This window comes from Microcoleus sp. K1-B1 (assembly GCF_036704705.1).
GTDB lineage: Bacteria > Cyanobacteriota > Cyanobacteriia > Cyanobacteriales > Microcoleaceae > Microcoleus.
In genome coordinates, this window is record NZ_JAUBSH010000045.1 from 1 (window position 1) to 52,511 (window position 52,511).

Here is a 52,511-nt window from a genome sequence, read left to right on the forward strand (position 1 = left end):
CATCTTTATTTGACGATTTTACTAGCTTTTTCATTTTAACTCTTTTTTGACACATTCGCAAAAGTGAGATGCACCCTGCCAAACAAACAAGGTATCTTTACAATTTATAATTTCCCTCCTCATCATAGTTATCTGGTAGTAACATCTGAGAACAGAAAATTATTCGTATGTGGTATCGTAAAGTGGGTGTAGTTGCAGAACAAGAAATAAAATTTTATTAGGCGTAAAATTCAAGAGGTAAACCTTGAAAAACATTGGATTAGTAGCGATCGGACGAAACGAAGGCCAGCGCCTTCGCCAATGCCTCGTCTCGGCCACAGACAAAGTTGCCCGCGTCGTCTATGTCGATTCCGGCTCAACAGACGGTAGCCTAGAGTTAGCCCGATCGATCGGAACCGATACAGTAGAACTAGACTTATCTATACCCTTTACCGCAGCACGCACCAGAAACGAAGGCTTTGCCCACTTGCTGGAACTAGCAGCAGCCCTTGAATTTGTCCAATTTGTGGATGGCTGCTGCCAATTGGTTGACGGCTGGCTCCAGAGAGTCGCACAATAACTCGCAGCCCAACCAGAATTAGCAGCAGTCTGCAGCCGCACAAGAAATTCCCCGCAGCCACAGCTTGCAGGATCAATTTTGATCGAGAAACACTACTCAAACTAAAACAATAATTCAATGGATACACTCAAAAAGCCAGCGCACATTGCTATTTATCTGCATTGCCTGTTCAATGGGGGTATAGAGCGGGTAATGTTGAACTTAACTCGCAATTTTGTAGCTCGCGGTGTCAAGGTAGATTTGGTAATTAACTTTCCCGGAAATCTTTTCCTGTGGGACTTTCCCCCGTCGGTTCGGATTATCAACCTTGAAGCTGAAAAGATATTAACAAGAGTTCCTAAATTAGTGCGTTACCTGCGACAGGAACAACCCACAGCTTTAATGTCAGCAAATCATTTTGCTAACGAAGTAGCACTATTGAGTAAGCATTTTTCTGGCTTACCGACACGGGTGGTGGTATCAGAACACACGCATCTTTCCCAGGAAGTGGGAAATTCCTCTCCCTTAACCTTTAAGCATTGGTCGCCTCTGACAGCGCGACTTTTATACCCCTGGGCAGACGGCATAGTAGCAGTTTCTCAAGGAGTAGCTGAAGACGTAGCGGCTATAACTGGCTTAGCTGCCGAGCGAATCCAGGTAATTAACAACCCCATAGAGACTGATGAAATCATAGAAAAAGGTAAAGAACCTCTAGACCACCCCTGGTTTAATTCCCCAGAAGTGCCTGTAATTCTGGGAGTGGGGAGATTAGAAAAACAAAAAAATTTTCCTAACTTAATTAATGCTTTTGCTAAAGTACGACAGGTGCGATCGGCTCGGCTGATGATTTTAGGCGAGGGGTCAGAGCGGGAACGACTGGAATATCTAATCCGCGAATTGGGCTTGGAAAAAGACGTGGCAATGCCCGGTTTTGTAAAAAATCCTTTTGCATACATGGCACGATCTACAGTATTTGTCTTGTCTTCATCTTGGGAAGGCCTGTCGATGGTACTGGCAGAAGTAATGACTTTGGGAACCCCAATTGTTTCTACAAATTGCCAAAGCGGCCCGTCTGAACTTTTAGACGGAGGCAAGTACGGCGAGCTAGTTCCAGAAGGCGACAGTGAAGCGCTGGCACAAGGTATTTTAAAAGTATTGTCCGGTCAAACAAAGCCTGCCGATCCAGCTTGGCTTGCCCAATTCAACCTGGAGGTTACGGCTCAAAAATATCTGGATATTCTGGGCATCACTGATTGCGAATTCCGCTCAGCAGTTCCGGTAAAATAACTACAATACTCCTAGGGGCGGGTTTCACCAAAAAATTACAATTCAGGCTAGCAATCTACATCAAACCGCCCCCAAAGAAATCGACAGAATTTGATTATGGGCAATTCCACTGGTGGCAGAGAGACAAAAATCTATGGCTGCCTCACCGATCAATGCAGTAAATTGCGAATAAATAACTTAAATTTAGCATTTGTGACCGAGCAGCACTCAGAAGTATTGGTGTTGTTTAATGCACAATAAGCTACCAGTAGTTGAACACCGAAGACAGGAACTCGTTGGGATTTATGTTATAAAGATATTGTGAAGTTAGCTTAACAGTTACTAAAATATTAAAATAACAGCTCGCGAGTCGAATTTAAGAGGTAAGAGTTGAAACAAGTTGGATTAGTGGCGATCGGACGAAATGAAGGGCAGCGCCTCCGCCAATGCCTCGTCTCGGCCACAGACAAAGTTGCCCGCGTCGTCTATGTCGATTCCGGCTCAACAGACGGTAGCCTAGATTTAGCCCGATCGATCGGAGCCGATACAGTAGAACTAGACTTATCTATACCGTTTACCGCAGCACGCGCCAGAAACGAAGGCTTTGCCCGCTTGCTGGAAATAGCGCCAGACATCGAATTTGTCCAATTTGTGGATGGTGACTGCGAAGTAGTGGATGGATGGATTGATCGAGCCTACAGCGAACTCGCAGCCAAACCAGACGTAGCAGCAGTATGCGGCCGCAGGCGCGAACGATATCCCGAAGCAAGCATCTACAACCAATTGTGCGACATTGAGTGGGATACCCCCATCGGCGAAACCAAAGCCTGCGGTGGCGACTCCATGATGCGCGCCACCGCATTTGAGCAAGTCGAAGGTTTCAATCCCGCACTAATAGCCGGCGAAGAACCCGAACTGTGCTTGCGGCTTCGCCAAAAAGGTTGGAAAATCCTCCGCTTAGACGCAGAAATGACCCTGCACGACGCGCAAATGACCAGTTTCGCTCAGTGGTGGAAGCGCGCTCAAAGAGCGGGTCACGCCTATGCCGAAGGTTCCTGGATGCACGGCAGCGAACCAGAGCGCCATTGGGTCAAAGAAACCCGCAGCACCTGGTTTTGGGGCTTAGTGTTGCCAGCCCTAGCCTTGGCCATGACATGGCCGACAAAAGGCTGGAGCTTGTTACTATTGAGTGGCTACCCCTTAGCAACCTATCGCACCTATAACTATTATATAAAGCATCGGGAGTTCACAACTAAAGACGCAGCCATCTACGCTTTGTCATGTGTATTAGCCAAATTTCCCCAGCTACAAGGTCAAATTCAGTTTCACCAGCGCCGATTGCTGGGGCAGCAGAGCAAGCTAATCGAATACAAAACCACCAACTCTATTAATTCAGCCAGCTAGAATTACAGCTAACGTCCCAGAAAGTCAACCTCTAAGTAGCAAACAAATGAGTAATAAAAAATTAAAAGTTTTACTAATTGTAGAACAATGCAATCCTGACTGGGCATCAGTACCTTTGGTGGGGTACAATTTTTTTCAAAAAATCAACAATTTAGTTGATGCAACACTCGTTACTCATATTAGAAATAAACCAGCCCTGGAAAAACATCCGGAATATAAAAAAATCATCTACCTTGAGGAAGGAAAGTTAGCCCAGCAATATTATAAAATAGTTGCAAAGCTTACCGCAACCGGGCGAATAAATTGGCCAGTTTATCATGCCTTGAATTACCCAATTTATGAGCAATTCAATCAACAAGTATATCAAAAATTCAAAGGAAAAATCCTCAACGGAGATTATGACATAGTTCATGCAATTACCCCGATGATGCCGCGCTATCCGTTTAAAGTAGTCAGTGTATGCCAGCAGACTCCTTTTATTCTAGGGCCAGTGAATGGGGGCATTCCCTTTCCCCCAGGTTTTCAAGAAACGGCAAGACAAGAATTTGCTCAATTTAACTTTTTGAGAGCAGTTGGTAGAGCATTAATTCCAGGTTATGCAGAAACTTACCAAAAAGCCGACAAAATTTTAGCGGGTTCACAATATACTTTAAATATGCTAAAAGATTTGTTTGCAATCCCTGACCAAAGAATTGATTTGTTATACGAAAATGGCCTTTCCGAGGATTTTTTAAATCAGAAAAATATTTTCAAGAAAGATGTTAGCAAGATCAATCTGCTTTTTGTGGGTCGCTTAGTTCCTTACAAAGGCGCCGATATGGTCATTGAGTCTATTGGGAAATTAGACCAGGAACTTCAAAGTAAAATCCGCTTAAGCATAGTAGGAGACGGCTCAGAAAGAAACAATTTGGAAAACAGAGTGAAGGAGCTTAAATTAGGCGAAATAGTCAGCTTTGCCGGATGGATTAATCAACAAGAAACTCTGGATTATTACAGAAAAGCAGATATTTTTTGTTTCCCTTCGATCCGAGAGTTTGGTGGCGCAGTGGTAATGGAAGCTATGGCTTGCGGGCTCCCCTGCATAGTGGCTAATAACGGCGGTATTGGTGAATACGTGAATGAAGAAACTGGTTTTAAGATAGAGCCAATTTCTAGAGATTATCTCACCCAAGAGTTGACAAGTAAAATTAAGCTGTTAGTCGAAGATGATCGGCTGCGGGAAAGTATGTCAGCTAAGGCGATCGAAAAAGCCAGAGAATTTGCGTGGGAAAACAAAGCCATAAAAATAGTAGAAATTTACGAAAAAATGCTCGGTGAGAAAAGTGTTAATGCCTCGACATAGTAGAGTGATGTTGTTATAATAAAGCGATATTTTTGAGTTAAAAATTAGAAAGTAGGTACGAAATGAAGGCAAAAATTGGATACTTTATTCCACAATTTCCAGGACAAACACACATTTTTTTCTGGCGGGAGCGCCAATTTCTTGCAGAACTGGGAATTGAAACAGATTTAGTATCCACTCAACCGCCCCCCAGAGCGATCGCTTCTCACGTATGGGCAGAAGAAGCTCAAAAAAATACTGTTTATCTATTTCCTTTTGCTGCGAAAGATTTTATTAACTCATTCCTAGAGGTTCTCAAAGCTGGTCCCGCTGCATGGTGGCAGTGCCTCGCAGTTACTGCCAAAGCGAGTGACACATCCTTATCTCAAAAGGTTCGGCTATTGGCATTGATTTTTGTTGCTGGCAAACTCGCAAGGTTAGCAAGAACAAAAGGTTGGTCGCACATCCACGTTCATTCCTGTGCCAATGCCGCCAGTATAGCGATGTTCGCCTCATTACTCTCAAAAGTATCGTATAGCCTGACGCTGCACGGCCCCCTAAGTGACTACGGCCCTAACCAAGAACAGAAATGGCACTTTTCGGCTTTTGCAATAGTCATTACTAAAAAGCTTTATGACGAAGTGAACAAATGCCTTGCGGGTCATCTTCCTCAAAAGGTTGAAATAGCTCCTATGGGGGTTGACCTCTCGCGTTTCCAGAGAAAAATACCATATTCTGTATGGAATGGAAGTGATGCTTGCCACATTTTTAGTTGCGGGCGTCTCAACAGATGTAAAGGTCATGCGGATTTGATTGCGGCGATAGATATACTCAGAAAACGAGGATTTAATGTTGAGCTGCAAATTGCTGGAGAAGACGAACAGGGTGGCAGTGGCTACCGCCTTGAGTTAGAAAAGCTGATCGAACAGCTTGGCTTGAAAAGTTGTGTTAGCCTTCTCGGTGCGGTGTCTGAAGATACCGTCAATGAGTCCCTTGAAAAAGCACAGGTATTTGTCCTTGCCAGTTGGCACGAACCTCTAGGTGTCGCCATCATGGAAGCGATGGCAATGGAGATGCCTGTAGTAGTTACAGGGTCAGGAGGAGTAAAGGAGCTTATAGATGACGGGATTGATGGGCTACTTGTAGAACCTGAAGCCCCCGATCAATTAGCAGATGCGATCGCCAATCTCTTGCAAAATCCCGAACTTGCTTTGAGCCTCAGTCAGGAATCCCGCAAAAAAATCATGGCCAAATTTAGCCACGGCCGCAGTGCAGAAACTTTAGCTCAGTGCTTGGAAAAACTTGGAATAACTAACCCGTCTTAGTTATTCCAAAGAAGAAATTTAATCTCAGAGTACATAAATGTAGTTGAGTCCGAAACAAGTTATGCGAATTTTAATTGTTGCTCAGAATGCCTCAACTAAATTCGGTGGCGAGTCATTGCTGCCGGTCAACTACTTCCGGATACTTCGATCACGCCAAATAGAGACATGGTTAGTGACGCACGCCCGCACCCAGGCAGAACTCACAGGGCTGTTTCCAGAAGACCGCGATCGGATGCACTTTGTACCCGATACTTGGCTGCACCGGCTGCTTAACAATTGCGCGCGATTTATTCCTGAAAGAGTGAATGACTTTACTTTTGGGCTGCTCTCTCACCTGTACACCCAAGTGCTACAGCGTCGCATTGTCCGGCGGCTGGTGAGCGAACACAAGATTGATATTGTACACGAACCGACACCAGTCTCGGCAACAATTCCTTCGTTGATGTTCGGATTGGGAGTGCCGGTAGTTATCGGGCCGATGAACACGTCGGTTAATTTTCCTCTGGCTTTTCGAGCGCGCCAAAATCCTACCATAGATATTTTAATCGAGATCGGTCACCAGTGCGTCGATTTTTTCAATCGTCTTTTTCCCGGTAAAATCAAAGCCGAGACGCTGTTAGTGGCAAACGAGCGCACGAAGCAGGCACTTGCATCTGGGGTGCAGGGTAAAATTATTGAACTTGTGGAAAACGGCGTGGATTTCTCGGTGTGGCGATCGGACTCTAGCTTATCAAGAGCAGCGGCCGGGCAGGTTCATTTTATATTTTTAGGCAGGCTGATCGACTGGAAAGCTGTAGATTTACTGCTGGAAGCCTTCGCGCCCGTCGTCGCTCAAACTGATGCAGTCTTGGAAATCATCGGTGATGGGCACATCCGAGGGGAACTCGAAGCTCAAACAGCTCGTTTAGGCATCGACAGCAGCGTTGTATTTAGTGGCTGGCTGTCTCAGGAGGAGTGCGCTCTCAAAATGCAACAAGCTCATGCAATGGTTTTCCCCAGTTTGCGGGAGCCTGGGGGGGCAGTGGTGATGGAGGCAATGGCAGTGGGCTTACCCGTCATAGCAACGAACTGGGGCGGCCCGGCAGATTATCTGAATTCCACTTGCGGTATTTTAGTAGAACCGACTTCTAAAGAAGGATTTGTCCAAGGACTGACAGATGCGATGCTCAAGCTCGCTCAGTCACCAGAATTAAGGCAGAGTATGGGTTGTGCGGGACGGGAACGAGTCAGGCAGCATTTTGATTGGGAACGCAAAGTCGATCGAATACTTGAAATTTATCAACAAACGATCGACGATTACCCCAAGCATTAGGTAGCCGAGCATTAAAGCATAAAGCAGCAGCTTTCAGATTGAAAGCTGCTGCTTGGGGGTGCTAAAAAAGTATGTGGCGGCCCAAAGACCCCCCTCTACATCCTAGCTAGCTAAAAACGGGTTAACCCGTTTGTTTGGTTAACCCGCGAGCTTGGAAACATGCAGTTCAATTAGTTTTGCACTACCAGCTTAACGTTGGCATTTTGCAAACCGCGCTGCTTGACTGCTGCCAAGGTCTTGTTAACTGCGTACTTCTGGTTGATGGAGTTGATTAACTCAGTTTGATTGTGCTTTTTGGCGACGCCCCAGAGGTCGGCAATCAGATCAAAAGAACCATCGCTATTGCGAGACCAACCCAGGTCATATTCGCCTTCGAGAATCGCTACGATGTCGGAGCGAACGCGCTGACCATTATAGCCACGAACATCAGCTTCTGACTTGACTGAAATGCCCAAGTCACGCAGGGAAGCTTTCAGGATTTCGGCGTCGGTGATTTTGGTACGCAGAGTGCTAAAGTGAGACATTGGATTTCCTCCTAATAAAACTGAGAGAGAAACAACAACGGTCTGGATTTAACGGTGCCGCTGGGCGGCTCTTGAATCGAACTGCTAGCTGTTGCTAGCCTTTGCTCCTGTTTGGACCAGGAGAAAGCTTTTAGAATTCCATTCGCTGGTATTCAGCGACGGAAGACGCAGCGGGCCGTGCACGCTGTCTAGCCCAATCTCGAAGGGCAGTGACCTGTTCGGTCATTGTTTTAGACAGTGGCATTGTAGATTTAATGGCCGCGATGATGTCTAGCTGCGTAAACTCTCGATCTTGAGCGAAGGCTTCGTACATTGCGGCTACTAGCGCTTGCTCAATCTCTGCACCTGAAAAGCCCTCGGAAACATTGGAAAGTTGCTCTAAATCGAAGCGAGTAATTTCCCGACGCCGCTTTGACAGGTGAATCTTAAATATATCTTGGCGTTCTTCTTTGGTAGGCAGATCAACAAAGAAGAGTTCGTCGAATCGGCCTTTCCTCAAGAATTCTCCCGGCAACCGCTCGATTCGGTTGGCTGTTGCCATTACGAAGACTGGGGAAGTCTTTTCTTGCATCCAAGTGAGGAATGAACCGAAAATCCGGCTGGAGGTTCCTCCGTCTGAGTCTGCCGAACCAGTGCCTCCTGCAAAGGCTTTGTCTAGTTCGTCGATGAAGAGGAGGGCTGGAGAGATGGATTCTGCGGTTTTGAGGGCATTGCGGAGGTTTGCTTCCGAGCGACCCACCATCGAGCCATCGTAGACTCTACCCATATCTAGCCTCAGCAGGGGCAGTCCCCAGAGGCGGGAGGTGGTCTTAGCAATCAGCGATTTTCCGCATCCCGGTACGCCAAGAATTAACATCCCTTTTGGTTGGGGCAGACCGTATTCTCTCGCCCTTTCTGTAAAGGCGTTGGAACGCTGTCTCAGCCACCGCTTCAGCTCTTCTAAACCGCCGACTGCATCCAGGGTTTCGTCTTCTTCAATGAACTCTAGAATGCCGTTGCGGCGAATTAATTGCTTTTTTTCCGAAAGAACTATGTCTACTTCTTCTTCTGTGAGGCGCCCAGTCGAAACTTGGGCTTTGCGATAAACTTTTTCAGCTTCGTCCTTGGTCAATCCCAAGGCTGCTTTTAAAAGTTTTTCTCGCGCTTCTGTGGTAATGCGTCGCGATTTCGTTTGCTCCAACTGACCAGACAAGACTTGGTTTAGTTCTTTCATGTCTGGCAACGCGAAGTCTAATACCACTACTTCCTTTTCTAGCTCGATCGGAATTTGCTGCAAAGGAGACATCAGTATAATTGTCTTTTGCGTTCCTTTGAAGTGGGCGATCGCATCGCGCAACCACCTCGTTACCGGAGGAGAATCTATAAAAGGATGCAAATCTTTGAAAATGTAGATGCTAGCGTTACTGTTGGGTTCTCGCTGCCTGATCACCCATTCAATTGCTGCCTCGGGCGAGACGGTGTTGTGTTGGGTGGTGGTGCGGGGTTGACCATACTCCACAATGCCGTGAGTTACAGTCCAGATAAATACTCGTCGCTGTGGTTTTGCTTGAGCTATTGTCGAAATTGCTTGCTCACACCGCTCTTCCTCGGATGTCACGAGGTAGATCAGAGGATATTGAGCTTGGATTAGAATACTGATCTCTTCTTGCATAGTCCTCGACCCACTAGAGACGGTGCTATCTTTGCTGAATCTCAATGCTGCCCTTCGCCATCTTACTGAAAATTGCAGTTTTAGCTTTTTGGGGAAGCAAGGCATTCTTAGCAGGGAACCAATTCTTCCTCTCCCGGTTTGGCGGTGCTGGCACTGACGCCCGACACCTGCTTTACTGGAAGATCCTGTTCAGCCAATACGCTCGGCTGACTTGTTACGGATGCCAGTTCTCCATCTCGCATTACTACTGAACCCGTGCATTCTGGACAGTTGTATACCCGATGGGTTTGTCCGTAGGAGGCTTCTACTTCGTCAACCAGTTCGGGATTTCCTAGGTAGAAGACAATTGCCCTTTCTGCAATTGATGACATCGGTTCAGTTTCGACTGCGGCTCGGATTTTGAGCTGGCGATGCAGTTCTGGTGGAAGATACAATGTAACTTTTTGCTTTTCTTGCATATGACAGTGAATTGACTTACCCGGGTATGTATATCAGATTAGCCGCTGAATTCTTTGCTGTCAAGCCTCTATGCTGCTTTAGCGTCATCTTGTAATATTTCGTTACATTTGAGGTGACTCTGGGGCAGTCAACAACGAAAAAGTTAGGGGTGTAACTGATGAGTCCGAGGTGCAGCAGCAGGTATGGGTAGCGTCAATCGATTTTAGATTTTAGATTTTAGATTTTAGAGGCGACCCCAGGGATAAATGCGGGGGCTTGAGGATTTTTGATGTTCGATTTTGGATTGATTCCACGGATAAATCACGTGGCGGGTACCACCTTTGAAATTCCTGGTCAAGGACGATCGACCAACTATAAATATGAATAATAGATATATAGGAGTGGGGCCAACAAATTCTTTGAGTCGCCATCTGGGGTAAGGTGCGCCATCAGCACCCAGCCCGCTCATGAGTGCGCCGTAAGCGCCGGGGGACTCAGTACACAACGAAGTTACTAACTTTGGGCGTTTTGATTTTGAAACCAAACTCCCCCAAGCAGTTTTTATTGCTTTAAGTTTGAAAAATCAGAACGTGAAATAGCAGTTTTCGGCTTTTTATCGGGCTCAGATTTAACACACCTTGACAGCGCTAGCGCTCAGCACTCTATGGTTAGACTTTTTGGATGACATTGTGTAAGGTGTTACGCACTTAATTTTTTTGCCCCAATGCTCGCTACAGGGACTCTAGGCTGCCAAATCTTAAATTTAGAGGGGTGTCAGCTTATCTTTAATAGGGCAGTGCTGGGTAATATATACTTGGATGCGGACCTGCTAACCTGAAATTTTTAATTTTAGATATCAAAGAACTGACTGATGGATTTAGACCAACAGATTCAAGCATTGATCGAAAAAGCTCCGCCCGACGGTTCGACGCCACAAATCTTAAAGGCGATCGCCCCGGCACTGGTGTTAATTGCCCAACAGCTACAGCACCTCGAATACTCGATCCTGCAAGCGGTAGACCAAAGTTGGGCGATCGTAGTTTTGAGCAATCTCAAGCAACCGGGACGGGAGAAGAGGGTGATTTATGCTTGGACAAGTATTAAAGATGCGTCGCAGGCTGCGGCTGCTGGGGGCGATCGCCTCAGACCGGTGCTTTTGCCTGTCACTCACATTTTATTTCAGATGATAGCTCTGGAAGGTCTTGACAGCATTGTTTTTTTTGAAAGTCCCGGAAATCAGGAAGTCGGGACGGAAATCCCTCGCGAGCAAGTACAGAGTTTAATTAACGTTTACTTGCAACAGTATCGATCGGCTCCACCGCCAGATATTGCCTAAACCACTCAATTTTCTATTAATTGGTAATAGGGCATTAGGCATTGGGAATGCCCCATTACCAATTCCCCATTACCAATAAAGTGTAACTTTTTAACCTCTAATAAAGCCTACTCAAAACGTATTCAGCCAAATCAATCAAAGCTTGACGGGACTCTGAATGGGGCAGCGCAGCTAAGTATTCGACGGCTTTCTGTGCGTGGTTTGTGGCTAGTTCTCGCGATCGCTCTATGCCTCTAGAATCTTCTACCAGTGCCAGGGCCTGCTCTATATCTCCTTCTTGGGCAAATTCGCGTTCTATGAGAACTTCCAAGTAAGGTTTTTCTTCTAAGGCAAATAGTGCGGGTGCTGTCAGATTACCGCTTCTGAGATCCGAGCCTGCAGGTTTCCCCAAAGTTTCCGTTGAAGCGGTGAAATCTAATATATCATCTACTATTTGGAATGCCAAACCAATGTTTCGCCCGTAGTTGTACAAATCGTCTGCTATTTCCGCTGAAACCTCGCTCAAACAGCCCGCTGCTTTGGAACTGTTGGCAATTAAAGACGCTGTTTTGTAATAACTTTTTTCGAGGTACGCTTCGATCGACAAGCTGGTGTCAAATCCATTTAGTCCCTGTTGAATTTCCCCCTCAGCTAAATCCATAATCACTTCTGAAAGCAGTTTTACTACTGGCAGGTTATCAAGATTTGCCAAATGCCAGGAAGATTGAGCAAACAGGAAGTCTCCCGCCAATACTGCCACTCGGTTGTTAAACCGACTGTGAACCGTAGGCACTCCCCGCCGCAGATCCGACTCGTCCACCACGTCATCGTGCACGAGACTAGCTGTGTGGATCATTTCCGTGATTTCAGCGAGGCGGCGGTGTTTTTCCGTGATTTCCCGATCGGGCATAGTCGCCTTGGCCATCAACAGAACGATTGCGGGTCTCACTCGTTTTCCCTTTGTGCCGAATAAGTATTCTGCAGCCGCGTACAAGATGGGATGACGGGCACCCACTAACTGTTTTAAGTTTTCTGTCAACAGTCGCAGGTCTTCTTCAACCGAGGAAAATAGGAGAGTGCTAGAGATCATGGATACGCCGACTCAAGCCGTAAAGTAACAAAATTTTACATATCATATCTTTATTTTAAGGTAATTCTCTGCAATAGAAAAGAAAAATCTAGGCGATCGGCAGTTATTTGTCATCTACCACCCGATGGGAGTCACCCGTCTGCCAGAGGCGAGTAGCCGGCTGCCAGAGGGGTTGCCCCTATTGTATCGAATTGTTAAGGACATTGCCAAAAAATCTCTAAATCCCAGAAACCCTGTGTTATTATGGGTATTAAGGATTTAAACAATTCTATACATTAAGTACAGCCAGACGGGCAGGTAGCTATTAGGTGCCTGTAAAAGTTTCGTAGAGCCAGCCTTGTTAGTCGATCGCAGCCAAAATTTCTGGGACAGATTTTTAGTTCCTCGCAGCTAAAAGTTTTCAGAAGTTAAGAGTAGCGCATCTTATGTGCACGGTAGCTCAAAGCAGCTAAAGTGGATGGTTTTAGGCTGTTTAAGCATCTGTAAAGCAGTAAATCATTATTGATGACCGGGAACGCCTAAATGTTCCCGCAGGCTTGATATGGAAAAACAGCCTTCAGAACCAAGGCATGGTCTTGCGTGCTGACTTAATGTAGTAGGTCTTGAACTTGTCCTGCTCCTCCTCGTCCTTGACTTTTGGTTCTAATTATGATTTATCGCGATATTCCTCTAATTATTCCCATTCTGGCCGCCGGTTATGTAATGACTATTTATGTAGTGCTGATGTTGGCCGAACGCAGCGCTAAAATCACTCGATTGGGCGAGTAGTGCACTGCTGGGCAGCCGAAGTCGGCAGCAGCGCCCTCGCTTCACTCTGGAGAATTTGGAATACTCAATAATAACCCTGCCTTGAATGCTTGCGCGCAAAGGCAGGGTTATTATTTACAATTGCGGGCACCCTGATTTTCTGGGCTGCTAGTTACTGCAACACATAGCTACAGTTATCGATGTTCAATGCCAACAGCCTCTGAGGCAGGATATTATATTTAGTAGCAGCTTGTATCGCTCACAGCAAGTTTCATCTAAGGGAAAGTCGCGCAATGTTCCGAGAAAGTTATTAAATTATTCTCAAAAATGCTGAATTTGAAGTTGTCGGTTATTGTGCCAAAACTCGCAATATTCCTATTTCTTATGGCAATAAATTACAGAAATAAAATGCGAAATTTCTGAAGCGAGCATCCTGCTTGCTCAACATAAGGAATCCATAAACTTGCACTGCAATCACATATTTCATCAAAGGGTGCTTAAAGGGTTGATTCAGGCAGATAGTCTCTGTCATTTATCACGGATTCTCAAGAATAGAATTTGCTAGAGAGAGCCACAAAAGTAATTTTTAATTTAAAAAATATTTTCGAGATAACTGTATGGTAGAAAAGTAATTGCCACTATTAATGACCCCTTAAAACTAGATTAACTTTTGATTTAAAAACTACAAAACCGAGTATAAATTGTCAGAGAATCTCAAGCTACACTGCCTCAATTGTTGTGTAATCCAGACGAACTCAAACAAGCTTCCCTAAATATGATGCACAATGGTTTACAAGCGATAGAGAATTGCGGAGTTTTAAAAGTAGAGGTCTGAGCAGAAAATCAGAGCCTACTCGTCACTGGCAACTGAATTACCCGGTAATTTTGCCACAAATATGTGATCCGTTCTTTACCACAAAACTCGCCGACGAAGGCAGCGGCGGGGGACGGGAGATTGTTAAAAAAAGTGTGGAAAAATATTCGGGTAAAATAGAAGTAACATCAGTTATCGGTCAAAGGACGTGGTGTTAATTCCGATCGCGCTCAAGGGCGATCGCACTAAAAATCATACCAATGCGCCACTAAAATGCAACTTTAGACCGATGTCAATTCTCGATTGCGGTGAGCGTACCGCGACGGTAAAATCTGAAATCTAAAATGGTATTAAGTGGCGGTTCCGCCTGCATATATCCCCCTTGATTTGCCCATGTCAACAACAGTTTCTGATACCCAAAGCTTGCTAGAACAGGCGATCGACCCCAAACCGCCGGTGCTGCCTCCAGACACACCCTTGAAAGTCGCAATTGCTGCCATGACTGAGGCGAGTGCCAGTTGTATTTTAATCGCGTTTGAGCAGCAATTGCTCGGAATTTTTACAGAACGCGATGTTGTGAAAATAACTGCTAGCGAAATACCGCTAGAAGGGGTGGCAATTTCTGAGGTAATGACTGAAAACCCGATCGCTATTTCCATCGATCAAGGGGGAAATATCTTCAAAGTATTGAGCATATTGCGATCGAAAAGAATCCGTCATTTACCCGTCCTAGATGAAGGTGGCAAGTTGCTAGGCGCTATCACCTGCGAAAGCATCCGTCAAATCCTCAAACCGGCAGACTTACTGAAAATGTGGCGTGCCGAAGAAATTATGACCAGACAAGTAATATTTACCTCAAGCAGCGCGTCAGTTTTAGAAGTCGCAAAACAGATGAGAAACCAGCGGAAAAGCTGCATAGTCATTTGCACCGACAGCGACAAAAAAAATCAGAAACCTGTGGGCATAATTACAGAACGCGACATTGTTAAATTCCAAGCTTCGGGACTAGATTTCGCACGTACTCCCGTCACCGCCGCGATGAGTTTTCCGCTGATACCGTTGCAGGTAAAAGCCACCTTGTGGCAGGCTCATCAGTTAATGCAGCAGCACGGCATCCGGCGCTTGGTGGTGGTGGACGAGGAAGGATATTTAGCCGGAATTGTGACTGAAATTAGCCTGCTGCAGGCCTTAGATCCGGTAGAAATGCACGCAAATGTCGAGCTTTTGCAGGAAACAGTCGCCGACAAAATTCAGGAGTTGAACAAAATGAACGAAGAATTGCAAAAAGAAGCGTTGCGGAGAACTGAAGTCGAGGAAAAATTGCGACTCTTAAATGATAATTTGGAAGAACAAATCAAACAGCGAACTTTAGAATTAATTAATGCCAACAGTCAGTTAAAAAAGGAAATACAAGACCGCACCACCGCTGAATCTGAAGTTCGCCGCCTCAACACCGAACTCGAACAGCGAGTTTTAGACCGCACGGTTCAACTAGCAGCCAGTAACGAAGAATTGCAGCAACAAATTAGCGGTAGAAAATTGCTCGAAGAAAAATTGCACTTTTCTGAAAGGAAAGTCCGCGCCGTTTTTGAAGCGATGACCGACATCGTTCTCGTGCTAGACAGTCAGCGGAACATAGAAGTTTTGCCAACGAATGTGGCAGCAGCTTCTGAGCCTGATTGCGATATCGTCAGCTTGACCATAGAACATTTTTTTGACGACGACAACCCGGATGATTGGTGGGTGTTAGTTCAGCAAGTGTTAGAAACACAACAAACTATCAATTTTGACTACAGCTTAACAGTTTCTGGTCGCGAAATTTGGTTTTCTGCCTGCATTTCTCTGTTCTCAAAAGATGCAGTTATTTGGGTTGCCCGCAACATCAACGCCCGCAAAATAGCCGAGTCAGCGCTGTGCCAAAAAAATGCAGAATTATCTCATACCTTAGAAGAACTGAAGCGGACTCAAAAAGAACTTATTCAATCAGAAAAAATGGCAGCCCTCGGACAGTTAATTGCCGGAGTTGCTCATGAAATCAATTCTCCTTTAGGGGCGATTCGCTCTTCTGTGCAGAACATCGCCGACTTCTGGACGGAACAGTTGCAGCAGTTGCCGATATTTTTTCAACAACTATCCCCGGAAAGGCGGCACGATTTCTTTGCTTTGCTACATAAGTCCAGCCAAGAAACAGATACATTATCTAGTAAAGAAAAACGTCAGTTAAAAAAAGTTTTGCAGGGGCAATTAGAATCAGAAAAGATTGACGCCGCCGCCAGTCTTGCCTGTACTTTATTAGATATCGGCATCGGCAATAATGTAGAACCTTTTTTACCTTTATTGAAAGACAGCCAAAGTCGAAGTATTGTACAAACCGCCTACCAATTTGCTACGGTACAAAAAAGCACTAAAAATATTGCTACTGCTACAGATAGGGCAGCCAAAATCGTTTTTGCTTTGAAAAGCTACTCTCGTTACGACCAGTCGGGTTCCAAAGTAATCGCTAATATTACCGACGGTATTGATACTGTTTTAACGCTTTACCACTACCAAATCAAACACGGTGTGGAAGTAGTCAGAAACTATGGTACTAATTTGCCCTCTGTGCTATGCTATCCTGATGAACTCAATCAAGTTTGGACAAATTTAGTTCACAATGCTTTACAAGCGATGGGCAACAAAGGCGTGTTAAAAATTGATGTCAAACACCAAGCGAACGCAATATCAGTCAGTATTACCGACAGTGGTCCCGGCATTCCTCCAGAGATTATGCCGAGAATTTTTGAGCCGTTTTTCACAACTAAACCTCCAGGGGAAGGCAGCGGTTTGGGATTAGATATAGTTCAAAAAATTCTGGAAAAACACCAAGGTGAACTGCAAGTAGAAAGCGTGCCTGGTCAAACAAAATTTACTATATCCTTGCCCGTCGAAATCCCTTAATAGGAATAAAAAAAAGAGGGAAATGCCCCAATTTTTAAAATTTAATAGAAGTAAAGTTTTATGTCTAAACCAGTAATTTTGTGCGTTGACGATGAAGTTGTGGTCTTAAATAGTTTAAAAATTCAACTTAAAAAAGAATTTGGGGATGCTTACCTCTATGAAGTAGCCGAAAATGCAGATGAAGCTCTGGAAATTATGGAGGAAATTCAAAAAGAAGATGAAAGTGATATTTTGGTCATAGTATCTGACTGGTTAATGCCAGGGATTAAAGGAGATGATTTTTTGATTAGGGTTCATCAAAAATATCCTAAAATTGTGAAAGTCCTGCTGACCGGGCAAGCCGACGAAGTAGCAATAGCACGGGTGAAAGAGCAAGCAAACTTGCACCGTTGTCTGTACAAGCCGTGGGAGCGCAAAGAATTAGTAGAAACTATAAAATCTGGTTTGACAAAAATATGAACAATAAACCTGTGATTATTTGTGTGGATGACGAACCGATAATTCTTGAAAGTTTGAAAATAGAGTTAAAAAAAACCTTGGGGGAAGAACACTTATTAGAAACCGCTGAAGGTGGCGAAGATGCTTTAGAGTTAATTGAGGAATTACTGGCGGATGGCTGCGAAATCGTAGCAGTGATTTCCGACTATCTGATGCCGAATATCAAAGGGGACGAATTGCTGAAGCAGATTCACAGAATTTCGCCAAAAACTATCAAAATCATGCTGACGGGGCAAGCAGACCTAGAAGCAGTGGCGAATACTATTAAATATGCTAAATTGTACCGATACATATCGAAACCTTGGCAGTCAGAAGATTTGAAGTTGACGGTAAAAGAAGCGATTAATAGCTATTTTAGGGAGAAGCAATTAGCGGAACAAAATGCTCAACTCCAAAAGCTAAATCAAGAATTGGAAACTTTAGTCGAGGAGCGGACTGCACAACTGCGCTTGTCTGAGGAAAAGTTTGCTAAAGCTTTTCGTTCTTCTCCCAACCCGATTACTATTACCCGACTTAATGACGGTCGTTATTTAGAAATTAATGAGGCTTTTTGCCAGACAATCGGTTATCCGGCATCAGAAATTCTCGATCGCACGGCGCTTGATTTGAATCTTTGGCAAAATATACAAGCCCGCGCTGAATTGTTTAAAATGTTAGACGAAAAAAAAATTGTTCTCAACTACGAATTTGATTTTCGCACTAAAACAGGGGGAGTCAGAACCGGGCTGCTGTCAGCAGAAATCATTGACATTCATGGCGAAACCTGCGTGATTTCTGTGATTCAAGATATTAGCGATCGCAAATTAGCCGAAGAAAAACTCCGAGCTGTAGCAGCTTCTTTAGCAGCAGCGCAAAGAATCGCCCGTGTGGGTAATTGGGAATGCGATTTATCGGCCAACACAACTACTTGGTCGGAAGAGTTATCTCGGATTTTTGGGCTCGATCCAACCCAGCCTGCGCCAACACTAACTGAGTTTTCGCAATACGTGCATCCCGACGATCGACAAAAGTGGCAAACAACGATCGACACTGCTATTGCTAGCGGGCAATCTTACAGTTTGGAATATCGAATTCTGCGACCGGAACCCCAAATTGCTGCGGATAATTCCCCGTCACAAATAAGTGAAGCCGGCTTCATCCGCTACATCGAAGCCAGAGGAGAAGTAGTTGTCAACCAACAAGGGCAAGTGACAAAACTCTTCACAACTTTGATGGACATTACCCCACGCAAGCTAGCAGAAATAGCCCTAGCAGAGAGCGAAGAAAAATACCGTCATTTAGTTGAAACTTCCCAAGATATTATCTGGTCTTGCAATGCTCAAGGGCACATTACTTTTGTGAACCAAGCAGTTAAACAAATCTACGGTTACGAGCCTGAAGAAATGCTCGGCTGTTCTTTTAGCGATTTTTTAGCTCCAGGAGAAATAGACTGGAAATGGGAACTTCAGCAGCGCTTGCTAACGGGAAAAAATGTGTTTCAGTACGAAAATATAGTATTAGGAAAAGACGGCCGAAAGATTGATGTAAATACCAAGGCGATCGCGCGCATGGACGCTGAAGGCAACATCATCGGCACAACAGGCACTGCTAGCGATATTACCGAACGCAAACAAGCTGAAATAGTCCTGCAAAAAGCCAAAGAAGAAGCCGACAGAGCGAACAGGGCAAAAAGCGAATTTCTCTCGAATATGAGCCACGAATTGCGAACTCCCCTCAACGCAATTCTCGGTTTCAGTCAACTGCTAGCCCGCGACCCAGACCTCAATGCCGACCAACAGCAATACTTAGGAATTATTACCCAGAGCGGGGAACATTTGCTTGTTCTGATTAACAATATTCTGCAAATGTCAAAAATTGAAGTCGGGCTGGTGACACTTAATAACAGTACGTTTGACTTGCATAAAATGCTAAAAAATACTGAAAATATGCTGAAGCTGCAAGCCGATAAAAAAGGGTTGCAGTTAATTTTTGATTGCCCACCAGACCTACCTCAATACATAGAAACTGACGAAAGCAAGTTGCGACAAGTATTGATCAATGTCGTCGGAAATGCTATTAAATTTACTGCGGAAGGGGGTGTTAATTTGAGACTCAAACATGAGTTGCTAAAAATTCAAAATTTTCCAGAAATTTCGCCAAGTGAGAATTGTTCTTTGCTATTTGAAGTGGAAGACACTGGTTCAGGAATTTCTGCGGAAGAAATGGACAATTTGTTTAAACCTTTCGCGCAAACAGAAAGCGGTAAAAAAGCTCAAGAAGGAACCGGTTTGGGCTTGCCAATCAGCCAGCAGTTCGTTAAGTTAATGGGAGGGAAGATGACGGTAACAAGCACCCTCGGTCGCGGCAGCATTTTTAGATTTGATGTTAAAGTTTCGCTCCCTAATGCAGTGGAAATTCAGGTGGCTCAAACAGCTCGCCGAGTGGTGGGTCTGGAACCCGGACAGCCAGAATACCGGATTTTAGCTGTTGACGATCGCCTGGAAAGCCGCTTGCTGTTGGTCAGAATGCTGACATCCCTTGGGTTTGCGGTGCAGGAAGCTGAAAATGGCGTTCAAGCTGTGGAAATGTGGTCGAGTTGGGAACCTCATTTGATTTGGATGGATATGCGGATGCCGGTGATGGATGGTTACGAAGCTACTAAACAGATTAAAGCGCATTTGAAAGGTCAAGCAACTGTGATCATTGCTCTGACTGCAAGTGCTTTTGATGAGGAGCGATCGCTAATTTTGTCTGCTGGTTGCGATGATTTTGTAGCGAAGCCTTTTCGGGAGCAAGTGATTCTGGAAAAGATGGCTAAGTATCTGGGAGTCCGCTATGTTTATGATCGAGAAGCTTCGCTAAGTTCTGATGCTGCGGTGTCCGCCGAGGTTTCCACGGCAACTGAAACGGCTGATTTGGCTTTTACGCTGAATACTTCATTTTTGGAAGCTATGCCTACTGAATGGGTTGATGAATTGTATTCTGCGGCGGATGCGGTTGATAACGAGGAGATTTTTCGGCTGTTGTTGTCGATTCCTCCTATTAATGCTAGTTTCCGCAGCGCGATCGCCGATTTGGCGAATAACTTCCGGTGCGATCGGATTCTCGATTTGATTGACGAGTTTAGAAATTGTTGAAGGATGAAAAAAGAAGAGATAATAGGGGCAGGTTCAGGATTATTGATGATGTAGGTCGATCGCCTATTTGTAAACTCGCCTGGGGGCGACAGACTAATTTACTTGTAGCCAAGCTTCACACCCTGCTAATCATCAGTCATTCCCTATTGTTTAATCTCAAATCTTAACTAGGATAAGTTCTGTAAATATAAAAGGAGTTGATTGAGGAGGGAGTGCTATAATGAGTATTTAACCAGTTTTCATAATTTCAACAATTCTTAAATTAACAAAAAATAGCGATCGATGACCAACAATCAAATAGAAGAAAATAAAGGCAACATATTAATTGTTGACGATACTCCAGAAAATTTGCAAGTTTTATCAGCAACGCTGTCCGATCGGGGCTACAAAGTCCGCGGCGTAATTAACGGCAAAATGGCAATCAGGGCCGCGCGCTCTGGTTGTCCCGATTTGATTTTGCTCGACATCAAAATGCCGGAAATGGACGGCTACGAAGTCTGCACACAGCTCAAGGAAGATCCGAAGACATCCGAAATTCCCGTTATTTTTATCAGCGCTTTAGATGAAGTATTGGACAAACTAACCGCTTTTCAAGTGGGAGGGGTAGATTATGTCACAAAACCGTTTCATGTAGCAGAAGTTTTAGCGCGAATCGAACACCAACTGACTATCCAGAGACTGAAAAAACAATTGCTAGATCGCAATAAAGAACTGCAAGAAGAAATAATAGAACGGAAAAAAGCCGAAGAAGCAGCGGCCGCTGCCTCCCTAGCAAAAAGTCAATTTGTTGCCAACATGAGCCACGAATTGCGGACTCCCCTGAACGCCATCCTTGGTTTTACCCAAGTCATGAGTCGCGACTCTTTGCTCAGCCACGAAAATCTCGAAAATCTCCGAATTATTAACCGCAGCGGTCAACATTTGCTGGAACTAATTAACGATGTTTTAGACTTGTCGAAAATAGAAGCAGGGATAATTGGCTTAGATCAACGCAGCTTTGACCTCTATCAACTCCTCGACACTCTCGAAGAAATGTTTCAAATCAAAGCTGAAACAAAAAAAATGCAACTGAGATTTTCCGTCCAGGCAAATGTTCCCCAATATATAAAAACTGACGAAAAAAAGCTGCGCGTTTGCTTAATTAACCTGCTGGCAAATGCCATGAAATTTACTCACGACGGGGGCCGTATTTGGCTGCGGGTGAGCGTGGAAAGCAACCAGCCACAGCCGCCAGAATCAGAAATTCATCCTAACTATACCTCAGTCGAGCCATTATTAATTTTGTTTGAAGTTGAAGATACGGGAGTTGGCATAGCAGCAGCAGAAATTGATACTTTATTTGATGCTTTCGTGCAAACACAAGCGGGGAGAAAAGCGGCTGATGGTACGGGATTGGGTTTAACAATTACTAAAAAATACGTGCAGATAATGGGTGGGGATATTTGGGTAAAAAGTGTTTTAGGTGAGGGAAGCAGTTTTAAATTTAATATCCGAGTATTTGCCGCTATTTCGTCTGAAATAACAATGGCGACATTGCAGCGGGTGATCGGACTAGAAGCAGATCAACCGGTTTATCGGATTTTAGCAGTTGACGACAATCAAGAAAATCGGCTGCTGCTGGTTAAAATGTTGCAACCAATTGGTTTTGAAGTCCGAGAAGCGGAAAATGGCTACCAAGCGGTTGAACTTTGGGAAAGTTGGCAGCCTCATTTAATTTGGCTGGATACGCGAATGCCAGTAATGGACGGTTTTGAAGCTGTCCGACAAATTAGAGCGAAAGAGAAACAAACTCAGTGGCAAACTGTAATTATTGCTCTGACTGCTAGCACTTTTGAGGAAAAAAAAGGCGAAATTATCGCCGCAGGTTGCGACGATTTTGTGCGGAAACCTTTTCAAGAACAAATCCTTTTTGATAAGATGGCTTGCTACTTGGGAGTGCGCTATCTTTATCAAGAGTTGCCCCGGCTCCCAGGCGGGGCTTTACGGCGTTATTGTGTGAACGAAAAACCCGATTCATTTTTCGGAGGGCTGCTGGCTCAAATGCCTCAAAGCTGGGTGAAGGAACTCCATGACGCAGCTAATGATGTTAATGAAGAGCTGGCGATTCAACTTGTCGATCGCATCTGGGAAAGTCATCCAACTTTAGCTGAGGCTTTAAAAGATTTGCTTGCCGATTATCGACTCGACAAGATAATGGATTTAACTCAATCGAGTTTAAAATAAATGGATAATAGCGAAATTAAAGTATTGGTGGTTGATGACCAACCAAGCAATCTGCGGTTCTTATCCAAACTGCTAACATCCCAGGGGTATCAAGTTTACCGAGCTATTTCCGGTCAACTGGCGTTGAATGTTGCGATCGCCCATTGCCCGGATTTAATTTTGCTCGACATTAGAATGCCGGAAATGAACGGTTATGAAGTTTGTCGGAGACTGAAAGCGACACCGGAAACCGAACAAATCCCGGTGATATTTTTAAGTGTATTAGATGAAATGAACGATAAATTACAAGCTTTTCGAGTAGGAGGCGCCGACTATATTACTAAACCATTTCAAGTAGAAGAAGTTTTAGCGCGCATCGATAAGCAAGTCCGCTTGCAAAAACTGCAACAGCAATTAAAAGAACAAAATTATCAACTGCAACAGTCACAGTCGCTGCTTGCTAGCATATTAAATAGTTCCTTAGACTGTGTGGTTGCTTATTCTGCGATCCGCAACAATGAGGGAAATATTGTAGATTTCCAGTGGCTCTTGATCAACCCGGCTGCTGAAAAATTTTATGGTGTGCTATTACATGAGATTGTTGGCAAGAATTTGTTAGCCAAAGTTTCCCAGGTTAGCAATAAAAGGTTATTTGATTTGTATGTTTCTGTAGTAGAAACAGGAGAAACTGTAGACCAGGAATTTTATTATGAACAGGAGGGAGATACAATTGTTTGGCTGCACATTGTGGCGGTCAAATTAAACGATGGTCTGGCAGTAACATTTCGTAATATTACCGAGCGCAAACGAGCAGAAATTGCCCTACGAGACAGCGAAGAACGCTTCCGCGCGATATTCGAGCAAGCTGCGGTCGGCATAGCTAAAACCGCGCTTTGTGGTAAATTTATGGGGGTCAATCCCGGCTTTTGTCAAATTGTCCGCTATGCACAATCTGAATTGTTACAGCAAAATTGGGAGGCAATTACTCACCCAGATGATAGAGAAGCGGACAGAGAATACCTGCGCTCGCTGTTATCTGGGAAGATTCAAACTTTTTCTGTGGAAAAGCGTTTGCTATGCAAAGATGAGGCAGTGCGCTGGGCAAATGTTACTGTTTCGGCAATGCGCGATGTCAAGGGGACGCTACAGTATTTGATTTGTGCGATCGAGGATATTTCCGAACGCAAGCTGGTACAAGAATTGCTGCAAGAGAGTTTAGACACTCAAACCCGCTACGCTCAAGAATTAACTCGTTCTAATGCCGAACTAGAACAGTTTGCTTACGTGGCTTCTCACGATTTGCAAGCGCCTTTGAGCACGATTGTCGGCTACGCTCAACTATTAGAAAAACGCTTTCCCAACCAACTTGATGCCCAAGGAAATAAATTTATCCGCAATATTGTTAATTCTTGTGAGCGGATGCAGGCGCTGATTGATGACTTGCTGGAGTATTCGCGGGTAGGTCGAAGTCAGAAACCTTTTGAGATGATAGATTGCAATCGGGTTTTTGAGGATGCTTGTGCTAATTTGCATTTGGCCATCCGCGAGAATCAAGCTTCAGTTACTAGGGGGAATTTGCCAAGGGTAAAAGGTGACTGTTTTCAACTGCTGCAACTGTTTCAAAATTTAATTGGTAACGCTATTAAGTACCGCAGCAGTGCGGCGCCCGTGGTGCAGGTGGACGCTTCGCGTCAGGGGGATAGCTGGGTGTTTTCAGTGCAGGATAATGGTATTGGGATTGCCTCACAGTACCATCCGCGAATTTTTCAGATTTTTCAGCGCTTGCACACCCAAAAACAGTATTCGGGAACTGGTATCGGTTTAGCGATTTGTCAAAGAATTGTCGATCGGCATGGTGGCAGCCTGTGGGTAGAATCAGAACCCAATCGAGGCTCGACTTTTTATTTTTCTATTCCTATACCAAAGTGAAGTCAGCAGTTCGCCTCAAGCAGTCAATCTATTTTAGATTTTAGATTTTAGATTTTAGATTTTAGATTTTAGATTTTAGATTTGAAGAAAGCGACCTCACTGATAAATCCGGGGGCTTGTGATGAGGATTCGGAACTTTTTTCTCGATCCACGGATGAATCCGGGGGCTTGTCACCCAATTACTTGATTGTCACCCGTCCTTTACTTAAGCTTTAAATATCTTTATCTTTTCTTTACAAAAAGGCTTATAAAGTGTAGCATATTCACTGATGACATCGAGCTAAAAATCTATCAATATAAATCTATTAGCTCTATTCTTATACAACTTATAAATCAGCGGTGCGCGCAAGACTTGTTAATTTTTTTCAACTGTATCCAGAGCATCTTGCTTTGGGATGCAATAGTTTCCCTAGTAGTTCGCAGAGAAGGATTTGTGATGTGTTTGCAGTTTGCAGGTTCTCGGACAGACTGCCAAGTGAAACAAGCATGATTCGCAAACCTTTGCAAATGGAGAAAAACGGTAAATTACGGCAACACAATTTCAGTGTTCTCAGCCATATTTACCGAATGATGGCAAGAGATACTTTGCAGGTACTCAGACACGGCTCAAAGTCCCGCAACCTCACAAAAGACTTTGGTAGTGAGGCAAAGCCGTGAATTATCAAAAGAAAAAATTTACTCTTTTAATAGCAAACGATGACGAGGACACGCGCTTTTTGGTTAAGGAAGCACTGAAAGAAGTTCGATTAGCAATTACGAGCGAATTTGTGGAAAATGGAGAACAAGTGCTAGACTACTTGTACCGTCGCGGTCAATATCTTGGTAGCAGCAATTGGCATCAGCCCGACTTGATACTTTTGGATCTGAATATGCCGAGGCTGGACGGACGAGAAACACTAACTTCGATCAGAGCTGACCCCCATTTGCAACAAATTCCAGTTGTAATGCTCACAACTTCCCACCGCAGAGGAGATATCTTGCTTTGCTACCGCTTGGGAGCCAATTCTTTCATATCCAAACCAGTCACTTTTGAAGGCTTGCTTGAAGTAATGAAGACTTTATGTGAGTATTGGTTTGAAATCGTTTCACTCCCGCCGGATATGTAAGCATTAAGGGGGCGCTAAATGCCTAGTTTGAGTGTATAGTGAATTTGATAAGCAGAAATATTTGCCGATCGCAAGTATCGCTCTCAAAAGAAAAAAGTTGCCTTCGACCCGCTCCGAACGCTATAGTTGTGTTAACACGTCACCAATGTCTGAAAATTTTGTTGGTTGAGGATGACCTCGGAGCTCCGACAATGATCGAAGACCTTCTAGGGTCATTCAGCGAGTCTCTATTTCTCCTCCAAACTGTTACGTCTCTGGAGAGAGGAGTCGGGTGTCTGGAAGTAGAAAAGTTTGACGCCGTACTATTAGATTTGTCAGTGTCAGACAGCTTGAGGGGAAGCGAGGCGATCGCAGTTTTGAAAGGGCGATGGCCCACATTGCCAATTGTGGTGCTGACAGATATCAACGATGAAAATATTGCCCGGTTGGTATTGCGCTGGGGCGCTCAAGATTGTTTGGTAAAGGGAAGATTTCACCGAACTCTGCTGGTGCGGGCAATCCATTACGCGATCGAACGCCAGCAAATCGAAGAACAATTGCGGCAGCAGGCTCTGCGACAGCGGCTGTTGGGCAAAATGATCGAACATATTCGATCGTCAATAGATCCGGCAAGCATTCTCCAAAGTACCGTTGCAGAAGTGCGCCAATTTCTCCAAACAGACCGCGTTTTAATTTATCGCTGTCAGGATTGGGTGTCTCAATTGGACGGGGAAGAGCAAAAAGGTGCGATCGTCGCCGGTGACGGTTTGCCAGAAGGTTATATTGAAAACCAAAATATTAATGCTGCTTTGGCGGTGTCATGCTTTGTTTTAGTCGAATCCCAGTCGGTACAAGCAATAGCAGATGTCAACACTGCCCCCTTGGCTGGCAGTTGCAAAGAATTGTTGACAGATTGTGAAATTGCAGCAGTTATCAGCGTACCAATTTGGCAATCAGGCGATTGGGAAACGGCAAAAGAAACACAAGAAGCCACTGTTTGGGAAGTGGAGAACAATCAAGATGCAGCGGAAAATTATATCTGGCACCACGCGAGTGGCAAACCGCAGGCGCACAGTAAAAATTTGTCGGATTCGATCGCAGAAAATGGCAATAGTTTGTGGGGAATGCTGACAGCATACAATTGCAGCGGTGTCCGGGAATGGCAGCAGTGGGAAATAGATTTTTTACAGCACTTGGCAAATCAAGTGGCGATCGCGATCGAACAATCTCAACTTTACCGCAAGCTAGCAATAGCCAATCAAAAATTGCAGCAACTGGCAACTACTGACGGACTGACTGGCATTGCCAATCGTCGCCAGTTCGATCGCGTTTTGAGCTTAGAGTGGCGCAGATTGGCAAGAGAGAAACTTTCGCTGTCTTTAATTATGTTGGACATCGACTTTTTTAAACTTTACAACGAGTTTTATGGGCACCTGGGCGGGGACGATTGTTTGCGCCAAGTTGCCGGGGCGATTGCCAGCGCCACCAACCGGGCTGGGGATTTGACTGCCCGCTACGGTGGCGAAGAATTTGCCCTAGTTCTGCCCAACACTAGCGCCGAAGGGGCAAACGCTGTCGCCCAGAAAATTTGCGACGGCATCGCCAGCTTGAAACTGCCCCACGCGCGATCGTCGATCGGCCCCTACGTTACTCTCAGTTGCGGCATTGCGACAGCGATTCCTTCTGCCCAGGAATCTCCCCATGCCCTAATTCGCAGCGCTGACAGCGCCCTTTTTCAAGCCAAAACCGAAGGCAAAAATCGCATTTGTCACGCCAGCAGTAATTCGGAATCTTCCCCAATTTTTATGTAAAAGTTGAAGGTAATATCATTTCCGGTTACACCGGAATGATGTTGACTGTTGACTGTTGACTGTTCACTGTCAACAGTCAACAGTGAACTCGAATTTACTATTCCGATGCTAACGGATTTGATATAATTGGTAATTTGTAATATCGTGTTTGATTTTTAACTCACGCCTCACAACTCATAACTTATATTGTTGACCTTTGCATCAGAATAATAATTTTTTGATATCATGTCCGATCGATTGACCATAATATCCCGGCCGGGCGGGTTTTTGAGATTGTTAATTATTGGCAGATATTGGCAGGTTTACCCGCCCCTACGTGATTTCTGGTAATCTACCGGACATGATATTACTTGTTTAGGAACAGGCTTTTCGGCCTGTTCCTAAACAAGTAAATTTAGTCTTTGTGGAACAGGCCGAAAAGCCTGTTCTTGAGAATGGTGCAAGATGTGAAATATTACCCATTTCCCCTTCCCAATTTCTAATTACCAATTGCTAATTTATTGCCCCAAATTTGAATTGCTACCAGTTAAATTCGGCCGCACTGGAATTTCAATCAAAAACTCCGCTCCCTCACCCGGTGTCGAAATACAGCTCAATCTGCCGCCGTGGCGATCGACGATAATTGAGTGAGAAATCGACAATCCCAAACCCGTACCCTTGCCCACAGGTTTAGTAGTGAAAAACGGGTCAAACAGCCTCGATCGCACTGACTCCGGTATCCCCCGCCCGTTATCCGCAATAGATATCGCTACGAAGTCGGCAGCCGCCTGATAACTGCGAATAGCGATCGTGCTGGGATGTCGATCGCACTCCTCGATCGAACGCAGCTTGTCCCGTTCTTCCAAAGCATCGATCGCATTAATTAAAATATTCATAAATACCTGATTCAACTCGCCAGGAAAACATTCAATTTGTGGCAATAGTTGGTAATCTTTAACTATCTTAATTTCTCCATGACTGCTGTGAGATTTTAACCGATTTTGCAAAATCATCAAAGTGCTATCAATTCCCTCGTGAATGTTAACCGACTTCCCAGCGGACTCGTCCAATCGGGAAAAATTACGCAACGATTTCACAATCTCGACAATTCGCTCGGTTCCTACTTGCATCGAATTAAACAATTTCGGGAAATCCTCAGCAATATAATCCAAGTCTATTTCATCAATTTTCTCCAAGACTTTGGCTGGAGGATTAGGAAAGTAATGCTGGTAAAGTTTAATCAATTCCAGCAAATCTAAAGTGTAATTGCGAGCCGGATTGATATTTCCGTGAATAAAGCTAACAGGGTTATTAATTTCGTGAGCAACACCAGCAACTAACTGACCCAAGCTCACCATTTTTTCATTTTGAACGAGCTGAGCTTGAGTCGTTTGCAGTTTGTTAATAGCGGTTTCTAACTCTAGCGCTTTTGAACGTTCTCGCGCTTCCGATTCCTGCAAAGCTGACTCGGCTTGTTTGCGATCGGCAATTTCACTTTGTGCTTGCTCAAACAGCATTGATTGCTGGATCGCGATCGCTAACTGCACGCTAATTTGTTTGAGACACTCGACCTCAATTTCCAGCCAGTGGCGGGGGCCCGCGCACTCGTGGGCAATCAATAAGCCCCACAACTTCTCACCTTGCAAAACTGGCACTACCAAATTAGCTCGCACCTGAAATTGACTTAATAAATTAATGTAGCACTCGGAAAGATCAGCTTGGTAAATATCATCCACAGCTACAGTACGACCGTGTTCATAAGCAGAAGCATAGCGGTCTTCAAAGCAGGAATCGTCAATAGTTATCCCCTGAATAGCCTGCCAATTTTTGCCCACTGACTCGACATTTACAAAACCGCTCCAATCGGGATTAAACTGATAAATTACTGTCCGATCTGTTTGTAAAAATTGCCGTACTTCAGCAACAGTTTTTGTCAAAATTTCTTCTAAATTGAGAGAAGAGCGAATGCGTTCCAGCATTCCTACCACCAGGCGTTCTCGCTTTAATTGCTGGCGCAAGATAGCCTCGGCAAGTTTGCGAGTGCTAATATCTTCAATCACACCAATTACATAGCTAGGTTGCCCAAACCCATCCCGCACTAAAGATACAGTCATATTAGTCCAAACAAATGAACTGTCTTTGCGAATAAAGCGTTTTTCAAGGGAATAATTAAAAATTTCGCCAGCTAACAGTCTGTCGCGCGACTCGACATCGGCTGCTACATCATCGGGGTGAGAAATATCCCCAACATTTCGTGATTTCAGCTCCAATTCCGAGTAGCCGACAATATTGCAAAACCCTTGATTGGCATTCAAAAATTGACCGTCTGGCCACACTTTAACAATGCCAATTGCCGCTTGTTCAAATACAGCGCGAAATCGCTGTTCGCTTTCTTGTAAAGCAATTTCTGCTTTTTTGCGATGGCTAATGTCCATTGCCGTGCCAAACAGCCGCACCACCTGACCCAACTCATTTTTAACAGATTGTCCTTTAGCGTTAACGTGCCTGATTTCTCCTGATGGAAAATAGATGCGGTGGTCGATATCGTAAGCTGTCCCTTCAGTCACTGCGTTTTGCACAACTTGTGAAAACCTTTCTTTGTCATCGGGATGAATTTGCTCTAAAAGTTCTTCCATTGTCGGTGGCCGATTCACTTCTCGGCCGTAAACTCGAAACAGTTCTTCCGACCAAGTAATAACTCCTGCCTCCCTATCGAATTCCCAATTGCCGATGCGGGCTATTTTTTGCGCTGCTTGCAACTGTTCGGCAAGTTGTTGCAAAGATGCGATTAACTGAGTTTTTTCGGCTTCTGCTGCAACGCGGGCACTAATATCTTTGTGAGTGCCTGTTATCCGCAACGGCGCACCCCATTCGTCGTACTCGACTACCTTGCCCATCGCCAGAATCCACTGCCAATTGCCCGCTTTGTTGAGCATCCGAAATTCAAATTCATAGATATCAGTCTCACCTTCCACATAGGCATTTAAACATTCCATTACCTTCACTCGGTCTTCGGGATGCACCAAACTTTCCCAACCTTTGAGGTTATTTTCAATTTCGGTTTCTGCATAGCCTAGCATTGATTTCCAATAAAAGTCGAAATAAGTTTCGCCAGTAGCTATATTCCAATCCCACAGCCCCAAAGAGCTGCCTGAAACCGCCAACTGCAATCGCTCTTGACTGAGTTTTAATGCCGATTCGGTGCGTTTTATTTCTGTGAGGTCGGCAATGATGGCTATCATTCCTATCGGTTGACTAGCGCTATCTTTAATGCAGTTTGCTCGCAAAAAAGTTTCTATAATATGGCCATTTTTACTCTTTATTTCAATTTCACTTTCCCAGGAAAAACCTTTCCGCAGTACCCTAAATAACTTTCTCAAGTCTTGAGATTTGGGGTACATTACTGCTGGGCCGCCGGCATTATTTAGTTCCTCAACTGTATAGCCGTAGCGCTGAATAAATGCTTGATTGTGATAAACGGAATAACCATCCAAATCTGCGATCGCGATCGCATCACTAGCGCTGTCTACAGCTTGAGTTACCAGGCACAGAGTCAGTTCGGCTTGTTTGCGATCGGTAATGTCAAAAATCGCTCTGTCGAGCCACAAAACTAGCCCTTCTAGATTGTAAGTTGGCCTACCTCTTTCCGACATCCACCGCACCGCCCCATCATCGCGAACAATCCGGTATTCTAGATTGTACGGCTGTTTCGACTCTACTGCTGCGCTGATTTGTCGATCGACCATTTCCTTGTCTGCCTCGTGAACAATGGTCGCAAAACTCAAGCCGTTATTGCGAATAAAATCCCCAGCAGGATACCCACTAATTACCTCAATTTCATCGCTAATAAATACCATCGTCCACTTAGCATCGTACAAGCTGCGGCAGATAGCGCCTGGGATATTCTCAACGAGCGATCGAAATCTGGCTTCGCTCTCCCGCAAAGCTGCTTCGGCCTGTTTTAAATCAGTAATATCCAGCACCATGCCTTCCCAAACTATATCCCCCTCCTGCCCTATTTCAGTCGGACAATCAACTCGTTCCGGTCTCGAAACCCCTTGCATCCACTTAACTTTTCCCGACGGTACAATCGCGCGCCATTCCTGCTGCCAGGGCTGCATATTGGCGGCAGAAACAGCAATAGATTCTTCAAATTTTTGACGGTCGTCGGGATGAATAAAATTAAAAAGTAGTTGAGGATTTTGCTGAATATTTTCTGGTTCCAATTCAAATAAATAGTTGCTGCCAGAAGAAATATAAGGAAAACTTTTTTTGCCGTCGGTTGAGAGACGAAATTGATAAATTATTCCCGGTAAATTGGCAGCAAGTTGCCGAAGTCTAGCTTCGCTTTCTTGCTGCGCTAATTGTTTGCGCCTATCCTCAGTGATATCTCGAATTATCCCCACGAGAATTTTACTGCCGTCGGTATTTTCAAAGACAGTTTTTTTAGTAGACAGAATGTGCTTTGTACCGTTGGCGTCCGTAAATATTTCCTCACTCTCGTTTTCTTTCCCCGTCCTAAAAACTTGTTGGTCAGTATGCCAAAAAATCTCAGCTTCTTGTTTTGGGAAAAAGTCATAATCCGATTTGCCCAGCAGTTCCTCGCGCTGCTTTCCGATCAGCTTGCAAAAAGCATCATTTAACAGTATCCAGCGGTGCTGTTCATCCTTGACAAAAAGTGGGTCTGCAACTGCATCGATTGTATAATTCAAAAACTTTTTACTAGCTTCGAGTTCGGAAAGTGCTAAAATTTTATCTGTAATATCATTGATAGTTCCTGTCGTCCCCTGCGCCTCGCCGTTCCCGCCCAAAATAAAAAATTCTTGCACTTCTACCCACCGAATTTCGCCCTTTTTGGTAATATATCGACTTTGGTAACAACAGGATGCTTGTTGATTTGGTCTTTGACCTCTAAACGAATTTAAATATTGGTATTGATCCTCAGAATGAATGTAACTCAAACAGGAAGTTCCTAAGCTTTCATCAACTGTAAATCCGGTAATTTCCGTCCAAGCCGGATTGAGAAAAGTCCAATTGCCAGCAGTATTTGTTTCAAAAACGACTTCTTTGATATTGCCAACAACCTGCTGGTATTTTTCTTGACTTTTTTGCCATTCTGCTTGCCGTTTCTGGCGGGCGATCGCGCACCTAAGCGTCCGTACCAGCAGCCGACTGTCTACCTGTCTTTTCACCAGGTAATCTTGGGCCCCGGCGGCAATTAACTCCACAGCCAGTTCTTCGTCATCTGCCGCTGTCAGAATGACGATCGGAGTATTGATACCGCAATCTTGAAGTCGGAAAAAAGTATTAAATTTTGGGCTGTCAGGAAGTGAAAGATCTAATAAAATTACATCAAAAATTTGGTCGCTTAAAATTTCTATCGCTTGCCGGAGGCGGACTACATTGGTGACATCAATTGATTGTCTTAGTTGGGGTTCAGACAGCAGTTCTTGAATGAATTCTGCATCTTCTGCACAATCTTCTACTAAAAGAATTTTTAAACCAGGCGTTAAAGTTGACTCAAAAACAGATGTCATACCATTTTAGATTTTAGATTTTAGATTTTAGATTTTAGATTTTAGATTTGGAATGACTGATGACTGATGACTATCGCGGTTTGGCTGTTGCGTAAACTAGCATTTTTTTTACGGGTATCCTTTTGCTATTTTTTAGGAATAAAAAAAATCAGCAGCGGATGCAGCTACCTAGCTGATGATTGGGGAACTTGAACCGCACGCTTGAGAGTGCGCTGTGTGCTTGCAGACCGCGCAGATTTATTTGTAGAATTGAGTTGTTCGCTGCAAGTTTTCCGCCTGGCCCTAAACCTAGTGGCCCAAAATTATCATAGTCTTACCAATATTGCAACTCAACTCTATTTTAATTTACAACCTTTGGCAGGGGAATAGCAAGAGGCAAGTCAAAAGAGCGCGCAGTAATCAGGATTGGCATTGCTGATAGCCTTTGAAACTTTAGATTTTAAATAGCCGTTTAAAGCTTGCCTAAAGTTAAATTATTTGTTTTTGAAATAGTATTACTACTAACCTACGAGAATTACCGTTGATTTACAAAATACGCTCTGAGATTGTGTCCGGTTAATTGTCCGCAACTAGCGCTTGTTTGTATTTAGCAATGCAAGTCTTCTCTTGATCGAGTAACTAAAACTTGCATTCCTTGCTACATTTTTAATTACAAACTTAATTATGGTTGTCTAACCCGACATAATTTAACTCTGTTGAGTGGCTCAATTTTTCTGCGGTTTGGGCAGCACAACTGTAAACACGCTGCCTTGACCGACATTACTGCTAATAGCAATCTCACCGTTAAAAGGTTTTAAAAGTTCAATACAAGTATAAAGTCCTAGGCCAGTTCCTGTCGGTTCACCTTCGGTTTTTTCCTCGCCTTTAGGTGGCTTGGATGTGTAAAAAGGGTCAAAAAGTTTGGGCAAATCTTCAGATGATATGCCGCATCCTGTATCTGCAATATCCATGTATATGTTCGAGTCGTCTTGCCGAGTCACGATAGTTATTTCTCTGCTTTTCTTTTCCCACATAGCATCCATTGCATTATTGATTAAATTATAAAATACTTGAGAAAGATAGGAATAAATTAAGGGAATGCTGTCAATTTCTTCGTCATAAAAGTATTTTTTTCTAATTTTATTTTTAAAATACAGGTTGCCTTCCAATAGCTGAATTTCTCGCTGCACTAAATCGTTGATATTCACCGGGTGCAAATCTTGCTTTTGCTCGTTTCGGCTTTTCATCATCAGAGTATCCATGATCTGATTGATTTTTGTGACAGCTTGAAAAATATACTTAGTATAGTTAAACAGAGAGTCTTCTTGAATTTGTGTGGCTTTTGTTTCAATCAAATCGACGCTAGTCTGGATCACTTGCAGCGGACTTTTGAGATTGTGAACCATGCCCTGAGTCAAACGTCCGATGATGGCTGTTTTTTCCTGGTTGATTAATTGCTTGGTTTTTTGTTCAACAAGTCTTTCCAGGTTTTGGTTGAGGTGGGCAAGTTCGAGGTTTTTTTCTTCGAGTTTTTTTTGTAAGCTGCGGATTGTTAAGTGGGTTTGAATCCGGCTCAAAACTTCTTCGTGCTGGAAAGGCTTAGTGATGTAGTCAACTGCTCCTGTCTGAAAGCCTTTTACTTTATCAGGCGTATCGGAAAGGGCGCTCATGAATATGATGGGAATATCTTGCGTTGACGAGTCTGCTTTCAAACGTCGGCAAGTTTCAAAACCGTCAATTCCTGGCATCATGATATCCAAAAGAATCAAGTCTGGATGGATGTAGTCAATTTGCTCGATCGCACTTTCGCCGTCTAGAGCGACTAATACTTTAAACCCGTAATTCCTTAACAACTCGAAAAGTACGTCAAGATTTGTTTGGTTGTCATCGACAATTAGTATGATGCTTCTTTCGGAATTCTTATCGTTCATATTCAAGGGAAACATTCAAATTTTTGATTTTTGAGTTGTGGGTTGTGACGTTAAATCGGATTCAATGAATTTTCTGCGGCTCTAGAAACCCCGTTGCTTCCTAGATGCTTCTATTTGCAATAACCCTTTGAGGAGCCGGCGGCGAGTCCGGGCCGCCCAAGCACATTAAGTTGTCGCTTCGCGGGAGGCCAGAACACCTAATTGAGAATGGTACTCTGGGCGCGAGATTTAACTGATTTTGAGTTGTCTGTTAGCTACCGTCAATTTTATGACAAATGTTGCTTCAAAAAATCTCGAATTTGCTTGAGCTGAAATCCTTTTGCAAGTTGGCGCAGGTGATGAACGAAAGGCACTAATGTCGGGTCAGAATGTTCGAGTTTAGCAGTTTCTTCCAGAATAGCTTCAATATCGCCCATTGCAGCCAATCTTAACAACGCCAAGACTGACTCTGAGGCAGGAGACACCATCGTTGAGTCAGCAGCAGCAATCTCAGAAGATGCTTTTGCAGTTTGATCTGTCCGCTTTTTGGTTTGCGATCTTTCTTCGTAAACCCATTCTAGTCTCAAATGCAGGCGCAATAATTCTAAAAGCTCATTAGTTTGAATCGGCTTGGTGAGAAAATTATCGCAACCTGCAAGTATGCTCTCTTGCTTGGTAGTCTCGTAAACGTTAGCGGACAAAGCAAGGATAACCGTATCTTTTAATTCCGGCAACTGTCGCAGCCGCCTGGTAGCTTCCCAACCGTTCATTACGGGCATCAGCAAATCCATTAAAATTATATCCGGTAGAAATTCCTGTGCTTTGTGCAAGCAGTCTTCGCCGTCTGTAGCTTCTGAAATTTCAAAGCCTAAATGAAAAAGTAGCCTGTGCAACATGGCGCGATTTACTTCGTGATCGTCCACGATTAGCACTTTCCGCTGGGTGCCGATAAAACCTACAAGCCGCCTTTTTTCTTGCCGGGAGGGGAGTTCCGAACACGGGGCGACTGCTGGCAAGTCTAGATCCAACCAAAATATGCTGCCTTTGCCGGAGGTACTTTGGACGCGAATTTGGCTGCCCATCATTTTGACTAATTTTTGGCTGATGGAAAGTCCCAGTCCCGTACCTTCGACGAAATTGTTATGATCGCCCACTTGATGAAAAGGCAAAAATATTTCTTCTAATTTATTCTGAGAAATGCCAATGCCGGTATCTTCGATTTGAAAGCGAATTTTAGGGGTAGGGGCAGGGCCAGTATGGTCTGTTGTCACCGAGCGCGCTTCTGTTGTTCCAAGCGGCGGGTTAGACATTTGCTGCGCGTCTAAATTCGCGGTCAAATTGATTGTTTTAGTGGCAATTTCCGCTGTCAAACTAGAATTTTCACAGTTGATTTGAGGATAATTATCGGGGAAATCTTCTGCATAACCGACTTTGAATGTAACGCTGCCGCTGTTCGTAAACTTAACGGCATTACTGAGCAAATTAATCAAAACTTGACGCAACCTTTTTTCGTCTGCCAAAATGCCGTCTGGCAGCGCTGAAACCTGCTCGTAATTAAAGGCAATTCCTTTTTGAGCAGAGCGCATCTGGAACAAATCAATAATACTTTTCACAAAAGTGGAAAAATGCACGTTTGTGAGCGACAGCTCCATTTTGCTAGCTTCGATTTTTGAGAGGTCTAAAACGTCATTAATCAGCATCAACAGGTGGTTGCCGCACTGGTGAATGTTGTTAAGACTTTCCTGTTGGTCGGCGGTAAAATTTTTATCGACTTTTAGCAGTTGAATGTATCCCAAAATCCCGTTCAAAGGCGTCCGCAATTCGTGGCTCATGTTGGCGAGAAAGTCGCTTTTAGCGCGGTTGGCGGATTCGGCGGCTTCTTTAGCTAATTGCAGGGCGGCTTCTGCAAGTTTGCGATCGGCAATTTCAGTTTGTGCTTGTTCAAATAGCATCGATTGCTGAATGGCGATCGCCAACTGCACCCCCAATTGTTTTAGGCACTCTCCCTCCAATTGCTGCCAGGGACGCGGGCCCGTGCAGTGGTGAGCAATTAACAGCCCCCACAAGTTTTCGCCTTGCAAAATCGGCACTACCAGATTTGCTCTCACATCGAGCCGAGTCAACAAACCCAAGTGGCAGTCGGCGAGGCCGGCATTGTGAACATCTTCTATGGCTCTAATTCTACCGTCTTGGTAAAGAGGAACGTAGGCTGCCCCGAAACAGGGGTCATAAATTTCCATTCCTACAATTGGTCGGACATTTTCGGCAACCGACTCGACAGCGATAAACCCGCTCCAATCAGGATTGAATTGGTAAATAACTGTGCGGTCTACTTGCAAAAAGTGCCGCACTTCTTCGACACTTTTGGTAAGAATTTCTTCGAGATTTAGAGAAGATCTAATGCGTTCCAGCATAGCTACTGCCAACTGTTCGCGTTTTAACTTTTGGCGCAAAATTACTTCAGATTCTTTGCGTTTTGTGATATCGGTAATTACTGCAATTAACCCGATATAATTCCCATTAACATCTTGAATACTGTCGGCTCGCACCAGAGCAGTAACTGCTTCTTCGCTCTTAGTTTGCAGTGAAACTTCGCCACACCAAGAGCGACCTTTGCGAAGGCTTTTATAGATTTGTTTGTAATTTTTATGCCGGACATAAAGCGCGGTCATGTCGCCAATATCATTGAGTTCTTCCACCGTGTAGCCGTAGCGCTGAATGAAGGCTTGATTGTGGTAAATAGACCGCCCTTTCAAGTCGGCAATCACGATCGCATCGCTGGTACTTTCGACGGCTTGAGTGACCTGCAGTAAAGCTAATTCTGCTGCTTTGCGATCGCTAATATCCGTCATCGAACCCACCATCCGCAGAGGGTTTCCGGCTTCGTCCCAGACTGCTTGAGCGCGCGCGAGCACCCACTTATAGCTACCGTCTTTGCACTGCAAGCGGTATTCGGCGGCGTAAGAGGGGGTTTGGCGATCGAGATAACCTTGGATCGCTGCTTGGACTCGTGAGCGATCGTCTGGATGGATGCGATCGATCCATGCGCTGTTGTTGCTGTCGATTTCGCCGTCTGTGTAACCGATAATTTCTTGCCAGCGGGCCGATCTAAAAGCTTCATTTGTTTGAAGATTCAGATCCCAAATTCCGTCTTGATTGCCTTTGAGAACTAACTGCCAGCGTTCTTCACTTTTACGCAATTCTTCTTCGGCTTGTTTGCGCTGAATATGATCGCCCAACTGAGTCGCTACAGCCTTGACCAACTCTACTATACGCGGTTCCATAATCGATCGGTCGCGCTTGCAGAATACTAAAACTGCCAGCACTTTTGAACTAGCGTGAATTGGCACTCCGAAACAAGCTTTCAATCCGACTAATTTCGCCATTTGCGATCGGGCAAAAAGATGATTTGTGGCTAGAGAAATATCTTCAATCCATTCTACCTTACTGGTTGACCAAATGCGTCCAGGTACTGCCACTCCGGCGGCAAATCTAATTTTTTTACTTTCGCGGCCAAACGTATCTAAATCGCGCTCGCTAGCGTACCAAGTTTTGCTGTGTTCCAAAAAAGTACCGTTAGCACTCGGTATCCAAGCTTCCGCAAAATTCCAGCCGATCGCATTGCACAGCAACCGCAAAATATCTGGGAGGGCGCTGTGAAAATCGGCAGACTGACTAATAGCTTGAGTTGCGGCCAGCAACAGCTTTATTTCATCTTCTGCTTGCTTGCTTTCTGTAATATCAGTTGCCGTGCCGAGAATTTGTTTTAACTTACCGTCTGCTGTTTTCGCAAATACAGTATCTCGGCTAACCATCCAGCGCCAAGAACCATCCTTGTGCCTAATTCTGTATTCAATTTCAAAGATATCTCCTTCGCTGCCTGTTTCGACTTGCTGTAAATAATCAGGAATTTTGATTGAATCTTGGGGGTGGATTAAAGTTGACATCATCCACGGCCCCATTGCCTGAATCTCCTCTACTGTATAGCCAAGAATGTGGTAGATAGAAGCATTCGCATAGATATTTTTTTTTTCAATTAAGTCACAAACATACAAAATATTAGGACTGGCACCAGCAATTTGTTGAATGAATCGCTGGCTTTCCCGCAGTGCTGCTTCTGTTTTTTTTCTTTGGGAAATATCGCGAACAATGCAAATGATTTCCCCGTCGGGCAGCATTGTCAGCGATACATCTAGAGGAACTTTCGATCCGTCGCGGCGGCATCCTACTGCTTCTGTCATGTACCAACCTTTCTGCACTAAAGTAGGCACAACTTTTTCTTCAAACCTTTGCCGTTCTGCACCTTCGTAGAATATTTTCCAACTTTTGCCTAACACTTCTTCGAGAGAGTCGTAACCGTAGATTTTTAGTCGGGCTGCGTTACAATAAATCAACAGTCCGTCGGTATCGATTATGGCTATACCTTCGGAAGCGGCAGCCATTGCGGCTGCTTGCCGATGCAGTTTTGACTCAAAACGTTTGCGATTGGTGATGTCGCGGACGATCGCGATAATTTCTTCATCCGTGCAGAAAACAATTCTCGCTTCAAAATCGTACAGTTCATTATTAACGGGCATTTGATATTCTACAACTTGAATCTCGCCAGTGGCGATCGCTTGTTGATGGCCAGACAAGATTTTGTCAGCAAAAGCAGCCGGCAATATGTCTTGTGCTTTTTTGCCAATTAGTGCTTTTTGTGGGAGAATATTCTCGAAATCTTTTGCCGGCTTGAAGTCTACAAAAGTGCCGTCTGCCCGACAGCGAAATATCATGTCTGGTATCGCATTTAAAAGAGCGCGGTTGGTGGCTTCGCTCTTACGCAATTCAGCTTCAGCTTGCTTGCTAAATGTAACGTCGCGAGCCACTGCATAAATCAAACCTTCTTCTGCAAAAGGCGATGCTGTCCACGACAACCATTTATAAGTACCATCTTGGCAAAGATAGCGGTTTTCTAAGCTAATAACGGGGTGGCTTTTTTTAAGTTTTTCTAATTCCGCTACAGTAATTTCTAGGTCTTCTGGATGCACTAATTCTATCAAAGGTTTGGCTAAGATTTCATCACTGCTATAACCCAATACATTTGACCAAGCGGGGTTTAAGCGCTTGAAATAGCCATCAAAACCTGCAATGCAAAGTAAATCCAGCGAGAGATTAAAAAATCGATCGCGATCTTGCTGGGTTTGTTTCAATTCCGTAACATCCATCACCAAACCGTCCCAAACTATATCGCCGTTGGCTTGCTTTTCTGGCTTCGACGCGCCTTGCAGCCATTTCACTCGATCGCCCATAACTTGCCGCCATTGGTGTTGCCAAGCTTGCTGAGTCGCCGCTGAAGTTGCGATCGATCGCTGCAAGCCTGAGATGTCGTCTGGGTGAACTGTTGCAAAAGCCAAATTGGCATTTTCTTCTATTTGTTCTGGTTTTAAATTGTAGATATGCCAACTGCCAGAAGAAACGTAAGTAAAAGATGTTTTACCATCTACATAAAGCCGATATTGATAAATCATTCCCGGCACGTTGTCGGTCATGATTTGAAATCGAGCTTCGCTTTCCTGCAACGCAATTTTCTGGCGTTTGTAGTCAGTCACATCTCGCATTGTTCCGACCAACATTTTACGACCATCAGCGTTGTTAAATACTGTTTTTTTAGTAGATATAATGAGTTTTTTGCCACCGCTATCGGTAAAATTTTCTTCGGTTTCCTGAGAAAGACTTCTTTGCAATACTTGCTCGTCTTGTTGCCATAAAAAATCCGCTTGTGCTGGGGGGAAAAAATCGTATCCTGACTTGCCAATCAGTTCCGATCGCCTTTTTCCTATCAAATTGCAAAAAGCATCGTTTAAAACGATCCATTTGTGCTGCTCATCTTTAACAAAAATTGGGTCAGGAGTAGAATTAATAGTGTGATTTAAAAACTCTTCTGATGCTTTTAATTGAGCTTCGTAACGATAGCGATCGCTCACATCTAAGACTACTTTAATTAGGTGATCGATCGAGCCGTCTAGGGCGCGAATACAGCGCAGTGAAACTCTAGTATAAACTGTTTTCCCGTCTTTTCTGCGCCACCTTTGGTCTAAAACATAGCCTTCACTCTCCCCTGCCAAAATTTTATTTAACTGCTCTAAACTAGGCTGCACGTCTTCAGGAAAAACCCACCTCTCCCAATTCTCCTGCAAAAAATCTTGGCGATCGTATCCCAGCAAATCACACAAAGCATCGTTTACTTCCAACCACTCATATTTTTCTGGTGCTGAGGGGGAACTCCCAGGAGCAAGAAGCGCAATTCCGACTAGAGAATTCTCGACTACCGAGCGATATTTTTCTTCGCTTTTTCGTAAAGCTTCTTGGTTGTGCTGTCGCTCGACTGCGTAACGAAGCGATCTAATTAACACTTCGCTGTCGATTTTTCGCTTGACTAGATAATCTTGAGCTCCGGCTTGGATTGACTGCACGGCAAGCTCTTCATCGTTGCGGGCAGTCAGTACGACAATCGGAGTATTTAGGCTATATTCTTGTATTTTGACAATTGTATTTAAGTCTTGGCTGTCGGGCAGCGAAAGATCTAGTAAAATTACATCAAAATGTTCGCCGACCAAAAGTTGCTGCGCTTTGCTGAGACGGTCTGTACAACTTACTGATAGCCTTTGGGGTTCGGCTCTACTAACATTTGTTTCTAATAATAATTCTTCAATCAGCTCGGCTTCTGCTTGATTGTCTTCGACCAGAAGAACTTTAAAGCCGTTTCGCTTTGCGGGTGGACTCAAAACTGATATCATATACCTTGTTTTTTGTCAGAAGGCAGTGTAGCCAACTATTATAGCATATAAAGAATTGTATAGCCACAAATCCCGCCGTTTCCAGTTAAAAACTCTTTGGTTCAACAATTACAATGCACTTTATCTCAAATGTTGAACGGTTCTCAAGAACGAGCTTTCCGGCCCCTTTCACAAAGAGTAAATTTTCTTCGGAGGGGTTCTTCTAACCGGGAGCATCTCATATTTGTAAAAATACTTCTTCTGGCTCCTTCCTTCTTTCTCTTTCCTTCTGCCCCGCAGCCTCGGGCCTCCTGCCTCAAAACTCCAATTTCTAGCTTGGCTGCTTTCATTGAGATGCTCCCCTTCTAACCAGCCCTTAAAAGGCTTATTGAAAATGGTATAATATCTGACATCTATGCCACTGTGTTTTTCCTCTAAGTAGGCTAACGCAATCAGAGGGAAAATTTTTAAGGTTTTTAGAAGCTGGGTTTCAGGAGGAAACTAAGCTGCTTAGTATTTTTTTGGGCGATCGCCCCTGTGACACGATTTTAGATTTTAGATTTAGTCCACAGATGAATCGGGGATGTGGAACTAGAATCTCCAATTTTGGGCGACTCACGACTCTTGTCGGAAAGTAAGTATCGGTTTTTGGGCGGGTTCAGCCGATCGCGCGATCGAACCCCACCCTTTGTTGCCCTTGGATTCCGCTACAAACACAATCCGAGCGATATCCACAGACCAATGAGCGCTCAACGCCAAAAAAGCGGTGGGAACTATCTTTGCTATTCATATTTTTACCACTTCTTTTATAATACCTTACATAAACTCATTACTGCGATTTCTTTACTTTTTGCAATCAAATCAAATATCTCTACAGGCCTTGCTATTTAGCCAAAAAGTGATAATCTTGAAATAGAGGCAATCGAAAACTCGGTTGATACAGCCTAGGAAAAAACTTGAGAATTTTTGTAACAAAATTACAATTCCCAATAAACTGTATTTTATTTACTGTCCTTTGACCGAACTGAGATGAAGTTGAGAGGAAAAAAGCAATGATCGAAAATTTAGCAATTGAACAAAAACCCGGTGTAATTCCCAAAGAAAAAGCCTTAGTATTGTTGTTTGATGAAGTCGGCATCGCCGACATCCCATTAGTAGGCGGTAAAAATGCTTCTTTGGGCGAAATGATTCAACAGTTAACCGCCCAAGGAGTTAGAGTTCCCAACGGATTTGCAACTACAGCACACGCTTACCGGTACTTCATCCAGTCAGCGGGTTTAGAAGCTAAATTGCGCGAAATTTTTGCCGATTTAGACGTAGAAGATCTGCAGAACCTGCGACAAAAAGGCAAGCAAGCGCGGGCACTGATTCTTGACACACCATTTCCGCGAGAACTCCAAGCGGCGATCGCGGATGCTTACGAAAAATTGTGCGATCGCTACGGCGACAGTACAGACGTAGCAGTGCGTTCCTCAGCCACCGCCGAAGACTTACCCGACGCCAGTTTCGCGGGACAGCAAGAAACCTACCTCAACGTCCAAGCTTGCGCTGGCGTCCTCGAATGCTGTCACAAATGCTTTGCTTCCATATTCACAGATCGCGCGATTTCCTACCGCCAACAGCGGGGTTTCGACCACTTTGAAGTCGCCCTATCAGTCGGCGTCCAAAAAATGGTGCGATCGGACTTAGCATCCTCCGGCGTCATGTTCAGCATCGACACCGAAACCGGATTCAAAAACGCCGTATTAGTCACCGCCGCCTACGGATTAGGCGAAAACGTCGTCCAAGGAACCGTCAACCCCGACGAATACTTCGTCTTTAAACCAACATTAAAACAAGGTTTTCGCCCGATTTTAGACAAACGCCTCGGCAGCAAAACACTCAAAATGGTGTACGATATCGGCGGTTCTAAATACACCAAAAACGTCTCCGTCATCGCCGCCGAAAAAAACAAATTTGCCATCCAAGATGATGAAATTCTGCAACTAGCCAAATGGGCCGTAGTCATCGAAGAACACTACTCTAAAGTGCGCGGGACTTATACCCCGATGGACATTGAGTGGGCAAAAGACGGCAATACCGGCGAATTGTTTATTGTCCAAGCGCGACCCGAAACAGTACAATCTCAAAAGTCTGCTAAAGTTTTGCGAAACTACAAATTGCAAGGTAGCAGCGCAGTTTTAGCAAAAGGACGCGCCGTTGGCGAGTCAATCGGACAAGGCCAAGCCCGCGTGATTTTAGATGTTCACAAAATCGCTGAATTTCAATCAGGAGAAGTTTTAGTTACCAACAAAACAGACCCGGATTGGGAACCGATTATGAAAAAAGCAAGTGCGATCGTCACCAATTCCGGTGGCCGAACTTGTCACGCAGCCATCATCGCCAGAGAAATGGGAATTCCCGCCATTGTCGGCACCGGCGATGCCACCCAAATCTTGAAAAACCATCAAGAAATCACTGTTTCTTGTTCCGAAGGAGACGAAGGCAAAGTTTATGCCGGTTTGCTTCCTTTTGAAATTCAAGAAACTGCGATCGAGAATTTACCCCGTACCCGCACTCAAATTTTAATGAATGTCGGGAATCCAGAAGAAGCCTTTGGTTTATCAGCAATTCCTTGCGACGGCGTAGGCTTAGCGCGGTTGGAATTCATCATTGCCAATCACATTAAAGCACACCCGCTGGCACTGATTCACTTTGACGAATTGGTGGATGAATCAGTCAAGGAAGAAATTGCCGAACTGACAGCACTTTACCAACACAAACCCGATTTCTTCACCGACAAACTAGCCCACGGAATTGCCACAATTGCTGCCGCATTTTATCCAAATCCAGTTATCGTGCGGATGAGCGATTTCAAGAGCAACGAATATGCTAATCTTTTGGGCGGGCGGCAGTTTGAACCCAAGGAAGAAAACCCGATGATCGGGTGGCGCGGCGCCTCTCGTTATTACGACCCAAATTACCGCGAAGCTTACGCTTTGGAATGCAAAGCATTAAAGCGAGTTCGCGACGAAATGGGCTTGATAAATGTGATTCCGATGATTCCATTTTGCCGCACCCCGGATGAAGGGCGAAAAGTGTTGGCCGAGATGGCAAAACACGGTTTAGTCAAGGGCGAAAACGGCTTGCAAGTGTATGTGATGTGCGAATTGCCAAGCAATGTCATATTTGCTGACGAATTTGCCCAAGTTTTTGACGGATTCTCGATCGGCTCTAACGATTTAACTCAGCTAACATTAGGATTAGACCGGGATTCTGCTTTAGTCGCACACATTTTTGACGAACGGAATGAAGCTGTCAAGCGCATGGTAGCAATTGCCATTAAAGCCGCCAAGAAGTACGATCGCAAGATTGGGATTTGCGGTCAAGCGCCCAGCGATTATCCTGAGTTTGCTCGTTTCTTGGTTGAGTTGGGCATTGATTCGATTAGTTTGAATCCCGATTCAGTTTTGAAGACTTTGTTAGATGTTGCTAAGGTGGAAGGTGCGGGTTCGTTGATGGATTTAGCGGGGGATATTGCTAAGGTTTAACCGTTTTGGTTTTGGAGAGCAACCAGTTTCTCAAACAATAGCTGCCCCATGTTCTGCCTTGGTTGTTTTTGAACTCGACTTGGTTTCTCATATCTAGTCTGGCAAAATAACCGATCTCGCGTTTGTAGTGATGAATCCAAGTCCTCTAATTTTTATCAGGACTTCCATTCGTCACTACAAACCTATTTTAGTGGGGGTAATTGAGCAGACATAATATCACACCATACCTGCGTCTCTGCTTTGGTTGGGCCCTGGCGATGCGCTTTAGGAAGAAAGCGGCATCAACAACGATCGCCCTCCTCAGCAGCCAGCTAACGGTTAACACACGGGCGGCATAGTTTGAGAATTGATCGGGAACTTTTCTTATTTAAAACCGTCTTTTCGGGGAGAATTTTCTGTTGCCATAGCTTAAATTAAAACAAATATTCTCCACATAAGCTCTGAAAATGTGCTAACTGCTCTCCTAATTATTTTCATAGGTTTAGCTCCGTCGCTGCTGTCTTTGTGGGTGATGCGCTCTGCCCAGAGCCAAGCCCGCGACAGAATTGCAGCGGCCAGACTTGCGGTAGCGAATAGACCCATACGAACTCAACTACAAACTGCCGATCGCACTTACATACCAAGCTTCGGTTATGCGATCGGCGATATCACTTGCGAGTATAACGCCCGCTCTAATTACATTCGCTGCGCTGTCAATCCTTCTGGGCCCTGTCAAGATTGTCGGTACTACCAAGCCAGAACTCTTGACGTTCGGGATCAAAAGATATAGCTTATATTGGTGCTTGTATCTACGCCTATTTGCGGATGTAGTAATCAATGAGTTAATATGTACTTACGTGTAAGGATTATTGTTGAAGCTTGTTTTGGACGACCCACGCCCAAACTCAGCAATTAAAACCTAATCGAGCATTATTGCTTGGTTACAGTTGCCATAACACGCAAATTGCGATCGGTGTTTTTCTAGTTGAGGACTTACGATCAGAAACCATGTTTAGATGATAAATTTTGGTTAGGCGGCGAGAAATCTAGGCATAAACTGGGTTTATAGTCTCCTGGGCGTAACTCCTGCAGTTAAGAAAATTAGCCAACAAAAATCGTAAGTAGCTGAGGCGCAAATCTGCAAATCAGTTTCTCCAAAACATCATGAAAAATTCTGCACGAAAAATTGTCCAGAGCATTTATCTTAAACAGAAACCCGCTCGAAGACTCGCTTGTTGACAGTTTGAGAAGTTGCTTGTGGGGGGGTACTAATCTGTTTTTGCGATCGTCGCGAAACAGTCTCAAACCTAGATTGCTATCTCCAGACTCCAAGTCATGAATTTTTAAGACGCTTCGTCGATACAGGGTATGCCAATTTCAATTGAATCTCATATGTTGCACCATTTTCAAGAATAGGCTTTCTGGCCTGTTCCACAACAAGTGAATTTTATTATGGGCTGGGCAGGAGAACCCCCCATAGGAAGGTTATTGAGAATGGTAAAAGATCTCAGTTGAATGACACTTCGGGCAATGCCGGCATAATTATGTGACGGCTATCACTCCCTAATTAATGTGTGGTTGCTATTGTGAACAGGGCTTGCACACCAAAACCAAAGAAACCGATTTGTTTACCGGGAGCGAGGGCTGCAAAGAAGTCTTTTCGTCCCTCCAACCAGGTTTATACGTCTAGAAATAGTGAGTTTTATCTGCAAAGTAAAGTGCATTAGACGAGCTACAGAAAACCTCATCAAGTAAATTTTTGAGAACTCGTGTTCTTATCTACTGCGCGATGTTAGAGCTGTGTAACAGATACACTCGCTACCAGAAAAGAAAAAAGTCGAAGGCAAAATATCACCCGATAGATCAATACGGTTCAGTTAAGGGCTATGCAGTGCTTAAAACAATAAATACAGGAGGATTCATTCACTCTGACGGAAGAAGTGGCAGAGATTTAGAGATTTTAGGATGGGTTGATTGACTTTAATCATTATTGTTAAAGTTTGTAACCAAAACTGTTAATTTCAAGAATCTTTACCAATTCCTTACCGTTGCTATCTAGCCTTCAAATATGCAGGTAAGGGCAAAAAAACATTGTATCTGGTGGGGGCGGGTTTAGCTAAAAATCTATGATACAACCCAGTTATAAGCCAATACGCTTGGTTTAACACTGTTTGTTACTCAGAGATCCGCCTCGCATCTCCCTCCCAGGGCGGGAGAGAACACTCTTGTCCTGCCCTTTTTTTAGGGGCGATCGGGCTTATCTGAACCGTATTGCCCGATAGATAGATTATGGGGATTTAAACTCCAAATCCTCAGCGCTTCAGCAGGTCATATTTGCCATGCTATCAAATATTAAGATAGCACTGCTTTGTGCTGAGTTAAATTCGCTTGTTGCTCTTTCTCCAAGTCAAGCAGCAGAGCCTCTTAGTCTGCAATTCAACCTTTTCAATAGGTGATAATAATCATCTGGAAATGGGTACATCATCTACAATCCGTGAGACACTTTTACCATGCAAAGCATCTGCAACAAACCAATCTTTATCACTTCAATAATATGTGACTCCACCGCAAGGATTGCGGGCGCAAAATCTCGAACAACAGCAACTTATCATCATAAAAAACCAATAAAACCAGTAAAAATAGTAGGGGCAATCCCCCCGTGGTTGCCCCTGTCCCAGAAACTTCGTGGGGGCACGAGAATTGGGCATCCCCACAGAGAATTTTTGCGAGCAAATGTAAGGGAAAACCCCCCGTGGTTGCCCCCTCGGACTATAAAAAATGTACTGTTTCTCGATGCCAGAGTAGAAAAGTTCGACAGCTTAGCAAGAGGAGCAACAGCCGATACAGAGGTATTTGTACTGGACTCGAGGCGGGATGGAGTCGAGCAAATTACTAGAATTTTGGCTAATTGCAGCGATTTAGAAAGCCTTCAGATAGTTTCTCACGGTCGAGAAGCTCTGGTGCAGCTAGGGTCGATCGAACTCTGCAACGACAACTTACAAACCTACAGCCATTTGTTACAGCAGTGGGGAAAAGCCCTCAGCGAAACAGGAGATATCTTGTTATTCGGGTGCAGCGTCGCAGCGGGGGAAAGCGGCGAAGCCTTCGTGCGGCGGCTAAGCTTGATGGTAGGTGCAGATATTGCAGCTTCCGACAACTTGACGGGGAGTGCGACACTCGGCGGCGACTGGGAATTAAAATTTGCGATCGGCGAAATAAAGGCGAGAATCGCCATTGAAAAAGAAGTGCTCGAAGCCTACCCTTACGCCCTCGGCACATTAGTTAACGAAACTTTCAAAAACTCCACAGTTAGGGGGCCTTGGATTTACGGGGGAAACGACGGGGCACTGTTCGATCCCAGCAGCGACCTTCCAGCAGCCGAGCAACTTATCCCCGGCATTACCGGAGGCACAGTATCCGGCGTACTTCCGGCTTTGGGCGGTTCGAGTCCCGGCGATGGCGCTCTACAATTAACTCCAGCAGCAGGTGATAGGGAAGCCTTTGTCATCTACAACAACCCCATTCCTTCAACCGACGGTCTCAGAGTCCAGTTTGATTTTTATTCTTACGGTTCAAGCCAGCAATATAACGCTCAGGGCCCATTTATTAGCCCTCAGCCAGGGGACGGGCTGGGTTTCTTCTTGATTGACGGCACTGCCAGCCCAACCAGGACTGGGGGTTATGGCGGTTCTCTGGCTTACGCTCCACGAACGGGTATACCCGGTATTGAAGGAGGTTATTTAGGCATTGGGCTTGACGAGTTTGGCAATTTTTCAACATCCACAGAAGGGCGCTCTGGCCCTGAGCCACCCCCAATTCCCGGCTCCTCTATTGGTTCTTTCAGACCTGATTCAGTAACTGTTAGAGGAAATCAAGCAAACGGTTATCGGTTTTTAACAAATGCGATCGTTCCCTTCGGCATCGATAACATTCCTACGAGCATTGACTTTAGCGGCCCTGAACCGGGCAGCAGTTTTAACTTCAGCAATACGTTCACGAGCGATCGCAATTTAGCCAAAAGATCCGTTCAAATTACGCTGAATCCCTCTAACGATCCGGTGAATCCTTCTCGCCTCACCGTTGCCTTCGATGAAAATTTCGACGACATCTACGAAACTACATTGATCGACATCCCCAACTTAGCAACCGAAAACGGCCCAGTACCGCCAATTTTCAAATTTGGTTTTGGTAGTTCCACAGGAGGCGCCAACAACATTCACGAACTTCAAAACCTGGTAGTTGAAACTATCAATCCTCCCAGTATCGCCGCTGAGGTTGCCACTATCAAGACCGGCCCGCAGTTCATCCAGCCCGGAAGCAGCATTACCTACACGATTACTACTGTAAACAGGGGGCCAGCGCCTGCTACAAATGTTCTGATTCAAGACGAAATACCTTTTGAACTGCTGGGTCCGGGCGGAGCGCCACCGGATCTGATTGCCTCTAACAACGGCACTTACGTGAACCAAACCAAGGCAGTCACCTGGCCGTTAATTCCGGTTCTCAATGCGGGTGAGACTCTGACTTACACCCTGACTATTGATTTGCCGCCCGGTTTAACCAGCGGTAGCAGTTTTGCCAACGTTGCATTCAGCACTAGCTCGACTTTCGACCCCGACCTCAGCAACAACAGCGGTGTACTCGCGCCAGGGCAAATCGAGGGGCCTGGTGTAGTCTTTACCACTGTTGTTGATACAGTCGCGGATTTAGTTACTACCAAAAGTGGGCCTGTGACTACCTCCGCCGGGTCAAGCGTCGCCTACACATTGACTACGACTAACATGGGGCCCGACCCCGCTGCCAATGTGACCATCACGGACAGCATTATTCCGGGTTTAACAGGAGTCAGCGTATCGGACGGGGGGAGTTACGACCCTGTTTCGGGCATTGTCACCTTCCCAGCACTGACGGCCCTGGCAAATGCGGCTACTGCGACCCGCACCATCAGTTTCATTGCCCCAGCCACCAGTACCGCCATCAGCAACACGGCCCGGAGTAGCGCGGCGACTTTCGATCCGATCGCCACTAACAACAACGGCTCGACAACCAACAAAGACGGCACTCCCACCAACTCTACGGTGACGACAAGTATTGCGCCCAACGCGGATCTGGTCACCACGAAAACCGGATCTACGAGTGCTACGGCCGGTAGTTCGGTCAGCTATACGATCGCCACAGTCAACTTAGGCCCAAGTCCTGCTGAAGCTGTAACCATCACTGACAGCATAGTTCCGGGGTTAACCGGAGTCACGGCATCTAACGGTGGCATTTACGATCCAGTAACCGGCATTGTCACCTTCGCGCCCGTGGCAATAGCCAACGCGGAGACAGTCACCCGGACGATCGACTTCACAGTACCGCCCACCCTAACTTCCATAAGCAACACGGCCAGAAGTACCTCCATCACCCCCGACTCCACTCCGGCCAACAACAACGGTACAAACCCCAACGCCACCGTCACCACCTCGATCAATGCTGTAGCCGATGTTGTCACCCAAAAAACGGCTCCGGCCAGCATCAAGGTGGGCGACACGCTCCTTTATACAATCACTACTACCAACAACGGGCCGAGTCCCGCCACCAACGTAGTCATTACTGACAGCCTAATTCCCGGCTTAACTAATGTCAGGATGTCAGATGGCGGAACCTACAATCCTGCCACAGGGGCGATCGAGTTCCCAGCGATCGCGACTTTAGGCAGCGGCAGCAGCGTCACCCGCAGCCTGAGTTTTGTACCGCCGCCTACCCTGACGAGCATCACCAACATTGTCTTGAGTCGATCGGACACTTTTGACCCGGACTTGACGAATAACGACGGCTCGACAGTCGCATTGCCCGGTCAGGCGGGGGGGCAAGTTATTACCTTGATCGATGCTGTAGCCGATGTTGTCACCCAAAAAACGGCTCCGGCCAGCATCAAGGTGGGCGACACGCTCCTTTATACAATCACTACTACCAACAACGGGCCGAGTCCCGCCACCAACGTAGTCATTACTGACAGCCTAATTCCCGGCTTAACTAATGTCAGGATGTCAGATGGCGGAACCTACAATCCTGCCACAGGGGCGATCGAGTTCCCAGCGATCGCGACTTTAGGCAGCGGCAGCAGCGTCACCCGCAGCCTGAGTTTTGTACCGCCGCCTACCCTGACGAGCATCACCAACATTGTCTTGAGTCGATCGGACACTTTTGACCCGGACTTGACGAATAACGACGGCTCGACATTAGCATTGCCCGGTCAGGCGGGGGGGCAAGTTATTACCTCGATCGATTCTGTGGCCGACCTGGTTACGTCCAAAAGCGGTCTGACATCTGCTCCTGCTGGTAGTTCCGTGACTTATACTATAACTACCGCCAACAATGGGCCGAATGCTGCTGAAAACGTAGTGATTACAGACAGCATCATTCCCGGTTTAACGGGAGTCAGCGCATCCGATAACGGCACTTACGACCCAGTGACAGGGGTTGTCACCTTCCCAACAATTCCCCGTTTGACTAGCGGCAGCAACATCAACCGCGAGGTAACATTAGTCGTTCCAGCGACCGGCACCATTAGCAATACTTCCCAGAGTCGATCAATCACTTTTGACCCGCAACCCAGCAATAACAACGGTTCCGAGTCCAGAGCCACTGTCACCACCGCCATTTTACTCGCCCCACCCACACCCAACCAACCTCCATCAGCCTACAGCAGCAACGCTGCGCTAGCGCCCAACAGCGTGGTCCAAATTAGCGGGCTCGGAGGCAGAGACTCAGACGGCACAGTGGTTACATTCACCATCAGCACCCTGGCGCCGGCAAATCAAGGCATCCTGTTCTTGGGCGACCCCGCAACGGGGGGAGTCGCCGTCACGGCAGGTCAAACCCTGACAGCCGAGCAAATGACGCAGTTATTCTTCCAGGCGTCCGGCAATTTCACAGGGGCCAACTTCACCTACAGCGCGACAGACAACCTCGGCGCCACCAGTGCTGCAGTCGCCACTGTCTCTCTCATTCCCCTGAAGGAACCCATACCGGCGCCGATACCCGTGCCGACACCAGTGCCGACCCCCGCGCCGGAACCAACACCGGCACCAACTCCAACACCCACCCCCGCGCCGGAACCAACACCGGCACCAACTCCAACACCCACACCAGCGCCAGAACCAACACCGGCACCAACACCCACACCCGCAGCGGAACCAGCCCCAACGCCTATACCCGCGCCCACACCAACACCCACACCCGCAGCGGCACCAACACCCACACCCGCAGTGGAACCAGCCCCAACACCGACCCCCGCGCCGGAACCCACACCCACACCCGCACCAACACCCACACCCGCAGCGGAACCAGCCCCAACGCCTATACCCGCGCCGACGCCTATACCCGCGCCCGAACCGGAACCAACACCCACACCACCCACACCAACAACACCACCAACACCAACACCAACACCAACCCCAGCCCCCGAACCAACACCCGAACCAACACCCGCCCCGCAAGCAACCCCCATATTCAACCCAGTAGCCGAACCCGA

25 protein-coding genes are annotated in these 52,511 nt (G+C 45.3%); 18 read left to right on the plus strand and 7 right to left on the minus strand.

What is annotated here, in order from left to right; all coding sequences use genetic code 11:
- The first annotated feature begins 244 nt into the window (after positions 1-244).
- The 6 genes from QUA83_RS17385 (at position 245) to QUA83_RS17410 (ending at position 7,166) form a co-directional block, all read left to right on the plus strand.
- Positions 245-559, plus strand: coding sequence for a glycosyltransferase family 2 protein (locus tag QUA83_RS17385; RefSeq protein WP_333294683.1), 315 nt, complete (start codon positions 245-247; stop codon positions 557-559).
- Positions 560-676: 117 nt separating this feature from the next.
- Entirely contained in the window at positions 677-1,825 is a 1,149-nt protein-coding gene (locus QUA83_RS17390) for a glycosyltransferase (protein WP_333294684.1), read from the plus strand.
- A gap of 369 nt (positions 1,826-2,194) precedes the next feature.
- Complete coding sequence (locus tag QUA83_RS17395; RefSeq protein ID WP_333294685.1) at positions 2,195-3,208, plus strand: glycosyltransferase; 1,014 nt, start codon at positions 2,195-2,197, stop codon at positions 3,206-3,208.
- Positions 3,209-3,254: 46 nt separating this feature from the next.
- Positions 3,255-4,550 carry a glycosyltransferase family 4 protein gene (locus QUA83_RS17400; RefSeq protein WP_333294689.1) on the plus strand — a complete coding sequence of 432 codons (1,296 nt, stop codon included), beginning with the start codon at positions 3,255-3,257 and terminating at the stop codon, positions 4,548-4,550.
- 62 nt (positions 4,551-4,612) lie between these two features.
- On the plus strand, positions 4,613-5,854 hold the full coding sequence (epsE, locus tag QUA83_RS17405) for an exopolysaccharide biosynthesis GT4 family glycosyltransferase EpsE (RefSeq protein WP_333294690.1): 1,242 nt from the start codon (positions 4,613-4,615) through the stop codon (positions 5,852-5,854).
- Positions 5,855-5,915: 61 nt separating this feature from the next.
- Positions 5,916-7,166: a glycosyltransferase family 4 protein gene (locus QUA83_RS17410; RefSeq protein WP_333294693.1), complete on the plus strand. Its 1,251-nt coding sequence runs from the start codon at positions 5,916-5,918 to the stop codon at positions 7,164-7,166.
- Between the two features lie 170 nt (positions 7,167-7,336).
- Here QUA83_RS17410 and QUA83_RS17415 read toward each other — a convergent pair whose 3' ends face one another.
- From QUA83_RS17415 to QUA83_RS17425, 3 genes are all read right to left on the minus strand, one after another.
- Complete coding sequence (locus tag QUA83_RS17415) at positions 7,337-7,690, minus strand: DUF1257 domain-containing protein (RefSeq protein WP_006635781.1); 354 nt, start codon at positions 7,688-7,690, stop codon at positions 7,337-7,339.
- Positions 7,691-7,820: 130 nt separating this feature from the next.
- Complete coding sequence (gene ycf46 / locus QUA83_RS17420) at positions 7,821-9,341, minus strand: stress-responsive protein Ycf46 (RefSeq protein ID WP_333294695.1); 1,521 nt, start codon at positions 9,339-9,341, stop codon at positions 7,821-7,823.
- A gap of 107 nt (positions 9,342-9,448) precedes the next feature.
- A complete protein-coding gene (locus tag QUA83_RS17425; RefSeq protein WP_006635783.1) occupies positions 9,449-9,799 on the minus strand; it encodes a hypothetical protein in 351 nt (116 codons plus the stop codon).
- Positions 9,800-10,650: 851 nt separating this feature from the next.
- On the opposite strand from QUA83_RS17425, the gene QUA83_RS17430 reads away from it, so the two are divergent.
- A complete protein-coding gene (locus QUA83_RS17430; protein WP_333294698.1) occupies positions 10,651-11,115 on the plus strand; it encodes a hypothetical protein in 465 nt (154 codons plus the stop codon).
- Between the two features lie 97 nt (positions 11,116-11,212).
- Here QUA83_RS17430 and sds read toward each other — a convergent pair whose 3' ends face one another.
- Positions 11,213-12,184 carry a solanesyl diphosphate synthase gene (gene sds, locus QUA83_RS17435; protein WP_333214464.1) on the minus strand — a complete coding sequence of 324 codons (972 nt, stop codon included), beginning with the start codon at positions 12,182-12,184 and terminating at the stop codon, positions 11,213-11,215.
- A 1,954-nt stretch (positions 12,185-14,138) separates the two neighbouring features.
- On the opposite strand from sds, the gene QUA83_RS17440 reads away from it, so the two are divergent.
- The 8 genes from QUA83_RS17440 (at position 14,139) to QUA83_RS17475 (ending at position 27,323) form a co-directional block, all read left to right on the plus strand.
- Entirely contained in the window at positions 14,139-16,682 is a 2,544-nt protein-coding gene (locus tag QUA83_RS17440; protein WP_333294701.1) for a CBS domain-containing protein, read from the plus strand.
- A gap of 60 nt (positions 16,683-16,742) precedes the next feature.
- Positions 16,743-17,141, plus strand: a complete 399-nt coding sequence (locus QUA83_RS17445; protein WP_333294702.1) for a response regulator — start codon at positions 16,743-16,745, stop codon at positions 17,139-17,141.
- A complete protein-coding gene (locus QUA83_RS17450) occupies positions 17,138-20,296 on the plus strand; it encodes a PAS domain S-box protein (RefSeq protein WP_333294703.1) in 3,159 nt (1,052 codons plus the stop codon). Before QUA83_RS17445 ends, QUA83_RS17450 begins: the two co-directional genes overlap by 4 nt.
- A 282-nt stretch (positions 20,297-20,578) precedes the next feature.
- Entirely contained in the window at positions 20,579-22,519 is a 1,941-nt protein-coding gene (locus tag QUA83_RS17455; protein ID WP_333294706.1) for a response regulator, read from the plus strand.
- Positions 22,520-24,427 carry a PAS domain S-box protein gene (locus QUA83_RS17460; RefSeq protein WP_333294707.1) on the plus strand — a complete coding sequence of 636 codons (1,908 nt, stop codon included), beginning with the start codon at positions 22,520-22,522 and terminating at the stop codon, positions 24,425-24,427. It abuts the gene before it with no gap.
- Between the two features lie 486 nt (positions 24,428-24,913).
- On the plus strand, positions 24,914-25,084 hold the full coding sequence (locus QUA83_RS17465; protein WP_333294710.1) for a hypothetical protein: 171 nt from the start codon (positions 24,914-24,916) through the stop codon (positions 25,082-25,084).
- The gene (locus QUA83_RS17470; protein WP_333294712.1) at positions 25,081-25,533 is read left to right on the plus strand and encodes a response regulator; all 453 of its coding nucleotides are present in this window, start codon (positions 25,081-25,083) and stop codon (positions 25,531-25,533) included. Before QUA83_RS17465 ends, QUA83_RS17470 begins: the two co-directional genes overlap by 4 nt.
- A 128-nt stretch (positions 25,534-25,661) precedes the next feature.
- On the plus strand, positions 25,662-27,323 hold the full coding sequence (locus QUA83_RS17475; protein WP_333294714.1) for a diguanylate cyclase domain-containing protein: 1,662 nt from the start codon (positions 25,662-25,664) through the stop codon (positions 27,321-27,323).
- A gap of 497 nt (positions 27,324-27,820) precedes the next feature.
- Here QUA83_RS17475 and QUA83_RS17480 read toward each other — a convergent pair whose 3' ends face one another.
- The 3 genes from QUA83_RS17480 to QUA83_RS17490 form a co-directional block, all read right to left on the minus strand.
- Positions 27,821-32,839, minus strand: coding sequence for a PAS domain S-box protein (locus QUA83_RS17480; RefSeq protein WP_333294715.1), 5,019 nt, complete (start codon positions 32,837-32,839; stop codon positions 27,821-27,823).
- 704 nt (positions 32,840-33,543) lie between these two features.
- On the minus strand, positions 33,544-34,764 hold the full coding sequence (locus tag QUA83_RS17485) for a hybrid sensor histidine kinase/response regulator (protein WP_333294717.1): 1,221 nt from the start codon (positions 34,762-34,764) through the stop codon (positions 33,544-33,546).
- A gap of 251 nt (positions 34,765-35,015) precedes the next feature.
- On the minus strand, positions 35,016-41,504 hold the full coding sequence (locus QUA83_RS17490) for a PAS domain S-box protein (protein WP_333294719.1): 6,489 nt from the start codon (positions 41,502-41,504) through the stop codon (positions 35,016-35,018).
- A gap of 1,031 nt (positions 41,505-42,535) precedes the next feature.
- On the opposite strand from QUA83_RS17490, the gene ppsA reads away from it, so the two are divergent.
- The 3 genes from ppsA to QUA83_RS17505 form a co-directional block, all read left to right on the plus strand.
- On the plus strand, positions 42,536-45,013 hold the full coding sequence (gene ppsA / locus QUA83_RS17495) for a phosphoenolpyruvate synthase (protein WP_333294720.1): 2,478 nt from the start codon (positions 42,536-42,538) through the stop codon (positions 45,011-45,013).
- Positions 45,014-45,461: 448 nt separating this feature from the next.
- Positions 45,462-45,782 (plus strand): DUF6464 family protein, encoded by a 321-nt coding sequence (locus QUA83_RS17500; RefSeq protein ID WP_333294721.1) that lies wholly within the window; start codon positions 45,462-45,464, stop codon positions 45,780-45,782.
- A 1,966-nt stretch (positions 45,783-47,748) separates the two neighbouring features.
- Positions 47,749-52,511, plus strand: a 4,763-nt coding sequence (locus QUA83_RS17505; RefSeq protein WP_333294723.1) for a DUF4347 domain-containing protein, incomplete at its 3' end; no start/stop codon positions are given.

Excerpts from the sequence above, each read along its gene's own strand:
- QUA83_RS17390 (WP_333294684.1), top strand. The coding sequence starts at position 677 with ATGGATACACTCAAAAAGCCAGCGCACATTGCTATTTATCTGCATTGC.
- QUA83_RS17400 (WP_333294689.1), top strand. The coding sequence starts at position 3,255 with ATGAGTAATAAAAAATTAAAAGTTTTACTAATTGTAGAACAATGCAAT.
- epsE (WP_333294690.1), top strand. The coding sequence starts at position 4,613 with ATGAAGGCAAAAATTGGATACTTTATTCCACAATTTCCAGGACAAACA.
- QUA83_RS17410 (WP_333294693.1), top strand. The coding sequence starts at position 5,916 with ATGCGAATTTTAATTGTTGCTCAGAATGCCTCAACTAAATTCGGTGGC.
- QUA83_RS17415 (WP_006635781.1), bottom strand. The coding sequence starts at position 7,690 with ATGTCTCACTTTAGCACTCTGCGTACCAAAATCACCGACGCCGAAATC.
- ycf46 (WP_333294695.1), bottom strand. The coding sequence starts at position 9,341 with ATGCAAGAAGAGATCAGTATTCTAATCCAAGCTCAATATCCTCTGATC.
- QUA83_RS17425 (WP_006635783.1), bottom strand. The coding sequence starts at position 9,799 with ATGCAAGAAAAGCAAAAAGTTACATTGTATCTTCCACCAGAACTGCAT.
- QUA83_RS17430 (WP_333294698.1), top strand. The coding sequence starts at position 10,651 with ATGGATTTAGACCAACAGATTCAAGCATTGATCGAAAAAGCTCCGCCC.
- sds (WP_333214464.1), bottom strand. The coding sequence starts at position 12,184 with ATGATCTCTAGCACTCTCCTATTTTCCTCGGTTGAAGAAGACCTGCGA.
- QUA83_RS17440 (WP_333294701.1), top strand. The coding sequence starts at position 14,139 with ATGTCAACAACAGTTTCTGATACCCAAAGCTTGCTAGAACAGGCGATC.
- QUA83_RS17445 (WP_333294702.1), top strand. The coding sequence starts at position 16,743 with ATGTCTAAACCAGTAATTTTGTGCGTTGACGATGAAGTTGTGGTCTTA.
- QUA83_RS17450 (WP_333294703.1), top strand. The coding sequence starts at position 17,138 with ATGAACAATAAACCTGTGATTATTTGTGTGGATGACGAACCGATAATT.
- QUA83_RS17455 (WP_333294706.1), top strand. The coding sequence starts at position 20,579 with ATGACCAACAATCAAATAGAAGAAAATAAAGGCAACATATTAATTGTT.
- QUA83_RS17460 (WP_333294707.1), top strand. The coding sequence starts at position 22,520 with ATGGATAATAGCGAAATTAAAGTATTGGTGGTTGATGACCAACCAAGC.
- QUA83_RS17465 (WP_333294710.1), top strand. The coding sequence starts at position 24,914 with ATGATTCGCAAACCTTTGCAAATGGAGAAAAACGGTAAATTACGGCAA.
- QUA83_RS17480 (WP_333294715.1), bottom strand. The coding sequence starts at position 32,839 with ATGACATCTGTTTTTGAGTCAACTTTAACGCCTGGTTTAAAAATTCTT.
- QUA83_RS17485 (WP_333294717.1), bottom strand. The coding sequence starts at position 34,764 with ATGTTTCCCTTGAATATGAACGATAAGAATTCCGAAAGAAGCATCATA.
- QUA83_RS17490 (WP_333294719.1), bottom strand. The coding sequence starts at position 41,504 with ATGATATCAGTTTTGAGTCCACCCGCAAAGCGAAACGGCTTTAAAGTT.
- ppsA (WP_333294720.1), top strand. The coding sequence starts at position 42,536 with ATGATCGAAAATTTAGCAATTGAACAAAAACCCGGTGTAATTCCCAAA.